The sequence below is a fragment of the Dyadobacter ginsengisoli DSM 21015 genome (assembly GCF_059568735.1).
In genome coordinates, this window is sequence record NZ_JCANTY010000001.1 from 432,002 (window position 1) to 489,672 (window position 57,671).

At 53.1% G+C, this 57,671-nt stretch carries 38 protein-coding genes (2 of these 38 running past the window's edge); 16 read left to right on the forward strand and 22 right to left on the reverse strand.

Features of this window, described 5'->3' with window-relative positions; translation table 11 throughout:
* The 3 genes from BP71_RS01390 to BP71_RS01400 all read right to left on the reverse strand — a co-directional run.
* Positions 1-518, reverse strand: the start of a protein-coding gene (locus BP71_RS01390; protein WP_496375814.1) for a TonB-dependent receptor. The gene continues 2,782 nt to the left of window position 1, outside the view; 518 of the gene's 3,300 nt are visible here — the first part of the coding sequence; its start codon is at positions 516-518; the stop codon falls past the left edge of the window.
* A 132-nt stretch (positions 519-650) separates the two neighbouring features.
* Positions 651-1,751, reverse strand: a complete 1,101-nt coding sequence (locus BP71_RS01395; protein WP_496375816.1) for a FecR family protein — start codon at positions 1,749-1,751, stop codon at positions 651-653.
* A 225-nt stretch (positions 1,752-1,976) separates the two neighbouring features.
* The gene (locus BP71_RS01400; protein ID WP_496375818.1) at positions 1,977-2,525 is read right to left on the reverse strand and encodes an RNA polymerase sigma-70 factor; all 549 of its coding nucleotides are present in this window, start codon (positions 2,523-2,525) and stop codon (positions 1,977-1,979) included.
* Positions 2,526-2,869: 344 nt separating this feature from the next.
* Between BP71_RS01400 and BP71_RS01405 the strand changes: the two genes are divergently transcribed.
* Positions 2,870-4,186 carry a Gfo/Idh/MocA family protein gene (locus BP71_RS01405; RefSeq protein WP_496375820.1) on the forward strand — a complete coding sequence of 439 codons (1,317 nt, stop codon included), beginning with the start codon at positions 2,870-2,872 and terminating at the stop codon, positions 4,184-4,186.
* A gap of 18 nt (positions 4,187-4,204) precedes the next feature.
* Here BP71_RS01405 and BP71_RS01410 read toward each other — a convergent pair whose 3' ends face one another.
* From BP71_RS01410 to BP71_RS01445, 8 genes are all read right to left on the reverse strand, one after another.
* Positions 4,205-6,724, reverse strand: a complete 2,520-nt coding sequence (locus tag BP71_RS01410) for a sodium:solute symporter family protein (RefSeq protein ID WP_496375822.1) — start codon at positions 6,722-6,724, stop codon at positions 4,205-4,207.
* 39 nt (positions 6,725-6,763) lie between these two features.
* On the reverse strand, positions 6,764-7,681 hold the full coding sequence (locus tag BP71_RS01415; protein WP_496375824.1) for a dihydrodipicolinate synthase family protein: 918 nt from the start codon (positions 7,679-7,681) through the stop codon (positions 6,764-6,766).
* Positions 7,682-7,707: 26 nt separating this feature from the next.
* Positions 7,708-8,862: a sialidase family protein gene (locus BP71_RS01420; RefSeq protein WP_496375826.1), complete on the reverse strand. Its 1,155-nt coding sequence runs from the start codon at positions 8,860-8,862 to the stop codon at positions 7,708-7,710.
* A 38-nt stretch (positions 8,863-8,900) separates the two neighbouring features.
* A complete protein-coding gene (locus BP71_RS01425) occupies positions 8,901-10,373 on the reverse strand; it encodes a RagB/SusD family nutrient uptake outer membrane protein (RefSeq protein WP_496375828.1) in 1,473 nt (490 codons plus the stop codon).
* A gap of 57 nt (positions 10,374-10,430) precedes the next feature.
* Positions 10,431-13,775: a SusC/RagA family TonB-linked outer membrane protein gene (locus tag BP71_RS01430; protein WP_496375830.1), complete on the reverse strand. Its 3,345-nt coding sequence runs from the start codon at positions 13,773-13,775 to the stop codon at positions 10,431-10,433.
* A gap of 165 nt (positions 13,776-13,940) precedes the next feature.
* Positions 13,941-14,639: a FadR/GntR family transcriptional regulator gene (locus BP71_RS01435; protein WP_496375832.1), complete on the reverse strand. Its 699-nt coding sequence runs from the start codon at positions 14,637-14,639 to the stop codon at positions 13,941-13,943.
* Positions 14,640-14,740: 101 nt separating this feature from the next.
* Positions 14,741-15,733: a serine hydrolase domain-containing protein gene (locus BP71_RS01440; protein ID WP_496375834.1), complete on the reverse strand. Its 993-nt coding sequence runs from the start codon at positions 15,731-15,733 to the stop codon at positions 14,741-14,743.
* Complete coding sequence (locus tag BP71_RS01445; protein ID WP_496375836.1) at positions 15,730-16,935, reverse strand: acyltransferase family protein; 1,206 nt, start codon at positions 16,933-16,935, stop codon at positions 15,730-15,732. Before BP71_RS01445 ends, BP71_RS01440 begins: the two co-directional genes overlap by 4 nt.
* 360 nt (positions 16,936-17,295) lie before the next feature.
* On the opposite strand from BP71_RS01445, the gene BP71_RS01450 reads away from it, so the two are divergent.
* The 7 genes from BP71_RS01450 (at position 17,296) to BP71_RS01480 (ending at position 28,274) form a co-directional block, all read left to right on the forward strand.
* Positions 17,296-18,141 (forward strand): heme-binding protein, encoded by an 846-nt coding sequence (locus BP71_RS01450; protein WP_496375838.1) that lies wholly within the window; start codon positions 17,296-17,298, stop codon positions 18,139-18,141.
* 57 nt (positions 18,142-18,198) lie between these two features.
* Positions 18,199-19,395: an FAD-dependent oxidoreductase gene (locus BP71_RS01455; protein ID WP_496375840.1), complete on the forward strand. Its 1,197-nt coding sequence runs from the start codon at positions 18,199-18,201 to the stop codon at positions 19,393-19,395.
* Positions 19,396-19,409: 14 nt separating this feature from the next.
* Positions 19,410-21,173, forward strand: a complete 1,764-nt coding sequence (locus tag BP71_RS01460) for a flavin monoamine oxidase family protein (protein ID WP_496375842.1) — start codon at positions 19,410-19,412, stop codon at positions 21,171-21,173.
* Between the two features lie 60 nt (positions 21,174-21,233).
* Positions 21,234-22,979: a gamma-glutamyltransferase gene (gene ggt, locus BP71_RS01465; RefSeq protein WP_496375844.1), complete on the forward strand. Its 1,746-nt coding sequence runs from the start codon at positions 21,234-21,236 to the stop codon at positions 22,977-22,979.
* Between the two features lie 177 nt (positions 22,980-23,156).
* Positions 23,157-24,710, forward strand: coding sequence for a sulfatase family protein (locus tag BP71_RS01470; protein WP_496375846.1), 1,554 nt, complete (start codon positions 23,157-23,159; stop codon positions 24,708-24,710).
* A gap of 300 nt (positions 24,711-25,010) precedes the next feature.
* Entirely contained in the window at positions 25,011-25,838 is an 828-nt protein-coding gene (locus BP71_RS01475; RefSeq protein WP_496375848.1) for a hypothetical protein, read from the forward strand.
* A gap of 81 nt (positions 25,839-25,919) precedes the next feature.
* Positions 25,920-28,274: a right-handed parallel beta-helix repeat-containing protein gene (locus tag BP71_RS01480; RefSeq protein ID WP_496375850.1), complete on the forward strand. Its 2,355-nt coding sequence runs from the start codon at positions 25,920-25,922 to the stop codon at positions 28,272-28,274.
* On the opposite strand, the gene cysC is transcribed toward BP71_RS01480, so the two are convergent.
* From cysC to BP71_RS01525, 9 genes are all read right to left on the reverse strand, one after another.
* Complete coding sequence (gene cysC / locus BP71_RS01485) at positions 28,267-28,839, reverse strand: adenylyl-sulfate kinase (protein ID WP_496375851.1); 573 nt, start codon at positions 28,837-28,839, stop codon at positions 28,267-28,269. The two genes, BP71_RS01480 and cysC, sit on opposite strands and share 8 nt — an antisense overlap.
* Complete coding sequence (gene cysQ / locus BP71_RS01490; RefSeq protein WP_496375853.1) at positions 28,824-29,585, reverse strand: 3'(2'),5'-bisphosphate nucleotidase CysQ; 762 nt, start codon at positions 29,583-29,585, stop codon at positions 28,824-28,826. Before cysQ ends, cysC begins: the two co-directional genes overlap by 16 nt.
* Positions 29,586-29,589: 4 nt before the next feature.
* Positions 29,590-30,618 (reverse strand): sulfotransferase family protein, encoded by a 1,029-nt coding sequence (locus BP71_RS01495; RefSeq protein WP_496375855.1) that lies wholly within the window; start codon positions 30,616-30,618, stop codon positions 29,590-29,592.
* A 3-nt stretch (positions 30,619-30,621) separates the two neighbouring features.
* The gene (gene chrA, locus BP71_RS01500) at positions 30,622-31,800 is read right to left on the reverse strand and encodes a chromate efflux transporter (RefSeq protein ID WP_496375857.1); all 1,179 of its coding nucleotides are present in this window, start codon (positions 31,798-31,800) and stop codon (positions 30,622-30,624) included.
* Between the two features lie 8 nt (positions 31,801-31,808).
* Positions 31,809-33,206 (reverse strand): aryl-sulfate sulfotransferase, encoded by a 1,398-nt coding sequence (locus BP71_RS01505; protein ID WP_496375859.1) that lies wholly within the window; start codon positions 33,204-33,206, stop codon positions 31,809-31,811.
* Positions 33,207-33,318: 112 nt separating this feature from the next.
* On the reverse strand, positions 33,319-34,845 hold the full coding sequence (locus BP71_RS01510) for a RagB/SusD family nutrient uptake outer membrane protein (protein ID WP_496375861.1): 1,527 nt from the start codon (positions 34,843-34,845) through the stop codon (positions 33,319-33,321).
* 10 nt (positions 34,846-34,855) lie between these two features.
* Entirely contained in the window at positions 34,856-37,870 is a 3,015-nt protein-coding gene (locus BP71_RS01515) for a SusC/RagA family TonB-linked outer membrane protein (protein WP_496375863.1), read from the reverse strand.
* A gap of 224 nt (positions 37,871-38,094) precedes the next feature.
* A complete protein-coding gene (locus BP71_RS01520) occupies positions 38,095-41,085 on the reverse strand; it encodes a glycoside hydrolase domain-containing protein (protein ID WP_496375865.1) in 2,991 nt (996 codons plus the stop codon).
* Between the two features lie 122 nt (positions 41,086-41,207).
* Positions 41,208-42,293 (reverse strand): substrate-binding domain-containing protein, encoded by a 1,086-nt coding sequence (locus tag BP71_RS01525; protein WP_496375867.1) that lies wholly within the window; start codon positions 42,291-42,293, stop codon positions 41,208-41,210.
* A gap of 249 nt (positions 42,294-42,542) precedes the next feature.
* On the opposite strand from BP71_RS01525, the gene BP71_RS01530 reads away from it, so the two are divergent.
* The 7 genes from BP71_RS01530 to BP71_RS01560 all read left to right on the forward strand — a co-directional run bounded on the left by BP71_RS01530 (position 42,543) and on the right by BP71_RS01560 (position 55,221).
* The gene (locus BP71_RS01530) at positions 42,543-46,793 is read left to right on the forward strand and encodes a hybrid sensor histidine kinase/response regulator (RefSeq protein ID WP_496375869.1); all 4,251 of its coding nucleotides are present in this window, start codon (positions 42,543-42,545) and stop codon (positions 46,791-46,793) included.
* Positions 46,794-47,059: 266 nt separating this feature from the next.
* The gene (locus BP71_RS01535) at positions 47,060-50,215 is read left to right on the forward strand and encodes a SusC/RagA family TonB-linked outer membrane protein (RefSeq protein ID WP_496375871.1); all 3,156 of its coding nucleotides are present in this window, start codon (positions 47,060-47,062) and stop codon (positions 50,213-50,215) included.
* 17 nt (positions 50,216-50,232) lie between these two features.
* Positions 50,233-51,915: a RagB/SusD family nutrient uptake outer membrane protein gene (locus tag BP71_RS01540; RefSeq protein ID WP_496375873.1), complete on the forward strand. Its 1,683-nt coding sequence runs from the start codon at positions 50,233-50,235 to the stop codon at positions 51,913-51,915.
* A gap of 66 nt (positions 51,916-51,981) precedes the next feature.
* Positions 51,982-53,535 carry a glycoside hydrolase gene (locus BP71_RS01545; RefSeq protein ID WP_496375875.1) on the forward strand — a complete coding sequence of 518 codons (1,554 nt, stop codon included), beginning with the start codon at positions 51,982-51,984 and terminating at the stop codon, positions 53,533-53,535.
* Positions 53,536-53,622: 87 nt separating this feature from the next.
* The gene (locus tag BP71_RS01550) at positions 53,623-54,204 is read left to right on the forward strand and encodes a Crp/Fnr family transcriptional regulator (RefSeq protein WP_496375877.1); all 582 of its coding nucleotides are present in this window, start codon (positions 53,623-53,625) and stop codon (positions 54,202-54,204) included.
* A gap of 76 nt (positions 54,205-54,280) precedes the next feature.
* Positions 54,281-54,742, forward strand: coding sequence for a DoxX family protein (locus BP71_RS01555; RefSeq protein ID WP_496375879.1), 462 nt, complete (start codon positions 54,281-54,283; stop codon positions 54,740-54,742).
* Positions 54,739-55,221 (forward strand): ester cyclase, encoded by a 483-nt coding sequence (locus tag BP71_RS01560; RefSeq protein WP_496375881.1) that lies wholly within the window; start codon positions 54,739-54,741, stop codon positions 55,219-55,221. Before BP71_RS01555 ends, BP71_RS01560 begins: the two co-directional genes overlap by 4 nt.
* Before the next feature lie 56 nt (positions 55,222-55,277).
* Here the strand turns inward: BP71_RS01560 and BP71_RS01565 are convergent, their stop codons facing one another.
* Both BP71_RS01565 and BP71_RS01570 read right to left on the reverse strand, forming a co-directional pair.
* Complete coding sequence (locus BP71_RS01565; protein ID WP_496375883.1) at positions 55,278-55,688, reverse strand: hypothetical protein; 411 nt, start codon at positions 55,686-55,688, stop codon at positions 55,278-55,280.
* A gap of 113 nt (positions 55,689-55,801) precedes the next feature.
* The gene (locus tag BP71_RS01570) at positions 55,802-57,217 is read right to left on the reverse strand and encodes a glycoside hydrolase family 125 protein (protein WP_496375885.1); all 1,416 of its coding nucleotides are present in this window, start codon (positions 57,215-57,217) and stop codon (positions 55,802-55,804) included.
* Positions 57,218-57,442: 225 nt separating this feature from the next.
* Between BP71_RS01570 and BP71_RS01575 the strand changes: the two genes are divergently transcribed.
* On the forward strand, positions 57,443-57,671 hold the 5' end (the start) of the coding sequence (locus BP71_RS01575; RefSeq protein ID WP_496375887.1) for a hybrid sensor histidine kinase/response regulator transcription factor. Its footprint extends 3,866 nt past the window's final position; only the first 229 of its 4,095 coding nucleotides appear in the window; its start codon is at positions 57,443-57,445; its stop codon lies off the right edge, out of view.

Consider the following 57,671-nt stretch of genomic DNA (forward strand, 5'->3'; position numbering starts at 1 on the left):
TTGCCCTGGCCGTCGGTGCTGGTACCGCGGTTGGTGCCTTTCAGGATCACGCTTACGCCCGGGAGCACTGCATTTTTTTCGTCGGTGAGCACGCCGGTTACGGTCCGGTCGATGGCCTGCGGTTTTGCAGGGATTGCCGATTCTTCGCGGGCGATGTTTTCAAGCACGATTTGCCCGCCTACCAGGCGATAAGTGAGGTTTAGCGGAGAAAGGATCTCGTCCAGAACCGTATCCAGCCGTTTTTTACTTACTTCTACACTCACATTCCTGGCTACGTTGACACGCTCGGAGCTGTACACAATGCGGGCTTTGGTCTGTTTTTCAATGCTGCTGATGACCTTCTCGAAGCGCTGGTTCTGGAATTTTAAAGTGACAAGCCGCGACATGACTTCCTGCTGGTCGGCGGCGAGTACGGTCTGGCAAGCCAGTACGAGCACCACCATCACCCGCAGCAGTAAACCCCCGGGCGCGGTTATGCGCCGCCAGGCCTTGAAAAGTAAAGGTTCTGTTTTTTTCATACCTTTAAATGTTTTATTGAATGGACATTTGATAAAATGAAGCTCCCGGGATGGCGCGATTCGCTGTCGGCCTCCACAGGATTTTTTGGCGCTGGCCCATGTTCGCTGCATGGCCAGCGTTTTCGTTTGCGGCTATGTATGCATGATGGAATGGTTGGGTTTACGTGTTTGAAAAGCGTGGTCCCCGCGTGTTTTGCAACCGGGGCCGGAGATGCGGATCGTCGAGCCGCGTACTTTGTATTTTGCGCCTAATGCCGCGCAAATGATATCCAGTTGTGTATAAAGAGGTTGTCCGCTCAGGTCAGCGGTCAGCGGGCAGTTCAGGATCTGGCTGTTTTCTGCCTCCAAAGCCACACCCCACGCGTCGCGCATATGCTGCGCGACCTGCGAGAGCGGCGTATTATGGAACTGGAATGAGATATCCGCATTCAGCAGCCGGGGCCGCTCCGACAGTCCGGCCGAAAACTTGCCCGAATTCCGGTCGAAGGTAGCTGTATGATTGGGGCTCAGGAGCATATCGACGGCATCTTCGCCCGTCTTCTCACTGTAAACAGAAACCAGGCCGGTAACCACTTCCACGCTTGTTTTCTGCCCACCGGGCGCCGTACTCACATGAAAGCTCGTGCCCAAAACTCTCGTAGTAACACCGCCCGAATGCACATAGAATGGCTTTTTAGGATTTTTGCGAATGCTGAAAAACCCGTTTCCTTTCAAAACCACCTCTCTTTTACCGCTCTCGAAATGGCTTGGATAGCGTAGCGAACTTCCTGGCCGGAGCTCGACCACGCTGCTGTCTTCCAGCATTACCGGCAGCACATTGTTACCGTCGTTCCGTTTTTCTTCCCATGTGTAGGCTGTGAGCGGTACATTGCGGTCGAGCACTTTTCCGGCGAAAAACCAGCCGATCAGCAGCAGGGAGGCGGCCATGCCGGCCCACCTCAGGTAGATGGATCGAAAGGGGCTGTTACCGTCGCGTTCATGGAAGTCGGGGAGGGAGGCTTTTTGTTGCATACCGGCCCACATCCGCTCTTCGGCGTCGTCGAGTCCGCTTTCGGAAATGTCATCCGCATTTTCGTTTTCCAGCAGCGCAAACCAATGCTCTACCAGTTGTTTTTCCTGCTCGGTACATTGCCCATGCTGATACTTCTCCAATAATGCTGCGAATTGTTCCCGGTTCATTGCCTGCGATGGCTGCTTGCTTTTTAGTGAGTAGTCAAACAGCAGCGCCGTCATCCGCAAAACTTTTTAGAATTTATTGGATAAGTTATATGGGATGGGTGGTTTGTTTAAAAGTATCTTTGTTTTGTTATAGGAGGGAGGAAGGGGAGGAAAGGGAGGAAGGGGGAAGTGACCGATGGTGCGGATATGCTGGTGCAAATCTCTTGATTTGTAGCTAGTCACGAAGCAAGAGCTTCGCGCCATTTTCCTTCCTTTTCTCCTTCCTCCCATTTCTCCCTTTCAAAGATATTCCTTCAAATAAACCCGGAGCGCCTTTACGACCAGGCTTAAATGATGCTCGACGGTTCGTTGGGGCATCTGGATCTGGCTGGCGATCTCTTTGGTAGAGCGGTTTTCGAGGCGGTGGAGGCGGAAAATGGTCTGCGCTTTCTCGGGGAAATGACTCAGGCGGGTTTCGATACTCGTCATGAGCTCGCTGGCATTGAGCTGCTCTTCGGTCGTGCAAATCGCGTCGGAGTAGCCTGTGAATGCGTGGGCGAGGTATTTTTCGTGTACCATCGCCGATTTGAAATGGTTAATGCAGGTATATTTCACCGACGTGACGAGGTAAGCTTCCAGATTGTCGATCTGCAACAGGCCGCGGCGCTCCCACAGGCGGAGGAACACGTCCTGAACGATGCTTTCGACAGCCTCGCGGTCGTCGATCTTGCGGAGCGCAAGCAGGTACATTTTTTTCCAGTAGCGTTGGTAAATCTCCCGGAACGCCAGGCCGTCGTCGTCGCGCAGTGCTTCGAGGAGGTGTTGGTCGGGTAGAGATTTAACGTTCATTTGCGGCTGCTTAATGCGGGTAAAAACGATGTCAGATTCGTATTTGTGAAATTGTATTTTTCCGATGTGTGCCAGATGCCCGGATCTGTGCCGGGACTTAATTTGAATCCATTTTTGATCGTGACCAATGCAATCGCCCGATTTTTTTACGCAGACGTTGCCGGGAACGTTATCATTCGGGATTTTTATAAGGAAAGCCATACTTTTTCCCGGCAATGCAAAATAATCCGGCTAGATTTGTCAGATTGACATTTGAAATATTGCAAGAATACTTTGTGTAAAAACAGCGGTAAAACTGTTTTAAAACAGCCTTTGGTTCAGACTATTCAACACTCAGATCTGTCATGACTATTTCCAGAAGAAAATTCATCCATACTGCAACAGCCCTGGCCGGTGGTGCCGGCATTTCACCCATTATCAACGACTTTACCTACGCGGGCCGGACCGTTCGTTCGGCGGCCGAGAAGATCCGAGTCGCGGCGATCGGCGTCAACAGCATGGGCTGGGCGGATATTAATGCGGTGATCAAAAACCCGGGTGTGGAATGTGTGGCGCTCTGCGATGTCGATCGTAATGTGCTCGATAAACGGGCTGCCGAATTTGCGTCGAAAGGAATCCAGGTAAAGACGTTCGGGGATTATCGGAAACTGCTGGAAAACAAAGATATAGATGCCGTTGTGATCGGCACGCCTGACCATTGGCATTGCCTGATGATGGCCGAGGCATGTGAGGCGGGCAAGGATGTGTATGTGGAAAAGCCGATCGGAAATTCCATAGCCGAATGCCGGGCGATGGTGGCGGCGCAGGAGCGGTACAAGCGTGTGGTACAGGTGGGACAATGGCAGCGCAGCCAGAAACATTTCCGCGACGCGGTCGATTTTGTGCATTCCGGTAAGCTAGGCAAGATCGGGCTGGTGAAGGTTTGGGGATACTTCAATTATGGTAATCCTATCGAGAAATTACCGGATAGCGAGGCACCGGCAGGAGTAGACTACAACATGTGGCTCGGCCCTGCAACGAAAAGGGCATTCAATAAAAACCGCTTCCACGGCTCATTCCGGTGGTTTTGGGATTACGCAGGCGGCATTATGACCGACTGGGGCGTGCATTTGCTCGACTACGCATTGCTGGGCATGAAAGCGTCCGGCACTCCGCCAAAACGGGTAAGTGCCAGCGGTGCCATGCTGCGCAACCCCGGCGCCGAAACGCCCGACACGTTAACGACACTCTTCGAATACGACGATTTCAACATTCAATGGGAACATGTGATCGGCTATGGTGCGGGCATTTACAACCGCCAGCACGGCATTGCCTTCCTGGGCGAGAACGGCACATTGATCGTCGACAGGCAGGGCTGGGAGGTGGTACCCTACGAAAAACGCATGCAGGCCGTCCCGTTGCAGGCTTCCTCAGACAATGGCCTCGACGAGCACGCGAAGAACTTCGTGGAAGTGATCCGCTCGCGGCGCATGGGCGACCTCCATGCACCCATACAAGCAGGCGCGGAGGTGGCGATCCTTTCGCAAATGGGCAATATCGCTTACCGAACGGGAAGTACGCTGCTATGGAATGCGCAGAAGGGCGAGTTCGACAACAATGCGGCGGCCAATAAATTGATCGGCAACGAGTACCATAACGGCTATAAGATGCCGGGAGCTTAGCTTGCCTGCAAACCAGGATCAGGACGGTCGGGTTGCTGGTAACGCTTTGCTGATCAGCCATCCGAATATTACGCATCCGAATATCCCCACGCCGGGATACAGGAAGAAATGCACCCAGCCATTTGCCTGCACAAAATAGAGCAGCACGGCGCTGATGAAAAAGCCGGCGAGGATTCCGGTGCTGTTAATGGCCGGAACAAATATCCCCGCCACGAACATCCCGGCCAGGCATCCGCCGAATATCCCGATCAGTTTCAGATACTGGTCCCAGATGCTGTTATTTTCCATAAAAACCAGCCCAATAGCAATGCCGATGCCCGCCGCCCCTAATGCGAGCGTCGTGTAGCGGGCGAAGCGGAACCGTTGGAGATCGGTGGATTTTGGGACAAAATGCTGGAAAAAATCGGTGGTAACGACCGTGGCAATCGAATTCATCGAAGAACTGATGGTCGACATGGTGGCGGCGAAAAGGCCTGCGATCACCAGTCCGCGCAGACCTGCGGGCAGCTGCGTGGAGATAAACCAGGGAAAAATATCGTCGGTACGCGCCATGGGATTCAGCAGGTGGGGCGATTGTTTGAAATATACCCACAATGCAGTCCCGACGAGGAAGAAGATCAATGTCGCGGGAATTACCAGGAATGCATTCGTCCAGATCGAACGGCGTGCCTCAGCTTCCGTGGGAGTGGTAAGGTAGCGTTGCACCACCACCTGATCGGACGTGTAGGTCACTATTTGGGTTAAGAAATTCCCTGCCAAGACCACCCATAGCACCGGCTCGGTGATGGCCCATCCGCTGTTGACCATATGGAATTTACCAGCGTCGCCTGCCTGCGTAAACAGTGAATCAAAGCCGCCGGAGGCATTTGCAATGAAAAACAAGCTGATAAATGCCCCGCCCAGCAACACGCCTACCTGCATTACCTCCGTCCACACGACCGCTTCGATCCCCCCGGAAATGGTGTAGGCCGTGGTAATGAGGCTGGTAAGGATAATGCAGAGCATCAGGTTCATGCCCGTCACCGTGCTTAGTACCAATGCAGGGAGGTAAATCACAATCCCCAATCTGCCTACCTGAAAAACAACAAACGTGAGGCTGCCCACTAATTTGACGGTTTGATTGAACCGGAATGCGAGGTATTCGTAGACGCTCGTGATTTTTAGCTTGCGGAAGTAGGGCAGAAAAAACCAGATCACGATCGGGGCCACAACGACGATCATTGCATTGGCAAAAATGTAGGTCCAGTCGGTGGCGAAAGTTTTTGCGGGAATGGCGATGAAGGTGAGGGCGCTGAGCTTGCTTCCGAAAATGCTCAGCCCGGCCGCCCACCAGGGGATGTTCTGGCCGCCGAGGAAAAAATCGTCGGTGCTGGCGCTCATTTTGCGGGAAACGTAAATGCTGATGCCCAGTACCAGCAAAAAATAAACCGATACCACACCCCAGTCGATCCCATTGAAAGTGCCCGTGCTCACCACCGGACTGCCCGCTACCACGCGTGGCGTGCGGATGCCCGGCTGCTCCTCGCCCGACGGGATCACGAGCTGCCCGTTCCAGGTCACGAGCGGAGTGGTAACCGCTGCCTTGCCATTTGAAAACGTTCCAAGTGCTGCCCAGCTATCGGTAATGCTGTGGTAAGCCATGATTTCGTTGCGGAAGCCGGGATGCTTCTCCCTTAATTCCATCACGCGGTGCGCATTCGCCCCATCGTCCCCGCCGACCACGAGCAGGTGCGACTGCCCGGCCGCATACGCAGGCGAAGGCGCGGCCGCAACGGCGTGAGGCAGGTCGGCAATGCGTTTCCAGGTGTTGGAAACCGGGTTATAGGCCATGCATTCCTTCAAGTAAGTCCGTTGGACAGCACCGGTTTCAGCATTATGGTGTAATTCCACGCCGCTGAATAGGAAAAAATGCCCGTCCTGCACACCGGCAACGCCCAGCATCCGGCCGTTTCCCGGGATCGGCGGCAATTCGTTCCATTGTTTTTTATGTAAATCAAATGCCCAGAAGCGGTTCAACGCATTGGTATCGGAAGGGGCGCTGGTGCCGCCGGCTACATAGACTTTGTCCCCCAGCAATGCGCCCGAGGCATAAGCAAGCGGAACGGGCAGGCTGGGGAGGGGCGTCGTGGTAATGCGGTTATCGGCCCAATTTAAATAGAATACCTCACTGAAATGGCGGGTACCGTCGGCGCCGCCTAGGCAGAAAATGCCGTCAGGCGTCGTGAGCGAAATACCGTAGCCCATCGCGCGGGGCAGTTTACCCGCTTTCTTCCAGTTTCCTGAGGGGTTTTCCAGCACAAAAACGTCGTCGTACCAGGTTTTGGGCGCAGTTCCCCATGGACCGGTATTGCCTGGGAAGTTGGCGCCGCCGGCCACGACCAGCGCATTGTTGCTCACACCGGCATAAGCACCGGCAAATCCGACGGCATCGGGCAGCGGCGGCAGGCTTTTCCATTGCAAGGGCGAAGGCCCCGGCGGCTGGGCATTAGAAATCATCGTTTGTAGGAAAATGGTCAGGAAGAAAAGGAAGCGGGTCATCAGGTCGTCGAGTTATTTACTCATTCACTCATTACTAATTCATTCATTCAATTTTTCAAAAAAGCCAATCTTTCTCAGCTGGCGGTGTAATTCCTGGTACTGGCCGTCGGGTAAGGCCACGAGTGGGAGGCGGCAGGGGCCCATGTCGAAACCGAGCATTTTCATGACGGCTTTTTGGGCGGGAATAGGAGGGTACTGCACCACGATGCGCACCATTTCCACGCAGAACAGCATTTGTTCCCGCGCTTTTTCGATCTCGCCCGCTTCGAAATATTCCCTTACTTTCAGGTAAAAAGGAGCCGCGAAGTTGAAAGTACTGCCGATCGCCCCCTTGGCGCCCATTGACAACGCCGGCAAATGATTTTCGTCAAAACCGTACAAAACATCATATTTGCCTCCCTCATAATGCAGGCATTCCTGGTATTCCCAAAGTGTGGCCGCGGTGTATTTCACGCCCGCGAAATTCGGGATCTGCTTTTCTGCAATGCGCATAAAATCAAGCACATCCATCGAAAATCCGGTGAGTGACGGAATATGGTAATAATAGAATGGCAACCCCGGTGCACCGGCCGCGATCTCGGTCATGCAGTCGGCGAGGTTTTGCACGGATGTAGGTTTGAAATAAAATGCTGCCACCGAGGAAATGGCATCTGCACCCGCCTCCTGCGCGTGACGCGCCAGCTTACGCGCCTCCGCGATGCTCGCGTGCCCCACATGTACGATCATGCGCAGACGTCCTTTGCCGGCTCGGATTACTGCTTCGGAAACCTGCATTCGTTCTTCGAGCGTCAGGTTCGGGCCTTCGCCGTTGCTGCCGCAAATGAAAATGCCTGAAATGCCGGTGCTGGTCAGGTGTTCGACCAGAGCGGGCAGCAGCTCGTAATGCACGGAGCCGTCGGGATGTAGGGGAGTGAAAAGTGCGGCAATGAGGCCGTCGGTGTGTTGGATGGTATTCATATTGGATTGATAAACTTGAAATTCAGCTATTTGCGGTCCCCGAACAGCCATTGCGGGGTGATGGTTTGCAGCACGATCTGCTCATAGGCGCCGGTTTTCCCTGCCTCGTAAAGGCACAGGATGTTGCCGTCGGGTAATGCCGCCATACACGAATAGGCGGAAGGGCCCGGGAAAATGGTTTTGATAACCGGCCACGTTTTACCCTCGTCGAAACTGGCCCGTAATGTAAGGTTATGGCGCTTGCCAGTGCTCGCGGGATTGAGGAAAAGCATGGTACCGGCTGTTTTGGTGTTCGGGCGCCGGTACCGGATGATCGACGCCTGGCAAACAGGTTCCACCAGCTCCGAAATGTCTTCCGGTGCCGTCCAGCTCACGCCGCCATCGTAGCTGAGCGACTGCGCCCGCCGCCCGCGCCCGAAGTAGGAGCGCATATTCATCAGCAGCGTTCCGTTGCCATCCGCGACTTCCACTACCTGGCATTCATTCATTTTTGGTGTGATCGTGCCGCCTAGTTGCCAGGTTTTGCCGTGGTCGTCGCTGTAAATGGCGTGCGCGCCGTATTCGTACGGGCCGTTGCGGACTTTGCCGTTCGGGTCGTCGTAGCTGAAATCGCAGGGGATCACGAGCCGGCCTTTGCGCGGGCCGTTTTTGATTTGTATGCCAATGCCCGGGCCGGTCGCATACCAGCCCCATTCGGGTTTCTTGGTGGTTTGGGTTATGTCAACCGGTTTGGCCCAGGTAGCACCGTTGTCGGAGCTGCGGGACAGCCATACCGTCCGGGTTGACTCGGATTTTTTGGTAATAATGTCCTTTTCGGGCACATCGCCACGGTTTTGGGTGAGCAGCAAGAGAATTTCGCCGGTTTCCTCGTCGAGTACCGGGCACGGGTTCCCGCAGGTATTCGTGCCATCGTCCCATACCACGACCTGATTACCCCAGGTCTTACCGTTATCCGTCGAGCGCTTCATTAGCAGATCTATATCCCCCGCGTCGCCTGCGCCGTCTTTCCGGCCTTCGCAGAATGCGATCAGGGCACCATTTTTGGCTTTGATCAGCGAAGGAATGCGGTAACTTTTGTAGCCGTTTTCGCCCGCGGTGAACAATGGGCGGGGTTCCGGAATTTGCGCAAACGCCTTAGTGGCGCCCAGGACGATCAGAATCAGTAGTGTCTTTTTTAGCATATTGAATTATTAAAATAGAACTTCTTGAAAAACCTGGATCAGTAACCTTCCGTCTGTGCCAGCTGGTTGTTGTTGGCTAGTACCGTCGTGTTCAATGGCCAGAAAAGCGGCGTTTTTTTGCCAATCAGGTTGGGTACAAACTGGTACACGTCGATTGTGCCACCTTTGTGAAACCGCACAAGGTCGTACCAGCGCTTGTTCTCGAAAAACAGTTCTCTGCCGCGCTCATCCAGTATTTCGCGCTCGACGGCCGCCTTCGTTTTCGCGCCCGGATAAGCGCCTGTGCCTGCCCGTGCGCGGATTTTGTCAAGGTAGGCGATCGCGTCGGAGATGTTGCCGAGTGCGGCGTGGGCTTCGGCTTTCATTAAATAAATGTCGGCGAAGCGGAAGAGGATGATCTCGTTGTCGGAAATGCGGTCGTCGGAATATTTGGTGCCGGGATACTTGGTGATCCACGATATTTTTGGGCCTGATGCCTGCCGTTCGGTAACCCAGGTGTACGGTATGCGCTTGTCAGCCGGAGTTTTGGAAAACAATGCACGGGAAGTCTGACTGATCTGGTAAGCGCCCTGGCCAGTGGTGGAAGTTTGTGTGTAAGGCAGGCTGTCGAGGTTCGCCGCGCCCTGCACGATCGTCAGGAATGGCAATGCATTCACCCCGTAATTCCCGCCGGTTTCGTCCCTGCTGAAATAGGCCGACAAAATAACTTCCGGGTTGTTAGGCGCGCGCAGGCCGGTCACATTCTTGAAATCCGCATTCAGCGAAACCCCGGAGGCCTCTACTTCCGCAATGGCGGCCAGTGCCGCATTGAAAGCCGTATCGCCGCCGCCCAGCACTTTGGCGCTCCACAGGCTCGCTTCCGCTTTCAGGGCCTGCGTGGAACCGTAAGCAAAGCGGTATTTGGACGGGTAGGAAGCCGCCGAAAAGTTACCGGCCGATTTATACAAACCAATCGCCTGGTCGAGGTCCGCCTGCACCTGTTTCATCACCTCGGCAGCGGGCGAGCGCGGCAGCAAGGGCACATTTTCGTCCGTCACCGCTTGCAGCATCAGGGGCGCGTCGCCGATAATGCGGGTGAGATGAAAGTAAAAATAGGCGCGCAGGCTGTATGTTTCGGCCAGAATGCGTTTTCGGGTGTCCGGACTGGCCGCGAATGGGAAGCCTTCGATCTTCGCAAGCAACAGATTGCAATGACCGATCGCCTTATACCAGTCATTGTAATTGATCGCCCCGGAAGTAGGCGTAATGATCTGCGACCAGGCAACGCCAAAACGCGAATTGGAGCCGGCGATCAGCTCTTCGCCGCGCTCGGTACCGTAGGTGACATTGTTGGCGAAAGTCCGCATATAAGTATAAATCCCGGTCAGGTAAGGTTCAAAATCGCCTTCGTTCTGAAAATAGACCGCCTCGGTAATGCTCGATTGCGGCTTCACATCCAGCAGACTGTCACAGGCGGAAAGCCCGGTACACAGAAAAGCCGATATAGTGAGGAATTTAATTCTTGTTTTCATATTGAGTTTCAATGATTGATCAAGTTTGATACCAAAAAGCCGAAGGCCGCCCTTCCCCTAAAACCGCAATGTGGTTCCTACGGAAAACTGCCGCGGCCTTGGGTAACCTGCCGCATCGAAGCCCGTGTAAGTTTCAGGGTTAATGCCCTTGTAGCGCGTGATATAGCCGAGATTATATACACTCACAAATACATTCATTCCCGTCGAACGGATCTTTCTGAGCAGGTTTTTGGGCAGATCATAGGCCAGTGAAATCTCCCGCATGGCCAGGAAATTGCCTTTTTCGATCATCGCCGATACATCGGAGCCATAGCCGTTGTTGTTGCCCAATGTAGCGGAGCGCAGGTAGTTGCGCTGACCGAAATCGGCGTCTGCGAAGGAGAAACGGGCGTATTTTTTGCCGGTATCGCCCGATTTTTGCCAGATATCCGGCCCCAGGGCCTGGGCAGGTGCGCCTTCGTTGAATGCCCTTCCCGTACCCAGCGAGCGCGCCAATGCGCCGTCGCTGATCATGTGCCCGAGCGCATAATCGACCGCTACGCGCAGGGAAAGTGATTTGTAGGTAAATGTATTCTGCATGCCGCCGATCTTGTCGGGGTTGCGGTAACCGATGAATACCTGGTCTTTGGTGTCGATCACGCCGTCATTATTAATATCGTCGAAAATAAAATCGCCTGCGTGTTTGCCGGTGGTAATGCCGGAAGGGGAGGCCAGGTTGTCCTTTTTGGTAGCATTCCAGGCTTTGGCTTCTTCCTCGGTGGAGAACACGCCCAGCACTTTGTAGGCATGCAATGCGAATGGCCGTTCGCCTTCGGCCAGCCCGCCGGCTTCGACGTTTTTGCCGGTAGCGCGGTCGTAGATCAGGTCGCCGCCCTGCCGGTTTTTAGCCCTTCCATTGTTGGGCAACTTCTTGATAATGGTCCGGTTGAGGGCAAATGAGAAGTTGGAGCGCCAGGTAAATGTCCCGGCTTTGACCACTGTCGCACCGAGTTCTATTTCCACCCCTTTGTTTTGCAGCGTTCCATTGTTGTAAGTAATGGACGGAAACGGAGCCTCGGAAGGCAGCGGCTTCGATTCCAGCCTGTTTTTGGTGAGTTTGTTGTAAAAATCAACCGATACCGTGACCCTGTCGCCGAACAACGCGGCGTCGAGCGCCAGGTCGGTGGTTTCGGTGAGCTCCCATTTGAGGTTCGGATTGGAGAGGTTGGCCCGCAGAATGCCGGAACCCAAAGCGTAAGTCTGTCCGGAGTAGCCGCCATAAGTGTCGGTCAGGCTCAGGTCGCTGGAACCCGCCTGGCCCCAGCTTGCCCTCAGTTTGAGCATGCTGACGGGTGCGACATTCCAGAATTTCTCGCGGTGGATATTCCAGCCAACCGATGCGGAAGGGAATAATGCATATTTGTTTTGAGGCGCAAAATTGGAGAACCCGTCGTACCGCAATGCTGCGCTGACCAGATACCTGCTGTCATAATCGTAGTTCAGCTGTCCGAAATAGCTGGCCGAGCGGCTTTCGCTGAGCGTGGTTTTGAAATCCGTCACATTGGTGTTCACCACGCCGTTGATCACCGAGGTCGTGGGCTCGTTGATCGTGTAAATGTAATCGTTCGTGGCCCGCTGTGAACCGATATTGATAATGCTGTTGGTGGACTTGGTAAAATTGAAACCGGCCAGGAACGTAAAACTATGCAGATCACGCAGGTTCACGTCGTATTGCAGGATCTGGTCGATCATCAGTTGCCGGAAGTTGTTGGTATCCTGGTTTTTCTGACGTTGCGTTGCCGGCTGGATCTCGGATGCCGGCGTGGCCTTGCGCATGAGCATGTACCGGTAATCCTGCATGAGGTATGAAAAAGCCGGTTTGTAGCTGAGTCCTTTCGCGATCTGGAGGTCTCCGGCAACCCGCGAAATGATCCGTTCGGTGGATGCCCGCACATCGTCGTATTGAAGGGTGTGAAAGCGGTTGCGGGTAGCGTAGTTCTCGCCGGGCGTCGGATTGCCGTCGTCCTTATATATGCGTATGAGCGGGGTCAGGCGTGTGCCGCGGGTGAGTTCGTTCTGAAATGCTTCCACGTAATTGGGAAGTACATTCTGGTAGTTCACCATGGCATCGATGCGGAGGCGGTCCGAAGCTTTAAATCCGAAGTTTCCCAGCACATCGTACCGTTTGTATTTAGTACCGGCAAATGTCCCGGCCTGATTCGTGTAGCCTGCCGACACATTGTAACTGGCCCGCTCGCTACCGCCGTCGATGGACAGGTTATGGTTTTGCGTTACGCCGGTATTCCAGAGCATATCCTGGTAGTGGTTATCGGCAAAAAGCAGCTTCCTGCCGGGGTTAATGGGGTCGTCCATGGTCTGCCAGCCGTTCGCGATCAGGTTGTCGACATATCCCTGACCTTCCACCGCCACGATGTTGTCGTACAATGCGGTGAGGTTGATATTGTTGCCGTACTGGCCCGGTGCGGTGTAAATGCGGGTCCCGGCCGAGAACCCTCCGTTGTTGAGCAGGTTGTTCTTATCGATGGGGTCGAATGTGCCTTGTACCGTTTTTCGCGCCAATGCGAGGTAGTCTCTGGCATTGAGGTACTTATAATCGCGGGCGTTGGTTTCCCAGGTAGTCCGGTGGTTCAGGGTAATGTTGGCTTTTGTATTGAACTTCCCGCCTTTGGTTTTGACCACGATCACTCCGTTTGCACCCCGCGCCCCGTAAATGGCGGTTGCAGCCGCGTCTTTCATCACCTGAAATGACTCGATATTGTCAGGGTTAATGTCGTTGAGGGATCTGAAAACCCCGTCTACGATCACCAGCGGGCCGGTAGATTCCGAACTGCCGACGGAATTCCCGCCGCTGTTGCCTAACCCTGTACCATAAACGTTTAGCTTGGTTCCCCCGCGTATGACGATGTTGGTGGCACCTGCGCCGGGTTGACCGGAGTTGATCGGGATCGATACCCCTGCCATTTTACCCTGCATGGCCTGTACCGGGTTGGGATTTGCCGTATTGCGCAGCTCTTCGGTGCCCAGCTTGGACACCGAAGCCGTGGTTTTTACTTTCGACTGACTCGTGTAACCGACCACGACCACTTCGGTCAGCGATTTTTCGCTTTCCGTCAATGCGACATCGATGATCGTCCGGTTGTCGACGGATATTTCCCGGGGTTCGAATCCCACGTAAGAGAAGATCAGGCGGGCGTTTGCCGGCGCCTGCAGCGTATAGCGGCCATCGGCATCGGTGGTCGTACCGATGGTACTGCCGCTTAACACAATACTTACGCCGGGCAGGTTTTCGCCGGTCCCTGCCGACGTGACCTTCCCGGAGATGGCAGTTTGCGCCATTAGTCGTGCTGCGGGAAGTAATGCAAATGATAAACCCAGCAACAGCGCCGTGTAAACCTTTTTCATAGCCTTGAATTTTAAGAGTCAGGAAGTTGATATGTATAATAGTAGATATGTACTACATATTAACAAATGTAAAAACTTTAGATATGAACATCCAAATATTAATTCAGAAAATAATACAAAAATAAATCCGGCCAGATACCGGGTTGCGGCGTCACAAGCCCGTTTTTAAGCTCTGAGCCTATCGAAGTGGGGTTTTAAATGCGCTTTCATGCCGCTCCGGAAAGCTTCGGCATCACCTGTTTTCAAAATGTCAACCAGGTCTTTGTGAGTAACCTTGCCGGTTTCGGCCCTGCCATTGGTTTTGATTTCATAATCGAGTACGTATTCAAACACCGGCAGCAACATTTTGTGAAAACGCATGTAGGTATCATTGCCCGTCATTTGGTACAGTTTGCCGTGGAAGGCAATCTCATGCTCGATGTGAAAAGGTTTCTGCTGTTTATTAACTTCCTGTTCCACGATTTTCTCGAGTGCCAGGATGTCATCCGGCGTTTTGCGGAGATAAATGAAGTCGGCCAGGCCCATTTCCAACACCAGCCGGAGTTCGAAAATATCCTGTAATGTGTTTTTCCCAAGGATCAGCGGATCGAGTACGCGTTCGAATGAACCCAGAATGTCGGGCTGGGCCAGTATCATACCGCGCTTTTTGCGGGTGTCGATCATTCCCAGCATCCGCAGCCTGCTCAGTGCCTCACGCACGACATTCCGGCTTACTCCCAATGCGTCGGCAAGCTCCTGTTCTTTTGGCAATGCGTCGCCGGGTACAAAGGACTTTCTCTTCAGGTACTCGCGCAGCCTGGATTCGACCATATCGGCCATGGTCGCGGTTGCGAGTGGCTCGATGTCCTTTTTTAAATCATTCATAAAGTTTCTGACGCCCCGGTTTGCCGAGGTTGTTTTGGATGAGAATACAAAACTAATAATTCCTTTTGTAGTACATATTATTTTGTATCAAATCTCGAACCCTATTGGGCCTGCATCGTGCTCCGCACCAGGTCCCGGAATGCGAGATTAGCCTGAATGGTTTTTTCGAATCCGGCCTGTGTGAAGATCAGCCCGTAATATTTTTTCTCTCGGTTGATCCACGCGTGAACGCCGGCAGCGCTCAGGCAGGCCACTTCCTTCGCCACATCGCCGCTGATCTCATACCGCCAGAGGCCCAGGCCGTACGTGGGGTCGACCTTGTTGCTGTTGTCAGCCTCCATGATTTCGATCGAGCCGGGATTTAGTACTTTCACGCCATTGTAGGTGCCTTTGTTGTACAGCATCGAGAGAAAGCGAAGGTATTCTTTCATCGAGCACACGATCCCGTAACCGGTTGCAGGGTTCAATGGATGGTCCGGGCTGTAAATGACCTGTTCCATGCCGCATTTCGATCCGATGCGTTCCTGAAAGATCTCCGCCCAGGTTTTCTTTTCAACGACCTCCGCTATCCGCGAAGCGACCGCGTACGCACAGCTTCCGTAGGTTGCTTGCTTTCCGGGAATAAAAAGCAGGTTCGTACGAAGCGCAATCGAGTCGACAGACTGCTGCAGTGTCAGGTTGTTGCGGGTATCGAAGGGCGAATCGACAACAATGCCCGAAGTATGCGAGAGTAACTGCCGGATCGTAATGGTCTGTTTATCATTATTGAAGGACGGGATATACTGGCTGACCCGGTCGTCGAGTTTGAATTTGCCTGCTTCCACAAGGCTCATGATCACTGCCGCGGTCACCGCTTTCGAGGCCGACATGATCGCCAGCCGGGTGTCGGTGTTGTAGGAGCCTTCCTGGTATGCGTAAATAGAGTCCTTCCCACCCACATATGCCATCAGGTTGTGGTCATACTTTCCGGAATTGGATCTGAGGAACTGGTCGTAGGCACCTTTTACCCGGGATCCTGCCCAAGGACCGGGTTGAGCCCCGCCCTCGCACGACATGATAAGTAAACCAAGAAAAGCGATAAACAGGTGTTTCATACACTGGTGACGCGGGCCGGGTTTGCGAACAGCCTTTTGCGGAGATTCATAAACGGCAGCTCTACGAATTTATACATTAAATAGGAGATCAAATATATCAAAAGATAGGTGCCCGTAAACACAAGCCCTTTGGAAAGTGTCGCCGCTCCGGCGCTATTTTCATACCAGGCCACCACCAGATCCAGGATCAACAGGTGCATCAGGTAGAAAGAATAGGAGGTAAGGCTGATGTTCGTGATGACTTTCGCGACAAATCTTCCCGGACGCGGGCAGGCTACGGCACCGGGCAGCAACAATGCAAAGGAAATACACAGCAGCGGAAGGAGGAAAATGTCGGAAAGTACATTGGTTTTGCCCCCGGCGGTGGTATGACTGATGATCTGGAAACAGACGACCAGCCCCACCATTCCCGCCAATACCAATGCAAGGCGGACTTTTTTCGAAAACCGGTATTGTTCCATCAGATATGCCACCAGGCAACCGTAGGCAATGGCGTCGATCCGGAACGGCACCATTTTTCGCATCGAATCCCAATCTCCGGTCGGGGAAAGGAATGTTTGCCAGCTTGGGAAGATCAACTCGCGGTCCAGTAGCCAGGCGAAAACATTTTCATGGTACGCCCAGTGGTAGATGCTCTTGGAAATGAAGCCGAAGACGATGAAGCATATTACTCCCGTGATGTAGATGCGGTACCGGTCGGTAAACCGTCCTGTTACGGTGGCAATCGTGATCAGGCAAATCGGGAAAAGCAGGTAAAACCATTCCTCTACGGCCAGGCTCCACGAATGGGAGAAAAAGCCGGGCATGGGCGTGATGATATTTTGCGCAAAAAACAGGTAGAAAAGCCTGTTGTGCGTGGCGGGGGATAACAGGTAATAGGCGCCAAATGCAACCAGGTAAGCAGGAAGCGTTCGCAGCCAGCGGTTGACCCAGAAAATTTTCACCGATTGAAAACTGATGGCAGGCTTGAAAAGGCTTCTCAGGATAATGCGTCCGATCAGGAAGCCGCTGAGGACAAAGAATGCTTCCACGCCGAAGCCCATCCAGCCGAAATAGGGAAATACGTCATTCAACGGGTTGAGGGGCATCGAATGCGCCAGGAATACAAACAGGATGGAACAGGCACGCATTACGTCGAGTCCAAAAATACGTCCGTTAGTATCGGCAGCCTCTTTGTTTGAAGAGGTAAAGGTCTTAACCATTCAATTAATTGGGGGTAATGTCCATTCACACAAAAGTAAATCGAAGTTACCTAAAATTAATTACCCACCGGGCAGATAACATCATCAAACGGTGGAACCGGGGGGGATAACCGGGAGATAGCGGCGCATTGGGTGCGACTTTCCGTGCTATTTTTTTACCGTTAAATAAGTTGTGAAGTAGTAATAGTTCTATATGATCTTATGTAGCCGTAATTTGAGAATCCCTATCGTTCGGCACCTTCTTTAACAAAATCATGACTGTTTAGTTGTTTCATTTTCAATGAATAACCGCTGATTTGTGCTCAGTTGGCCTGGTGTAGCATACTACGAAATTATTCACTGTAACTTAAAATAAATACTATGTTAAAAGTAACCAGTAATGTGGCCCAGACAACCAGGTTGGGCGGTAAGGCCACAGAAACCACTTCGATGTTCGGCCCCCTCACCGACCTGATCGGAACCTGGGTAGGCAACAAAGGCTGGAACCTCGTAGCGGTTCCGAACCAACACGGCAGTTTTGTATTGCTCGTACAGCCTTACACTGAAACCCTTACGATCACACCGCTGAGTACGCCCACTCCCAACCGTGGTACCAGCACGATCCAGCAGGTGCCCACACTGATGTACCAGCTCCGTATCCACAGCAATGTCGACGGGAGCTTGCTGCACGCTGAGAACGGTACATGGCTGCTGCTGGAACAATGTCCTGATGAATTCAGTATCGCCCGGCAGGCATCCGTTCCGCATGGCGACTCGCTGCTGGCGCTCGGCGGGTCCTCGGTGATCAATGGCGCACCGGCCATCCAGCCGATCAGCACATTGCCGGTGACCGGCCCCGGGGCGATGCCGCTGGGCTATACCGATCCTTACCTGACACCCCAGCCAGGTTTTAACAAGACCAACCCGAATGCCACGCTGCTCGACGCGATCAGCGGGCAAACCATCCTTTCGACGACGACGATTTCCGTCAGTACAGCGAACAAGGGAGGGATCACCAACATTCCTTTCGTCACCCAGAATGCCAACACCACCAGCTTTGAAGCGACATTCTGGATCGAGACCGTGCAGAGCCCCGCAACCGGTAACACTTTCCTGCAATTACAATATTCCCAAACCACGATCATCGAGTTCATCAAGCAGTTTCACGACCCAACCAGGCTGATCCAGTGGCCACATGTGAATATCAATACCATGGTCAAACAATAATTCGCAAGGGCCTGGCGGATTTCCGGGCTCCGTCTTCACAATAAACCAACAGTTTCTATGACAAAACAAACAGAACGTCATTTCGACGTGATCGTGATTGGAGGAGGGGCCATTGGTCTTTCGACGGCTTATCACCTGAGCAAGCGCAGTGCCCGGACGCTGGTTGTGGAACAATTCAATTTCAAGAACCAGTTGGGCAGCTCGGCAGGTGTGTCCAGGCAGTACCGGATCCCTTACCCGGAAGATTACATGGTCAAAATGGCGCTCGAAGCGCAGCCCTATTGGGATGAACTACAGACACTGACGCCCCGGAAGCTGCTCGACAAGGTGGGCACGCTCTGGTTTGGAGATCCGTCGGTGCATTCGACGGAAGGGAACATCGCCGAAGCAGAGCAGGCACTGAAAGCCTTGCACGTGCCTTACACCAGTCTCACCGCCTCGGAAATAGAAAAACAGTACCATTTCCGCGACTTACCCGACACTTACACGGGCCTCTTCCAGGCCGATGGCGCCAGCATCGATTTCAAGGCCACCATCGAAACCTTGTATGAAGCCTGCGAGAAGAGCCCGCATGTGACATTGAAGGAGCAATCGCCGGTGACCAACATCGTGCAGGATGGGAGCTTGTTCGAAGTGACGACGCCCGGCGGGGTTTTTGTGGGAGAGAAGCTGGTAATCATCCCGGGTCCGTATATCGACAACGTGATCAACCTCCTCGGGTTCAGGATAGAGGCCACCTATTGGAATATGTCGTCGGCCTACTTCAAAAAAACGGACCCTTCGATCCAATACCCTACTTGGTTCGTGTTTCAGAATGCCATCGGAGCCAACGGGAACCAGTTTTACGGATTTCCCGGCGTCGAATGGGACCACCCCGAATACATCCGCGTGGCGCCCGATTTTGTGATCGACCCGCTCACCAGCCCGGCACAGCGGACATTGACCCCCAATCCCCAGGAATTGGCCTATACTTCGGAATGGGTGCGCGATCATATGACTGGCCTTGATCCGACGCCTTATTTTACATCGACCTGCCTCATTGCCCTCAGCAAGATCGCGAACAAAGAGCTGCTCATCGATTTTGCGCCTCCCTATGTGCCCAACCACCAGAATATCGTGGTGTACGCGACCGGCTGGGCCGCCAAGTTTACCCCGTTTCTGGGGCAGATCATGACGGAGCTGGCGCTCGACGGACATTCCAAATTCGACATCAGCCCATTCAAACTGGGTTACAACTATTTCAAGGCACTTTAACCATCATCAACGATATGAACAAAAATACGCCACTCAATAATGGGATGAAACCCGGAATGAAAGTCGAAGTCGCTGTGATCGGCGCGGGAACCTCCGGCCTGTACAGCGCTTTCCGGCTTACCGACACCGGTAAATACACCGCCGGGCAGGTACAGGTATTTGACATGAGCGACCGTCTGGGCGGCAGGCTCGAATCGGTGATCCTGCCTGGCATGGATTTCTGGGGAGAACTGGGCGGCATGCGCTACTTGACTTCCCAGGAGATCGTCACGACGCTCATCGAAGGTTACCCGCTGACCGAGAAAGACCCGGCCAAACGAAAGCTGGTGCTGAAAGACCGGATGACCCCCGTACCTTTCCCGATGGGGAATCCGGCCGAACTCCTCTTTTATCTCCGCAAACAGCATTTCAAACAGGATGCCTGGAACATTGCCCAGCGGTACGGCGAAAAACTCGGAACCCGGTACTACCTCAATGATGACGACCTCGGTTTCAGCTCCGACCAGCTTTTCAATAAGATCATTTACGAAGTACTGATGGCCGACCCCTGGTTTGCCAAAAAATATGCTAAGAAAGTATCGAAAGGGCCATCGGAGTATGACTACGCTTTTATGCTCACAAGTCGTGACTGGGACGATATCAAACCGAAACTGACCTACCATTTCAAAGGCTCGCCCTACGACGGCCGGAAGGTGAACGACCTCGGCTTCTGGAACCTGATCAAGGACCAGGTGTCGGAAGAGGGTTACCAGTTTGTAGCCAATGCAGGTGGTTATTATTCCAACACGATCAACTGGAATGCGGCGGAGGCATTTCCCTATATGGTGGGAGACTTTTCGGCCGACGTCATTTACAAAACGATCGAGGAAGGTTACGACAGCATCGCGTATGCGCTGGCGAACCAGTACATGGGCAACGAGGGCGCGTGCATCTGGTCTGAAAATAAGCTGCTGAATTTTACGAAGGAGCACATCAACCAGAAAACGCACCGGTATGAACTCACTTTCCTGAACCTGCAAACCAACAAGCAATGGCAGGTTTATGCGAACTCGATCATTCTGGGAATGCCACGCAAGTCGCTGGAATTGCTGAACCAGGATAATTTCTTTTTCAATATCAATGAGAATACCACACTCGACCGGAATGTACGTTCGGTGATCATGGAACCCGCATTCAAAATCCTGATGGGCTTCCGGCACCCCTGGTGGAAACAGCTGGGAATCGACTCGGGACACTCCATTACCGACCTGCCCATGCGCCAATGCTACTATTTCGGCACGGACCCCAAGACCGACAATTCGATGCTGCTCGGCAGTTACGGGGATATGGAAACTGAGACTTTCTGGAAAGCACTGTCCGACGACAAGGTTTTGTTCAAGGTAAGCGCCGCCGAATCCGCGTCGCTCGCGGAACTGAAAGCACTGGAAAGGGAGCAGGCCACCGAGCTGATGGTGAAGGAACTGATATCGCAGCTCAGGGAAGTGCACGGGCGGCTGGTGGAGATCCCCGAGCCTTACGTAACCTACTTCCGAGACTGGACCGATGATCCGTTCGGGGCGGGTTATCATGCCTGGAAAGCAGGCGTTTCGGTCAAGGACGTCATGCCCTATATGCGGAAGCCGGATGCGAAGGAGAATATCCACGTCTGCGGCGAAGCCTATTCCGATCAGCAGGGCTGGGTGGAAGGCGCATTCTGCGAGGCCGAGAAAATGCTGGAAGAGCATTTCGGACTGAAACGGCCCGTCTGGATCAGCAAGGAATATTACATGGGCTGGTAGGAGGGGGAAAAAGCCTTTGAATTGATTACATTTAGGGTTTTTACATCACCTATTCCCTACATGATCAAGGCTTTTACATTACCTCAGCTATGCGCGCTGGTTGCGGGCGTTTGTTTATGTTTCCCGGCGGTAGCCCAAACCGGCCGGGGCGATCGCATCAGCGGTTCCAATTTTGAATCGAGAAGCCCGGTCCTGGCGACGCATGGCATGGTGGCGACAAGCCACCCGCTGGCAACCCAGGCCGGGCTCGATATTTTGAAAAAAGGGGGCACGGCGGTGGACGCGGCCATTGCCGCCAATGCAGTGCTGGGTGCTGTCGAGCCTAACAATGGCGGCATCGGCGGAGATCTGTTCGCGATCGTATGGTCGGCACGGGACCGGAAATTGTATGGACTGAATGCAAGCGGGAGGTCGCCGAAAGGGCTTACTTATGAGAAACTGAAAGAACTGAATCAAGGAAAAACCTCGGTGCCGCTGTACGGACCGCTTTCGATATCGGTTCCCGGTACGGTGGATGGATGGTTTGAGCTGCATCGGCGCTTTGGAAAACTGAAAATGACGGACATCCTGGCCCCGGGCATCCGATATGCGCGAGAAGGCGCCCCCGTACCCGAGGTGATCGCCTACTCCTGGGACGCCGCTTTCAATCGGCTGAAAGCACAGCAGGACATTACCGAGTTCGGGAATTTCAGAAAAACATTCCTGATCGACGGGGCCGCTCCTGCGCATGGGGCGGTTTTCAGAAACCAGGACCTGGCCACTACTTACGAAGCGATCGCCCGGGAAGGGCGGGATGCATTCTACAAAGGAAGCATTGCCGACAGGATCGATGCCTATGCGCGCAAAACCGGGATGTTTCTCCGGAAGGATGACCTGGCTGCGCACCGGAGCATTTGGGTGGAGCCGGTGTCGGTCAACTATCACGGTTACGATGTGTATGAACTGCCGCCCAACGGGCAGGGTATCTCAGTGCTGCAGATGCTGAATCTGCTCAAACCTTACGACCTCAAAAAACTCGGGCACAACAGTGCCGAGTACCTGCATTTGCTGATCGAGGCGAAAAAAGTGGCTTTCGAAGACCGCGCCCGCTACTACGCCGACCCGGATTTCTCCAAAGTTCCATTGAAGACATTGCTTTCGGATACTTATGCTGGCGAGAGGAGAAAGCTGATCAACCCCGAACGCGCCTTAACCAGGCTGGACCCGGCGCAGTCGGTGCTGAAAGACGGCGACACCGTATACCTGACCGTCGCCGATGAGGAAGGCAATATGGTGTCCCTGATCCAGAGCAACATGCTGGAATTTGGAAGCGGCATGGTACCCGACGGCCTCGGTTTTGTTTTTCACAACCGCGGTAGCAGCTTTACCCTCACACCCGGCCACGCCAATATATATGCGCCCGGCAAACGGCCATTCAACACCATCATTCCGGGTTTTGTGATGAAGGACAATCAACCCTTTTTGAGCTTCGGCGTGATGGGCGGTGCGATGCAGCCGCAAGGTCATGTCCAGATCTTGTGCAACATCATCGATTTCGGGATGAATGTACAGGAAGCCGGGGATGCGGCCCGGTTCAGCCATTCAGGGAGCAGCGAGCCTATCGGGTCGGTCATGACCGACGGCGGGAATGTAGCCCTGGAAAGCGGAATGCCGCAAACAGCGCGGGAAGGGTTGATCAAAAAAGGCCATCGGATTATTGAAAAGGATTTTTTCGGGGGCTACCAGGCGATCCTGTTCGACAGCGGGAGGAAGGTCTATCACGGGGCATCCGAAATGCGGAAGGATGGGCAGGCAGCGGGCTATTAAAGGTGGTTAACCTGTTAAACCCCGGGACCTTGACCGTTAAATAAATTGAATAGTAGTATTAGTTTTAACAAAACTTCTCATTGGGTAGAAATAATATATGTTATATCTACAAATGAATTTTTAACTAATTCTATACCAAACGGCTATTCCATTATTTTAACCAACCGGATTCAACAGATGCATCAGAAAAAACTAACCTCGGAAAACGTGAGTTTGCCCGAAAAACCAAACCTTCTTTTCATTATCACGGACCAGGACCGGGGCATCATGCACTTCCCGCCGGGTTGGGAAGTGCAGCACCTCACCGCTATGCAACGTTTGCGGGGCAATGGAATGACCTTCACCAACGCTTTTTGCAGTACCTGCATGTGTTCACCCAGCAGAGCCACATTGCTCACCGGTATGTATCCGGCAGAGCACAACGTGACGCTCACACTCACGCAGGACATGACCTATTCCAACGAGGAACCTACGTTACCGGCTGATTTTCAGAACATGGGCCGGATGCTTACAGCCGGTGGCTATGACGTAAATTACATTGGGAAATGGCATTTATCGAAAGGCCCCGACGGTAGTTTCGAAAGCCTTACCCCGGAGGATCTGCAGGCTTATGGTTTCAACGGTTGGACACCCCCGGATGCGGGAGAGGACACCGCTCCTAACCATTTTGGTGCCGGGCACGCGAACAATGACCTCAACTACATCAACCAGGCCCTCGATTTCCTTTACAGCGTACAACGTACCAATAATGCCCAGCCCTTTGCATTGTTCCTGTCGCTCGTGAACCCGCACGATGTGCTGGCATTCCCGGGCAACTGGCAGGATGACTTCGCACCGGAATACCTGGCAGGCGATATCGGACTCCCCTCTACGGTGAATGAACAGTTGCATAAGACCCTGAAACCGACCGTGCAGCAGATGCTGGCGCCGTATTTTGCCATTGGCCTCGGGCCATTGAACACCGATGAGCTGAAATTGCAGTACATCAATTTTTACGGTAACCTGATCGCCCATATGGACACGCAGATCAACACTGTGCTCGATGTGCTGTACCAGGTTTACGATACAGTCACCGGACGTTCGCTGGCGGACAATACGGTAGTCGTTCGACTGGCGGATCACGGCGAAATGGGGCTCACGCATGGCGGACTACGTCAAAAGGCGTTCAATATGTATGAAGAAACGCTGAGCGTGCCGCTGGTGATCTCGAACCCGATCCTGTTCCCGAACCCGGAGGTCAGCAGTCAGCTGTTTTCACTTGTAGACATGATGCCCACCATCAATGGGCTGCTGCGGTTGGGCAATCCGCTCGACTATACATTCAGGGGAAGCGACCTGTCGCCGGTGATCACCCACCCGAGGACGGCGCCGGAGATCCAGGACGCGATCCTGTTTACGTTTGATGATTTCCGCGCGGGTAATGGCAATAGTATCAATCCGTTGCCGGCGGCTAACCGTATCCGGGCGATCCGCGAGAAGCGGTGGAAATATGGCTATTACTTTTACATCGCTCCCCCCGAGCAGGATCCACCGCAGAGTTATCCGCGGGAATATGAAATGTATGACCTGGAAAATGACCGCATAGAGGTAGATAACCTGGCCAACCCCGCCAATGAGCGCTACAACGACCCTTTCATTGCGACAGAACGGGAGCGTTTGCACAAAAAGCTGCTGCTGCTGGAAAAGGAAAAGCTCGGAAGCATCATAACAGAGCACAGCGAGGCGGTCTGACCCCGCAAGGTACTGATAACGAGTAAAAAGGCAGGACGAATCCGGTAACCGGGTTCGTCCTGCCTTTTTATGTGCCGCAGACACCGACATTAGAACAAGATTAGAAATTGCAATATTCCGCTGCTTGCGGCCGCGTTTGAGAACTATTCACCCGGTTACATAGTTCCCTTTTTCAAGATTACCAACCAAGAAAAAGGCCTTCGTATACAGTAATTGGTTTTGTCCAAAATGATGGCTAAATGTTCATAATTAATAGTCAGGAGCCCGTAAGACGGCTTTTGAACGACCCAATTTTATCAGATGATCAGATTTATCCTGGCAAGCGCACTGCTTGCGTACAGCAGCGTTGCATACGCCCAGTATTCCCCTTTGAGTTCCCACGACCAGAAAGGCAAAATTTTCATTTATTGGGGTTGGAACCGCGCGGCTTACACGCAATCCAACATTCATTTCAAAGGTCAGGAGTATGACTTTACATTAAAGAGCGTGGTCGCGAAAGACCGGCCTACCCGTTTTACTCCGCGATACTTTAATCCTTCCAAAATCACGATCCCGCAGTATAATTTCCGGATCGGCTATTTCATTACGCCGGAATACAGTCTTTCCTTTGGTTTCGATCATATGAAATACGTGATGAAGCAGGACCAGACCGTCGACATTTCCGGTCATATTTCCGGCTCCGGCACCGAGTACGACCGCACCTACCAGAACGAGCCGATCAAACTCACCGGCGATTTCCTCAAATTTGAACATACCAACGGGCTGAATTACCTGAACGTTGAACTCCGGCGCATGCATAACCTGTTCGATGCGCGCAAGCTGAAAGTGCGGAACATCGATATCAATATCATTGAAGGTGCCGGCGTGGGAATTCTTTATCCAAAAACGGACGTAACCCTGCTGAGTTTCGAAGAGAATGACCAGTGGCACGTGGCGGGCTATGGGATGAACCTCGTTGCCGGACTGAATGTGACGTTCTTCAAACATTTCTTTATCCAGGCCGAAATGAAAGGCGGCTATATCAACATGCCGGATATCCTGACGACCAATTTCCCGCAAGACCGCGCAAGTCAGCATTTCTTTTTTGTACAGGGGAATACCAATCTCGGCGTGATCTTCAAATTGTAGCATACTCCGGCATGACTGGTATATAGTTTGTGATGATTACATTTGCGGCCGGTCCATTCTCTGAACCCCTGCTTTTGACTCATGAACGAACCCTTTATCAAACCGCACCGGATCATGTTGTGCCTGATGCTGGCCCTCTCGTGCACCGCTGCTTTCTCCACCGATCTCTACATCGCCCGCACTGGTAACGACCGGAACCCGGGTACGCGGGAAAAACCGCTGGCAACCATCGAGGCGGCACGCAATAAGGTGCGTGGCCTACGCGGGCGGGTAACCGTATTTGTGAGAGGCGGTATCTATTACCTGAACAAGACCGTCGTTTTCGGTCCGCAGGATTCGCGGGCGGCAGGAGAGGAAGTGGCTTACAAAGCCTATCCGGATGAAAAGGTGACCATCAGCGGCGCGGCTGTGATACCGGTAAAATGGTCTGATTATAAAGGCCATATCAAAAAAGCTTCCATAGCCGGGAATGTGACGTTCGACCAGCTTTATATCGCCGGTAGAAAGCTGCATATGGCGCGTTATCCCAACTACGATTCCACCCGCAGCCACTTTAGCGGATATGCTGCGGATGTGCTTTCTCCTGCGAAGATCAGGTCATGGAAAAGCCCGGAGGGCGCTTTTATCCATGCGATGCATAAGCATGAATGGGGCGACTACCACTACCGCGTCACCGGCAAAGCCACCGACAGTACCCTCGCGTGGGAGGGTGGTTACCAGAATAACCGCCAAATGGGCATGCACGACAAGTACCGGTTTATCGAAAATGTGTTCGAGGAGCTGGACGCGCCCGGCGAATGGTATTACGACTCACGCGCTCGTATGCTATACGTGTATGCACCCGAGGGAACGACGGTTATTGCTCCTCAAATCAGGCATCTATTCGAATTTCGGGGTACGATGCAATCGCCGGTACGGAACATCAGTCTGGAAGGCTTCGAACTCGCACATACGCTGCGCACTTTTATGGAAACCCGGGAGCCATTGCTCCGCAGCGACTGGGCCATTTACCGGGGTGGGGTGGTATTGCTGAATGGTACCGAGAACTGTTCAGTAAGGAAATGCCATTTCAATGCAGTAGGCGGCAATGGCGTCTTTTTCAGCAATTACAACCGGGGCGGGGAAGTATCGGGCTGCCATTTCGAAAACACCGGAGCCAGCGGAGTTTGCTTCGTAGGCGATCCGGGAGCGGTGCGGTCACCGAGCTTCGAATACCACGAGTCGGTTGCTTACGACAAAATGGATAAAACACCGGGCCCACAAAGCAACAACTATCCCGCGCAATGCAGGGTGTACGACAACCTGATGGAAGGGCTGGGCCAGGTGGAAAAACAGGTGGCCGGCGTGCAGATATCCACGAGCATGGATATTACCGTGAGCCACAACACCATTTACAATATTCCAAGGGCGGGGATCAATGTCAGTGAAGGGACCTGGGGCGGTCATATCATCGAATTCAATGACGTTTTCAACACGGTACTGGAAACCGGCGATCACGGATCTTTCAATTCCTGGGGACGCGACCGGTTTTGGCATCCGGTACGCGAAAAGATGGACAGCCTGGCAGCGGCCCATCCGGAACTGATCCTGCTCGATGCCGGCAAAACCATTGTGATCCGCAATAACCGTTTCCGCTGCGACCATGGCTGGGATATCGACCTCGACGACGGCAGTTCCAATTACCACATTTACAACAATGTGTGCCTGAATGGTGGTTTGAAGCTCCGGGAAGGTTTTCAGCGCGTGGTGGAAAACAATATCATGATCAACAATTCCTTTCATCCGCATGTGTGGTTTGCCAAAAGCGGGGATGTGTTCAGGGAAAATATCGTGACCAAACCGTATGCGCCGATCCGCGTGAAGGAATGGGGCAAGGAGGTGGATTACAATTTTTTCCCTGACGAAGCGGCTCTCGGGAAGGCCCGTGAGAACGGTACCGACATGCACAGCCTCGCGGGTGACCCGATGTTTGTGGATCCGGCGACGGGAAACTATCAGGTAAAACCGGGTAGCCCAGCATTGCAAACCGGGTTTGTCAATTTCCCGATGGACCAGTTCGGCGTCATTTCTCCTGAACTCAAAAACAAAGCAGCGCACGTGCCACTACCGGTTATCACTAACGGTTCTGACAGTGGCGCGCTGACGGAAGCGGCGTGGTTAGGCGGTAAGGTCCGGAATGTGAACGGCCTCGGCGATCGTTCTGTCTATGGCTTGCCGGACGAAAAAGGAGTAATCCTGGAAGCAGTACCCGAAAATAGCATCCTGGCCCGCGCAGGGTTGAAAAAAGGCGACGTGATCCGCATTCTCAACCAGCGCAATCTGGATAATGTATCTGAGCTGATGAATGTCTTTCAGGAGATCAACTGGATGGGGCAGGGAGAAGTGGAATTTTTCAGGAACCAGTCTTTACAAAAATTGATCGTTCCTTTTAAATAGATTGTTCCGGCGCATGAAGCCGGGATTGGAGGAGCAGCGCAGCCTCATACACCGTATGCACACAGGCTGCGGGCTCCCACAATGCGGTGGGAATGGTGAGATCCGGCCGTTCAGGGGTTTCAAACCCGGCACCGATGCCGGTGAAGTTTTCTATTTCATGGTTGCGGGCTTTCCGGTAAAGTCCTTTAATGTCGCGTTCTTCGCACACGGCGACAGGGCATTCCAGGTATACTTCCAGGTAGCGGTCGCCCAGCATGTTCCGCAGCATGTCGCGGTGCGCCTGCATGGGCGTAATGAAGGAGCAGATCACGACAATGTCCTTTTCCAGCAGCAGCTTACAAAGTTCTGCGACGCGCCGCACATTTTCGAGCCGGTCTTCATCCGAAAACCCCAAATCGCGATTCATGCCAGCGCGTATGACATCGCCGTCGAACGACAACACAAAATAGCCATCTGTTTCAAAGCGTTCGGCCAGCATTCCGGCGAGCGTACTTTTGCCTGCTCCTGAATGCCCCAGCAGCCATATCACCATTCCTTTCTGACTGTCTTTCATCGGCACAGACATAAAAAGCCACCGTTCAGCAATGATTCCTTATTGTACAAAAATGGCCCGCCCTCCGGAGTGGTCACTTTGCCTCCGCTGCATTCGAGGATGGACTGTCCGGCCGCCGTGTCCCACTCCATGGTGGGTCCCTGACGGAAATAGATATGCGCCAGTCCTTCGGCAATGAAGCAGAATTTAATAGAGCTGCCCACGGACACCTGTCGTGTGACGGGGTATCGGGCGAGCATATCGGCTTCTTCCGGACTCCCGTGGGAGCGACTGCCTACGGCCGTCCAATTGTCGGTAGCGGAACTGGTCCGGATCCGCGCGGCATGACCGGCCGCATCGGTTTTCCAAGCTCCGCTGGCCTGGTCGGCATAGTATGTAACGCCCGACACGGGCACGTAGATGACGCCGATCACCGGTTTCCTGTCCCTGATGAGTGCGATATTGACCGTAAACTCGCCGTTCCGTTTCATAAATTCCCGGGTACCGTCGAGCGGGTCCACGCACCAGTAAGTGTGCCATCCTTTTCTTTCTTCGAACGGGATATTTCGGCCTTCTTCGGAAAGCACCGGTACATTGGGGAAAAGCCTGCTCAATGCAGCGGTGATCACTTCATTGGAGGCCTTATCGGCCAGCGTTAGCGGCGAGTCGTCGGCTTTGTTTTCCACCTGGCCCGATTTCGCGGGATCGTTGTAAATATTCAGGATGGCATCGCCTGCCTCGCGGGCTATGGTGGTGAGTATGTTGCTGTCGATCTCCATGTTTTTAATGCGGAACGGGTGTGCTTGCAATGGGTACTCTGGCTGTGATGGCTTTGAGCAGTTCTTCCTGCGGACGTCTTTTTTCGAGGTCTTCAGGCCTTAGTTTGCTTCTGAATTCTTTTTTCAATTCCATATTGATCCGGGAGAATTCCGATACTTCCGCTGCTGAAAAAGGTTGTTGGTCCGATTCGAAAACAAGTTGATAGCCGAGTGCAGTGAGCGTATCTCCTGCGACGCGTTCGAAGATACGGACGTCGCTTTCGGGTAGTTCGGCCAGGAACTTCCGGTGATTGTCCTTTAATACAGGCTTCACGACATTCTGCCACATGAGCCCCGAACCAGCCGTTTCGCGCGATTCGGCAGACTCGTGATAGGCGAGGGCGGTCTCCGAATATCCCGCACCGATGAATGTGCAGATCCGTTTCAGTTCGTTTTCAGGGTTTTGAAGTAAATCCTCATAACGCACCCGGATTACACGGCCGGGCCCCAGTTTTTCGAATAACGTAACAGAGGCATCCTGCTCCTTTTTCCACTGGTGGGCGAGGTGGTAGCTATGCTTCTCGCCTACAATGGCTTTTTTGAAGGAAAGAGCCACGTCACGTCCATCGCGGAACAGGTGAACGTATCGAGGGGGAATGCTGTATTTTTCCAGTTCACCGGCGTAATGGATATTGGCCATGCTCTTGCATGTCCAGATATGCGCCTGATCGGCTTCTGCTTTCAATTCATACACCACCCGGGCGATTTCAGGCAGTGTCGGCGCTTCGCACCGGGTACGGATTGCCTCCCGGTTGAGCGCAACTCCGGTCCAGGGTACCGGATTGGTTTCTACCAGCCTGCATACGTCGTCAATCAGCTTTTCAAAATTCGAAACGATATCCAGGTTACCGTACGCGGGCAGCAGGGGCATGAGTCTTTCGAGGATGTGCGGCGGGTGAGGGGCCGACACTTCCGGAAGCTGATTGAGCATGAGCCGCAGCAGGTTAGAGCCGCTTCGCTGGGTGCCGATGATTTGAACGGGGGTAAATGTCATGGGTTAAAGAATAAGCAGTCCAAGAATGCCGGCGGCCGGTACGACCAGTGCCGGGTCGGTTTTGAAATACATCGTGGCAGCGAGTGCCGAGGCGAATATGCCCAGTGTAAAAGGAGAAAGGCCATTGCTCCATAAAATAGAGGCACCAGCCGACGCGATCATCCCGATAATGGCTGGCCTCAATGCCTTGAACACCGCTTTCACCACTTCTGATTTACTGATCTTGTCAAAAAAACGGGCGCATATTACCGTCAGAATGGCCGTGGGGGCAAAAATTGCCACGGTGGCATTGAGTGCTCCCCAAAAACCAGCGAGTTTATACCCGATGAAGGTCGCGCTGATGAAGATCGGGCCGGGGGTGATCTGGCCCATGGCGATGGCATCCGCAAATGCCTGGGCCGAAAGCCAGCGATGCCCGTCGACGACAATCTTTTGCATCGCGGGAATGATCACGTACCCTCCGCCGAACTGGGTGAGGCTCATGCCGGAAAAAGTCAGCACGATGGTCCGGTGCAGGGGAATAGCGCCAGCGTTGCCCGGCCACGCCAGCAGTACCACCACGGGCACCAGGATCAGGAGTGCAGGGTAGGGCAGTTTAACAGCGGGCCGTGGCAATGACTCCGGTACAGCGATTGTTGTGAGCGGGTTTTTGTAGTACACCAGATAGCCGGCCAGGGCGCTCACCAGCAGGATGACCAAAGTAGTAAGGTAGGACCTGGATACGAAAACCATTACCGCAGCGATCACTGCGATCAGCAATTGCGGAATATCAACGATGTTTTTTCGTCCCATTTGGATGGCCACGCTGACGATGATCGCAGCCACCGCCGGTAGCATCCCTGCGAAGAAATGGCTCATGGCCGGAATGTCGCCATATTGGAAATAGAAATGCGACAGGAGGAGCATCAGTACGAAAGATGGCAGGATCACCGCTACGACGCTCAAAAGTGCCCCTTTCCACCCGCCCAGCTGATAGCCTACAAATGATACGACATTTACCGCCATAGGTCCCGGTAGCACTGAAGCCAGGGAAATCCCTTCGAGTACGGTGGCATTATCCAGCATCTGGTCTTTTTCAACCACTTTTTTCTGGATCATGGAAATCAGCGCCATGAAGCCGCCCCAGGAGGTGCTGCCTATTTTCAGGAAAGTGAAGAAAAGATAGAGCGGAACGGATTTCATAACGTGTGTCAATTAACGAGATAGGGAGCGACCCGTTCCTGTGGCACAAATTCCGCCCGGTAGGGCAGGATCCTGCTTTTGAGTGCCCAGAGGAAGCGGCCGTTCAGGTCGGTGAGCACGATGCTGTTCGTTTTGGAACTGCAATGCAGCACGGCGGCTGGCCCGACAAGGTAGGCGCTGCCCATGCGCGCGGTGTAAAACTCCTTGGGTAATGTGATATGGTGTTTCAATACTGAAGTTTTGTTCGCTTCATCGAGATGGAATGTCAGGGTGCGGGTGGTTTGTTTGCTGGTACCGTTGTCGAAGAGCATCAGGTCGCCCTCTGCATTGCGGTGCACGGCATGTCCCTGATCGAATACACCGTTGGCAGGCATTTTGAAATCCCCGTTCCGGCCAAACTTCCAGATCACCTTTCCGGTTCTGGAGTCGATCTTCCAGATCTGGCCATTGTTATAAAAAGACATCAGGTAATTGCCGTCCCGGTCGAAACTGACACTGTTGGCGTGCATCCAGTCTTTTTTCTCTTTCAGGATCTTGGGGTCTTTCAGCGGATCGAGCGCGTCGAATACCGACCAGCCCCAAACTTTTTTGCCCCTGCGGTCGAGTACCAGGATGCCGTCGCTCTTCACGGTGTCCTGCCTGTTGCCGCCTACGGCACTGAGGTCCATGATTTTAGTCTCGACGTTGAGCGTAACGACCTGGTTTTTGTCGTTGAGAATGATCTCATGGTGGATTGTCTCTTTAAAGTCGGCCTCACCTTTCTTCAGATGCAGCAGTGTATCGCCGGCCATGGACACTTCCAGGATCTCGTTTCCGTAGCTGGTAGGATATTCTTCCGTCCCGAGAATGGACAGGATGGTTTTGTTGCGCGTAAAATGTGTGGTTTTAAAACCGGTCCCGTTCACCTGGTGGTACCAGCGGATATCGCCTTTGTGGTCCAGCAGGAATATAATGCCGGGTGTTTCGCGGCGGGAGAACAGAACGAAGCCTTTTTTAAAGACGTCAGGTATGACACTGGAATCGGGTGCGATCGTCTGGAAAAAATCCTGGATCCACATCGGGTAGCCGGAAGTCCGGAAATCGTAGACTTTGCTGGCGGTTTCCTTACCGCTGCCGGAGGAAATAATTTGATAAAGGTATTCCGATTTCGGGCGGAGGTTGGTCAGTACCAGTGCGTGACTAGTGCCGATTGGCGATGCCGGCGTGGTAAACTTGTGCAGCGAGTCCCGCTTTTGCCAATATTCAATGCGAAGTGTGCAGTCGTCCGTCGTTTCGATATCCATCCTCACTTTCAGCGTGTTCCTGCCGGGTGCGCTGAGGCTGATGGTTTCAATCCCCGTGCCATTACAGCCGAAAAGGACCAGGCCGGTTATCAGAATTGAAATAGAAAACAGGAAGCGTTGCATAGGTGCGGACTATTGTATTTGTAAATATAACTTAAAACCGGCGTGTGGCCCTAAAATGGCAGCAGGCAACACACGAAAACGCGCATTGCCTGTCTGCATGATTGCCCGGCGGTTATCTGCCGGTATTCGAAAGGTTAGGATTAATGTCCACCTGTGCCTGCGGGTACGGGAAATATTTATGCTTGCTGATGTCGATCCGCGGGGTTTTACCGATAGCGCTCAGATAAGTGTTCACAACGGTCTGATATTTATCCATCCGCATCAGGTCTTCGCGGCGTTTGCATTCGAAGAAAAACTCCCAGCCACGCTCTTCGAGGATCGCGTCGCGCAGGGCATCCTTGGTAAATGTACCTGCCGCGCCCAGCAATGTGGCTTTGGAACGTCCTTTCACCTGGTTGATCAGCTGGATGCTCTCCGCATTCGGGCCGTTGAGCTCGTTCAATGCCTCGGCGCGCGACAGCAGGATATCGGCATACCGGATAATCGGGAACACGTGACCGTCGAGGTAAGTGGTGGAACCTTTCGGATCGGCGTATTTCTTGCTTGCCACGTCGGGAAGGTAGTAGTAGCCGGCGGGCGGATTCACAACCCCGGCTGGCGGCTGCACATAACGCAGGCCGTCAGTTCCGATGTAGTCGTAGAAGAACATTTCGCGACGTTCGTCATTTTTCGCAAATGTGTTCCAGAACCGCCATGGGATCCCGAAATACTGCCAGCGGTCGGTTACCTCGGTGTGGTTGATCGGCCCGAAATGGTTCATCATTTCGGTCGCATCCAGGAGGTTGTTGGACAATGCGCTGAAAATGTTCTCAGAGCACCATTTGTTGCTTTCCGCGAACAGGCCGGAATAAGACGGGTACAGCTGATACTGTTTCAGATCGCTGATCTGCTGGCTGATCTCCACCACTTTCTGCCAGTTTTTCTCACGCATATACAGCTTGCAGAGCAAAGCCAGCGCAGAGCCTTTGGTGGCCCGGCCCACGTCGTTGGTTTTATAGATCTTGCTGCTGGTGTAGTTGAGCGGCAGGTTCTGTGCGGCATATTCGAGGTCGCTGATGATCTTCGCATTGACCGTCGCTACCTCCGTAACCGGGGTTTTGGCTTCGTAATCAGGGCTTTGGATGTTCTTGGCTACCGAATCCTCGGTCATCAAAGGTACCGGGCCGAATGCATTGGTGAGGTCATAGTAACCCAGTGCTCGCAGGAATTTCAACTCACCCAGGAATTGGGTTTCCTCTTCGTCGGTCAATGCACTGATCCTGGGAATATAGTAAAGCGCATTGTTCACATCCGAAACCAGTTTGTACTGGTGTTGCCACGCGTAGGCAAGGTAAGTATTGCTAGGCCCCCAGTTACAGTCCGACATCAGCCCTACGTCGCCACCCGATTTGGCATGGCCAGCGTCGGTCGTGAGGTCGGTGATCGTTACCTGGAAACCCGCATAGTACATCCAGGAGTCGTTGCTCCCGCTGGGTTGTTTTAACCTGGAATAGGCCGCATTCACCGCAGCGATGGCATCGTCTTTCGACTGGAATGCGTTGGCGTCGGTCAGAATACTGTAAACTTTGGGTTCGATCAGGCTTTCACAGGAAACCGTCACGAACAACATCATCAGTGACAGAATTGATAGGTATTTCATTTTGATGTTGTTAGAAATTAATTTTTAAGCCAAGGGTATAGGAACGGTATGACGGGAACGCGGTATAGTCGAGACCCGACGCGAGGTTGATGTTGCTGGCGGAGGTGCCTGTATTGGCAGCCTTTGTATTCACCTCCGGATCGGTACCCGTGTAGCCTGTGATCGTGAACAGGTTCTGCACGGTGCCGTACAGCTTCACTTTCAGCCTGCTTGCCTGGCCGAATGGCAGGTCGTAGCCGAGCGTGATCATCTTGCAACGCAGGTAAGACGCATTTTCTACGAAACGGGAATTAATGTAGCCGCCGTAGGAAGTAGTGGCGTAGCCGTCCTGGGGAATGTCCGTGTTCTGGTTGGCTGTCGTCCAGCGGTTCAGGGCCGATGTGCCAAAGCCTGATTCCAGGATTAACGCATTGGCATTGTACAGGCTGTAATCCAATGCGCCCTGCATGAAGATGTTCAGGTCGAAGTTCTTGTATCGGAACTCGTTGCCGATCCCGAACGTGTAATGCGGGTTGGCATGGCCCAGATAGGTGCGGTCATTGGCATTGATCACGTTATCGCCGTTTACATCCGCGTATTTAGGGCTTCCGGCAGGCGCTCCCGGCTGTGGCGCGTAAGTTTCCCCGGTTTTGATCACACCATCATACACATAGCCGTAAAAACTGCTGAGCTCACGGCCCGGTTCCAGTTTGGTGAAATCCACCGCGCGGCCCCCGTAAGGGTTGGCGGTAGTGGTGATGATGTAAGGACGGCCGCCCAGGTCGAGGATCTTTTGTTTGTTATAGGCGATGTTGAATGCTGTTTTCCAGCGGAAGCTGCCTTTGCTGATGTTCTGGGTATTGACTGACAGTTCGAGACCATTGTTCTGGATCGCACCTGCATTCACTATCTGGCTGCTGAAACCCTGCCAGTCACCAATGGGAATGTTCATGAGCAGGTCGTTGGTTTTCTTGCGGTAGTAGTCAAAGGTCGCTGAAATGCGGCCGCCGAGAAAGGCCATGTCCACCCCGATGTCGAGCTGTCCCGTACTTTCCCATTTCAGGTCGGGGTTAGGCAAGCGGGTTGCTGCCACACCTCCGTAGGAATTGTTGCCGTCGAGGGTCAGGTTCACCGGCGAGAAGGTCGTCATGTAAGCATAGTCCCCGATGCGATCGTTACCGGTAACACCATAGCTTGCGCGTATTTTCAGGTCGGAGAACAGGTCCAGGCTTTTCACAAACTCTTCATCGCCGATACGCCATGCCACCGATCCCGACGGGAAGTATCCGTAGCGGTTGTTTTCACCGAAGCGCGAAGAGCCGTCGCGACGGATCGTGAATGTCGCCAGGTATTTATCTTTGAAGCCGTAGTTGATACGTCCGTAAGCCGAAGCGATTTTCGTGTTCACTTTGTTGCTTGTGGAAGTCACGCGTTCTGTTCCTGCACCCAGGTTGTTGTACAAAAACACATCCGAGCTGAAATTCTGGACTGCGGAGTAATGTTCCTCGGTCTTGTCATCCTGTGTTGACACCCCTGCTACTGCATTCACGGAGTGGTCACCGAATGTTTTGATATAGGTAAAATAACCCTCGACAAGGTTTCGGGAAGCTGCATTGTCGTTGACGGTCGCGCGGCCCTTTACCTTTTCGCCGTCCACAAGGTCGCGGGGAAGGTAAGTGCCTTCTTTGAAGCCGTTGTATTCCGTACCGGCGTTAACCTTGAAGGTCAGGTCGTCGGTGATCATGTATTCGGCGAATGCATTGACATTAACCTTATTACCAAATTTATCATTGGTAGGAGCGAGCAGCCAGGCCAAAGGGTTGTCGCGACCCTGGAAGCGGGCAAACGAACCATCCGCATTGTAGGAAGGCACAGCAGGCGACGCAGACAAGATGCCATACATGACGTTGGAAGGCACAATGGAGCCATCATAGTTCTTGAACTTCGAGAAGGTATGCGCGCCATACACGTTAGCGCCCATTTTGAAGCGTTTACCAAACTGCTTGTCAGCGTTCAGACGTACCGAGTAACGGTCATAATCGGTGTTTTTCAACGCACCGTCTTGTGCGAAATAGTTGAGCGACAGGGCCACGCGTGTGTCGTCATTGCCACCGCTGGCAGTCACGCTGTAACTCTGCACGCTCGCATTGCGGGTGGCCAGTTTGAACCAGTCGTTATTGATACCGCTCGCCAGGTCGGCAGGGGTATACAGTGCCGGCAGCCCTTTTTCGGCATTCTTGGCATTGGTGATTTCCATTGCCTGCAGGCCGGTCATTTTTTCGTAGCTGCTGCTCACCTTCTGAACTCCGTAATAACTGTCGAAGACTACCTGTGCTTTTCCGGCTTTACCTCTCTTGGTCGTGATGATCACGACCCCGTTGGCGCCGCGCGCTCCGTAAATGGCCGTTGCAGATGCATCTTTCAGAATCTGGATGTCTTCGATATCGTTGGGGTTGATGTCCTTACCCGTTTCGGAAGGGAAGCCGTCGACTACGTAAAGCGGTTCGTTGGTGGAGGAAATAGAGTTACCCCCGCGGATCCGTACCACGGTGGTACCGCCCGGGGCCGAGTTCGACTGGCTCACCTGCACACCCGCCGCACGGCCCTGGAACGCCTGTGCCACGTTGGAGGTTGCTCCGCCGAGGTTGAGACTTTCACTGGCAATCGAGCTGACGGCGCCCGTCAGGTCTTTTTTCTTCTGTGTTCCGTAACCTACTACGACCAGTTGGTCGAGGGTTTTGGAATCTTCTTCGAGGGTGACATGGAAGACGGTTTGATTGCCTACCGTGATTTCGGCTGTTTTATAACCGATAAAGGAAACCCGCAGCACGGATTGGCTGCCGGGAACAGCGAGCGAGAACTTGCCTTGCGCGTCGGTGATCACGCCGGAGGTGGTACCTGCCAGCGACACGTTGGCACCGGGGATTTCCGCGCCTTTGGCGTCGGTAACCCGGCCGGAAACGCGGAGCTCGCCGGTCTGTGCGAAGCTGCTTCCGGCTGCCAGGAGCGTGACGAAAATGAAACTCAGTAAAGACTTTAACTTCATAGGGAATTGGTGGTTTGGGGTTAACGTATAATACTCTTCCGAACGGGATAGGATGCCGGTAGGTAGCCCCCGTCAAATGCGCTCATTTTGAATAGGATATAGGTTGAAACAAATGTAAAAAACAAAATGTGTGCGTACACACTATAAAACTAAAATTCCTGCATTTTGCCAGTTTGAAAGAAAATTTTACTGGAAAATAAAACCGGGAAACTCTATTTTACTGTTCAGGGCTTTTCCGATATAATCAGTAGCCATCCGTGACCTTTGGTTACAGGAATTGCCTGTGAAGCGTCGAAAACAGCGGCGGGCTGGAAGTTGATCATCTCCGGTGCGACGATTTGTGCCTTCCGGGGGTCGATGCCCAGTTTTTTCCAGTCGATATTCAGGCGAAAGCTTGTATCGCGCTCCGCCCAGCTGGCGATGGAGACCAGGGCACGCTTGTTTTGAACATAACTTGTAGTCAGAACCTGTGGCTGATCCGTCGTTACCGGATTGCTTTCCGCCCAGTAGCCGAGCATCCGGCTGCCTTGCATGTTAAATTCATCCCACACCTTCCAGATCGCCCTCGCGTCGCTTCCTTCTTTCCAAGGCATGCGGTTGGTCATTCCGTAGATCAGCCCGCGCCAGGGATTCCCGCCGTTTTCCAGCATTTCGCCCATCAGCCCGAAGGGAATACCCGAGACTTCCGTCATAAAAAAGTCAGGGCTATTTTGCTCATAATCAAAATATTCTCCAAACCAGAGGCGGTTCAGGTAGGGAAAATGCTCCATGTACAGGTTCGCGCTGTTGTTGAAGCCATCGTTTTTGTTGTACTGGTTAGCCGAATGGAGGTCAATGTATCCGGGGTGGTTGTTTTGCGTCAAAACGCGTTTCACCCGTTTCATGGTCGTACGGTCGAAGGCCACGTCGTCAAGATAAATGCCGTCGATGCCCACCTTTTGCGTCAGCCAGTTCATGCCTTCCACATAGTAGTTATGCCAGCGGCTCATGCCCGAGTTCACGACCGCAGCATCTTTGATTTCAGGCACATACCAGGCCGCAATGTAATCGTCGCCGAAGTGTTCCTGCAACCAGGCATAGCCCAATCCTTTGCCGGGAGAGAAGATCTCATGACCCAGGCTGCGCAACGGGAACATTTCATAGGCGCTGTTGGATAGCTCGCGGACGGTGTTGTAGATTTTGACCTGCAAACCATCGCGGTGCGCTTTGTCGATGTATTCCTTCATCGCCTGGTGTTCAATGAAGGGGTAATTGATATAGGGATTGATAGGCGTCGCGTGGTGGATGTTCACGATCGTGGCACCCTTGGCCCGAATGGAATCGGGGTCGTTGTAACGGTGGTAAAATCTGGTTTTCCATTGCGCATCGGTGTCCAGGGCATGAAATGGGGTAATGAGCAATGTAAAGTTGTAATGCAGGCTTTCCCCCTTTTTCATGGCCCGGTCGCCGCTGTAATTCCGTACGAGCACCTGGCCATCCTTTTCCGAAAGCCGGATGCCCCCTTTGTTGCCGTTACCCCAGGAAGTAGGGAGCAGAAGGGGTTTTTGCAGGTAAAAATTGGTGTTCAGCGGACGAACATAATGCTCATCGCGCAGGGAGAAATTCAGTCCCGCGTTCACATCTCCGATCCAGGCCCCATCCTGATTTTTGGTAGCTACATCCCATTTCCAGTCATACGAAGCGGGCCTTTTTCCGCCTTTCAGGTTCAGGCCCATCATGTACCGGGCTGAGGCCGCGTTCATGGGAATGTCCATATAAATGTCGTCCAGCAAGACATCCGACAAAGCCGTCATTTTTACGTCATAGGCCACAAAACCGTCGAATTCTATACGTCCGGTGACTTCCATGCGCAGGTGAGCGGATGTACTCGTTGCTGTCCATGCGATGGTGCCGGGAGATTGTTCCGTGTATTGAAGTCCTTTCGGAACCCATTTCTCGGTAGCTCCGCCTTTCGCGTTGGCTGCAAACCGTACCGGTGCCTGCAATATGTTTTTGGGGCTGGCCGACATGCCCGTCATTTCGGGTGTAAAGTAGGTTTCAATGCGTTCGGGCAGGCCGTTGGTACCCACGGTGAATTTTCTTCCCAGCAGTGAAATCACATGCCCTTGCCGTTGCAGCGGGATATACGGACTGATCACGTCATTCTGCTGCGCCATCGTCGAGTTGAGCCAGGCGAGGCGGGTTTGCTTCTGCGGTTCGCCGATGCCCTTGTCGGTGAGTGCCGGACCGCTGATTTGCAGCGTGATATCCAACACGGTTTCGGGAGCGTTGGCTGCTGATACATAGATCTTTCCCTTATAGATCCCTGCCGGTGTTGCCATAGGAATGTCGGCCAGGCACCACAGGGCCTGCACTTTGTTTTTGGTAACCGAAACCTGCTTCCGAACGGGACGGGCGTCCCATCCGGTGCCGTCGGTGTTCAGGCAGGAGAACGCCTGCGCAGGGATCGAGGCGGGGCCGTTGCGCAGGTCTGAAACACGGACGCGCACATTGTTTAAGTCTAACGATATGGGATATACGCCAATCTGAAAGGTGAAATTTTCGCCGGGAGCCGCCTGGTCACTGAATGCCTTGCTGGCACCTCTGGTGAACCAGCGCTGCGGCAGGTCGTCGGTCATGCGGATCGGGTGCATACGGTCTTCGGCGAACACCAGGTATTTCCGTGAAGCATTCGCCGCGAGAAGTGCCTTCATTTCCGCCGCCCTGGCGATCACTTCCATAGGGTAGGAGCTGTTCATGGCGTTGACAGCTTCGATATGGCGCACGCTGGCAGCCGGTTCGTTACCTTTTAATGCCCCAAGCCAGGCCGGGGAAGCGGTTTCTTTCCGTTTGAGATAATTGGCGGTCGGATAGTTGGCGCGGCCATTGACCTTGAAAGGCAGGTAGTAAATATAGTAGGTACCAGGACCTGACACAGGTTCGAAAGTGATTTCGCCGGATTCGCGGCTTATTGTACCTGTTTTTACATTCAGTATACGGCGGTTCGTGGCACTGTCCACAACGATCACCTCACTATCGGTGTGGTGGTCCCGTCGCCTCCAGTCGATCACGGTTTTTACCGCAGCGGCCTTTTGCCCTACATCGATCACCGCGCGCGAGTTTCCGAGCGAATCGGCATTCCAGGAATTTTGGCCGGAAACATAGGGGAGTTCCTGTGCGGGAGCAAGGCGGAACGACAGGGTTGCAATCAGAAGAAAGGGTAGTGTCAGTTTCATCAAACGAAACTACCAAATAAAAGTGTGTGCGTGCACACTTTTATTGAAATTTAATTTCGCTGATTTACATAATGGCAATTATCGGTTACATAAATGTATTTCCAAATGCCGCAAAAGACAGATCACAGCAGTTCGTCCGCCGTCGTCCTGACATCTTCTTCCAGATAGTAGCGCAGATTTTCGATGGTAATTACGTCCAGCGGCAAGAATTTCAGTTTGGGTACGGTTTTCCGGAATACCAGGAAATCGGCTAGCTGGCGGATACCCAGGTAGCCCTGCCGTTGCGGATTTTGATTGATCAGAAAGCCGATGCTGCCCTTTTCAAGGTAATGCAGGTTGGCGGGCACGAGGTCATAGCCGATGATACGGATGTCGTCGCGTTGGTTCCTTTCCAGCTCCGCCGCGACCAGATGCGCCTTGGAAGTAGTTACGAAAATGTGCCGCAGATCGGTGAGCGCGTCGATAGCCTCATTGAGCCTTGCATTAAAACTTTCCGGGTCGGAGCTGTCCAGCTCGGTGGTAGCAATCCGGAAGGCCTGGCCGTGCTGACTGAAGTAATCACGCAACCCTTCTTCTTTTTTAAGTAAGTGGGCTGCATTATCGATCTTCTCATCGATGTGGGCGATCAGGATTGCACAGGGCTCCGACTGCCCGTAATGCATCAGCTTGCCGACGAGTTTACCGCTTTGGTACGAATCCTGGCCGATGTAGCTCAATGGCCCGTGGTCGGAGATCTCGGTGTTGAAAAGTACGAAGGGAATGGATGCTTCTTTCCACCGGGCAAAGAGCGGGAGTGTTTCGTGGTAAAAAATAGGCGAAAGGAAGACCCCGTCGGGTCGGGTGACGGTTAGCTCTTCTGCTTTTGCGATAAAATCTCCGGCATCGTAAGGATTGAAGATGAACTGCTGCACGGAAACACCGAATTGCTTCAGTTCGGCAGCTGCTTTTTCAATGCCGGTCTTCGGTGCAAGCCAGTAAGCGTCCACCTCGTGATCGGGGATGAGGGCGGCGAAACGATATTGCTTTTTGGACCCGAGCGCCCTGGCCATCAGGTTGGGCTCATAGTTACTTTCGTCGATGATCTTCTGAATGCGTATCCGTACTTTTTCTGCCACTCTTCCCCGGTTATGAATGACCCGGTCGACGGTCCCTGGCGAAACTTTGGCTTTGAGTGCAATGTCTTTGATGCGTATTGTTTTGCGGTCCATGTTAAGGGTTATGCTTTCAATATTTGTTCAAAAGTAGTTTAATGGGCTGTCATACTGAAAGAAAATCCATGTGCGGCAACACTGGCGCCGTTCCTGCCAGGGGAACGGAACAGATCGTGCTCCGGCGGTGCCTGCACATCCGCAGCCTGCGGCAGGTCTGCCCCGGTTTCTTGCCTTTTTTGAATTATATTTGAAGTTCCGCTTCAGACGAAAGCGGTTGGAAGCGAATGCTCCGTTCCGGATAAACATATGAGAAAAAGTGGTGCCAAGAGGTCGATGAAATGCGGGTTCCCGGGAATGTCGCTGATCTGGCTTTTAATAATGTGTTGTACATGCCGGACGGGATTCGCCGCTGATAATACCATGGGGCGCGTCCTGAGGTACTCTATCCGCGAAGGCCTTTCGTTTGGAGTCGTCAACGGCATTGTACAGGACAACGACGGGCTCATGTGGTTCGCTACCGGTGACGGCGTCAGCCGGTTCGACGGCACCGCATTCAAAAGCTTCAAATTCGACCACAGCGATCCGCACAGTTTGCCGGGAAACTATGTCAAATCCATTATCCGCGATAAAAGCGGTACGCTATGGGTATCCTCTCGGGACGGGATCGCGGAGTTCGTTCCTGATGAGCAAAAATTCAACCGGTACAAGCCCTTTCGTAATAAAGACGGTGCGGGCAATGACGTCAGCGATATCAGCCAGGGGTATGGCGATCATCTCTGGCTGGCGCTCAACGGCTCCGGTTTTGCCTCGTTCAATACAGCGACACGCCAATTCGCCTTTTACAACCAACGTTCGCTCCCGGGCCTGTTTACGAACTCTATCCTGAATGTATTTGAAGATTCGCAAGGCATGCTCTGGCTGGGGTCGCGCGATAGCGGGATTGAAGTTTGGAAAAGGGGAGAAAAAGGCGGGATGACCAGGGTTCCGCTTGATTTCCGGAATATGCCGTCCGCCCGCATCAATGCGATCTACGAGGACCATCTGCGCAATGTCTGGATCGCTTCTTCCAGGGGATTGATCCTTTTTAAGCGGAACGAATCCCGGTTTTACGACTTGCATATCAACACCTTCCACAACAGCGACATTTACCTCTCGTTGCTGGAAGACCATCAGCAGCATTTGCTTGTGGGTGTACAGGATGGCGGGCTTTACCGGCTCGACCTCGCACAGGTCGGTTCGCTCCCGCCTGCAAAGCTGGTATTTGAACCAGTGCGGGACAAGGATAATAAAGGCATCACGCAGCGTTCGGTTCAGTCGCTTTTTATCGATAAGGACCGCAATGTCTGGCTTGGAACATATGGGGAAGGCGCCTACCTGATCAGCAGCATTCCTGAGAAATTCAGAAAGTTTGAACAAAAAATCACTGATTCCCGTGCGGAGAGTTATTTGCGCTATTATGGGATGTGTTCGGACCGCGACGGAAACCTGTGGCTCGGAACCGACGGGGACGGCATCTACAAAACAACCAGCAGCGGGGAGGTTATCCGGCATTATGCACCATCGGCAGGGCCGGGCGGTATGCCGGATGGGGCCGTCATCGCCGCCCACCGCGACCGGGACGGCCAGTTGTGGTTTGGTACGTATTCCAAAGGGCTTTTTCGGTACGATCCCACGACCGACCGTTTTATGAATTATGACCACGATCCGGCGGACCCACATTCGCTGGGCAGAAACGATGTGCGCGTCATTTACCAGGACCGTCGCAAGAACCTGTGGGTGGGAACGAATGGAGGAGGCCTGAGTATGCTGGATATCAAAACAGGGAGGTTCAGGAACTTTATACCGTCGAACAGCTCCATCGCTGCCAACGATGTACGGGCCATTGCCGAAGACCGGCATGGCAACTTATGGATCGGGACCTACGGCGGTGGCCTAAATTACCTGAATACGCGTACCATGCAGTTCGTTTCCTGGTTCAATGAGGCAGGGAAAAAGCCCTATCTGTCGAACCGGATCATTTTTTCGCTGTATATGGACAGCCAGGACCGGCTTTGGATCGGATCGGAAGGAAATGGGTTACTGCTTTTTGACACGCATGGTAAAAAGGTCAGTTTCTTTGATGAAAAAAGAGGATTGGCCAGCAACGTAATCAATGCGATCCAGCCTGAAAGCATGGACAAAGTGTGGGTGAGTACCAACAAGGGCCTTTCCCGGATCGACGCAGGGCGGGGATCTATCGAAAATTTTGATACAGGCCATGGCTTGCAGGGAGGACAGTTTAATCCTGGTTCTGCGCTTTACAATCCCGGGGAAGGGTTTTTGTGTTTCGGCGGTACGGAGGGCTGGAATCTGTTCTATCCTAAACAGGTGCAGGCGTCGCATTACCAGCCCAGGGTGATGATTAGCGGGTTGCGGGTTTTTGGGGAGAAAAAAAGAGGGGATAAGGAACCCAACGAGGCTTTTTCGCTCTATGCTTACCTCCGGAATGCGGAAAGGTTTGTGTTGAAACCCGATCAGCCAGTTTTTTCGATCGACTATACGGCACTTAACTACGCCTATCCGGAGCTCACGCGCTACGCATACATGCTCGAAGGCCTCGATAAGGAATGGAACTATGTGCAGAATGAGCGCTCGGCCACCTACCGTTACCTTCCGTCAGGCAATTATACGTTCAAAGTCAAGGTGGCCAACCAGGACGGCATCTGGTTTGAGGATCATGCCTCGCTCGCAATCGGTGTCATGCCGCCCTGGTACCGCACCTGGTGGGCCTATCTGCTGTATGCCCTGACGGTTGGACTGATACTTTACTACTACCAGCAATACAAGCTAGGGCAGGAGAAAATGAAATACGAGGTTCAGCTGGCGCACCTGGAAACGCGGCAGGAAAAGGAGATCAATGAAAAGAAACTCTCGTTTTTTACCCATGTATCCCACGAATTCCGTACACCGCTGACGCTGATCATCAATCCGATACGGGAAATGATGCAGGAGGCGGGGGGAGGTGCATCGGCTGCCGGGATAACCCCCGGAACGGCGAGCATGCATATTATTTACCGGAATGCGAAAAGGCTGCTCAGCCTGGTAGATCAGCTGCTGCTGTTCAGGAAGGCCGACCAGCAGACCGATCGGCTGAAACCGGCCGTACATAACCTGCCGCAGCTCATAACGGAAGTGTATCAGTGTTTTCTGCACCAGGCAGAACAAAAGCATATCCGGTACGAACTGATCGCCCCGGACGCGGACCTGGAAGTAGTGTGCGACTGGGAAAAGATCGAGATCGCGATTTTTAACCTCATTTCCAATGCATTGAAGTTTACACCCGAAGGCGGGACCGTTTCAGTCCAGATAGTGGATCTGGATGAGCAGGTAGAAATCGTCGTCAGCGACACGGGGCCGGGCATTCCGGCAGATGCGGGCGAGGATATTTTCAAGGTTTTCCATCAATACGCCGACCGGCGGTTTGCTGCCAAAGGCGGGTTCGGGATCGGCCTGTTTCTGACCAAAACCTTTGTCGAAAATCATTTTGGTCAATTAAGATATGAATCTGAGCTCAACCGGGGCACTACCTTCTATGTACGGCTGCCGAAAAGCCATCCCGACCTGGTCGCGAACGATAGGGGCGGGGAAGGGCGCGATTCAGTGCTGCTGGAAGAGCTGTCGGACGGTGCGATGACCCTTGCTGCACCTGCCCTGGCCGACTGGCAGACGGAACTGCTTGATATGAAAGAGCCCGCAGCAGAGAGCCACACCATGCTCGTCGTAGACGATGATGCGGAGATCCGTAGCTATCTGGGAACCATTTTTTCAGGGAAATACAAGATGTTTGAAGCCGCCAGCGGGGAAGAGGGACTGGAACTTGTGCGGAGACATCTGCCGGATATCGTCATCAGCGATGTCATGATGGGCGGTACTTCGGGCATCGAACTATGCAGCCAGATGAAACTGGACATGGCGCTGAGCCACATTCCGGTGATCCTGCTCACGGCAAGCACTTCCCAGGATGTCCGGTTGAAAGGCATCGAGGGCGGGGCGGACGATTACATCAGCAAGCCCTTCGACAAGGACCTGCTCGTAGCGCGGGTGGCGTCCATCCTCCGCAACCGTAACGATCTGCAACGGTATTTCTACAATGAGATCACGCTGCAGACCAGCGATTTCAAGATCTCGGCCGAGTACAAGGAATTTCTGAATGAATGTATCCGCATTGTGGAAAGCCATCTGACCGACGAGGCGTTCAACATCAAAATGCTGGCATCGGAGATCGGAATGAGCCATTCCACACTCTATAACCGGATCAAATCCATTTCGGGGCAGTCGACGGCGAGCTTTATCCGTTTCATCCGTCTTCGGAAGGCGGCGCAGCTGCTCATTACGACCGACATTACGATCAGCGAAACGGCTTTCCGCGTTGGGATCAACGACATCCGGTATTTCCGTGAACACTTTCAGAAACTGTTCGGGATGAAGCCTTCTGATTATGTGAAAAAATTCAGAAAGCCGTTCCACGAGCACATCACCATCGACAAGGATATTTTCAGGAAGAAGTCGGCGCACTGACGCTATTTATTGTAGTTTCCAGAGTTTTTACTGCCTGATTCTAACAAAATCAGGCATTTTTTGTGGATTCACCCCCCTTTTAATGCGAAAATGTCCCCCCTTGAGCAGGTTGAAATAGTCCTACTTTTGATTGATCAATTTATAAAAATCAGCGACAGGCAACGCGGCCTATTACTATTTCAAGATTTGCGGCTGTCGTGGTCAGCTCCCCTGTCCGCCGCTGTTATGAACTGATCTGCATCCAATTATTCAACTTTTCTGCTTGTATGAAAAAAACTTTTTACAGAGGTCCGGTGCGCTGTCGGCTATCCGGTGAAACCACTGGCGGAACCCTCCGGACCGCGCTCCGTGCGGCCATCTGGTCGCTGCTGCTCGCGCTGTCGTCTTTCTGCGCAATGGCGCAAAATGCATTCACCGTGAAAGGGACGGTCACTGCCGAAAGCGGGGAAGGCCTGCCCGGAGCCAGCGTGATCCTGAAAGGAACTTCCACCGGTACGACTACCGACGTGGACGGTAAGTATTCATTGAATGTCCCCGACGGCAATGGCACGCTGGTTTTTACCTATATCGGTTATATAAACCAGGAGATCGTGATCGGCAACCGTTCGCAGTTGGATGTGAAACTGGTCGTGAACGACAAAACACTCGAGGAGGTCGTCGTCGTGGGTTATGGTACCCAGAAGAAAGCAACACTGACCGGCTCGGTTTCCGAAGTAAAAGGGGCCGACATTGTCAAAAGCCCGCAACCTAACCTTTCCAACTCGCTCGCGGGGCGTTTCTCCGGATTTGTGGCCAACAACCGGGGCGGTGAACCAGGTTACGACGGGTCGACCTACACCGTGCGCGGGTTTGCGTCTACGGGTAACAGCGACGTGCTGATCGTGGTAGACGGTATTCCCGGCCAGGTCGGCGGGCTCGAACGCCTCGACCCGAACGATATCGAGAGTATTTCCATTCTGAAAGACGCTTCGGCGGCTGTTTATGGAAGTCGCGCGGCGAATGGGGTGATCCTGGTTACTACCAAGCGCGGTACGACCGGAAAACCTGTCATCTCTTACAGCTTCAACCAGGGCTTCTCGTCGCCTACACGTCTGCCGAACCTCGCGGATGCGCCTACATATGCCACGATCATGAATGAGATCGACTATTACAACAATCCGTCGGGTGGGATGAACCAGCATTATACGGCGGATGAAATCGAGAAGTTCCGTAACGGTTCAGATCCATTGAAATACCCTAATACCAACTGGCAAAAGGAAACGCTCAAAAATTTCGCTTTGCAAAACCAGCATAACCTGGGCATCAACGGTGGTACCGACAATGTAAAATACTATGTTTCGCTGGGGACGATCTATCAGGATGGTTTGTATAAAAACGGAGCTACCAAATACAAGCAGTACAATTTCCGCTCGAATATCGACGCCAACATCACGAAGGATTTCAAAGTGAGCCTTGGCCTGTCGGGCCGCCAGGAGAACCGCCAATTCCCGGTCTCTTCTGCCGAGAACACATTCCGCTCTATTTACCGGGCGTACCCGACTGTTATTGCCAGATATCCGAACGGATACTATTCGACCGGCGTAGAAAACAGCAACCCGGTGGTACTCGGCACGAATATGGGCGGTACTTCCAGCAATCCTACTTCCGTATTTAACGGCATTCTGCGCGCCAGTTATAGTCTGCCGTTCGTGGATGGGCTTTCCGTGGATGGATTTTACTCGGTTGACAAGTCTTTTAATTTTACCAAAACATTCAGCACACCTTACACGCTTTATAATTACGACAGCGCCAAAGATGTGTATAACGGCGTAGTGACCGGTGGTTCTGCGGGTAAGGCCTCTCTGACGCAAAAGCAGATAAATATCACCAACATTACCCAGAATATCCGCCTGAACTATCTGCATCAGTTTGGTAAGCACAATGTGAATGCATTTGTGGCTTACGAACAGAACAAACGCAATGAATCTACATTCGACGCTAGCAGGATCAACTATCCGACTGCTTCCACACCAGAGCTTTCACAAGGCGGTGCGGCGGCTACGGACAAGAACAACTCCGGAAGCAGTTATAATTTTACCCGTAAGAGTTTTATCGGAAGGATTGCTTATAATTTCAACGAGAAATACCTGGCGGAAGTCCAGGCGCGTGTAGATGGTTCGTCGGTATTTCCAAAAGGGAAACAATACGGATTCTTCCCCTCGGTTTCGGCCGGTTACCGGATCTCGGAAGAAGACTGGTTTAAAAACAGCATAAGTTTCATAGACGACCTGAAATTCCGGGCTTCGTATGGTACACTGGGTAACGACAACGTAGGGCAGTTCCAGTTTTACAACAATTATTCGTTCGTGAACCAGTATGTACTGGGTTCGGGGGTGATATCGCCGGGGATCGACCTCACCAAGCTTGCTAACCCAAATATTACGTGGGAAACCTCTAAAAAGCTGGATATCGGTTTGAATGCGGTTTTCCTGAAAAACTTCAATGTGGAAGTGATCTATTTTAACCAGAAAAGATCGGATATCCTCGCGGCGAGAAACGCCTCTATCCCCAACACCTCGGGTATCGTGAATCCTTACAAAACGAAAGACAATACTCCCCTGGTACCGGATGAAAACCTAGGAAAAGTAAACAACAGCGGATTTGAAGCGACCCTGGGCTATAACCACAACGGCAAGTTCCGCTACAATATTTCCGGAAATGTGACCTATGCCAAAAGCAAGATCGTTTTCATCGATGAGGCGCCGGGCGCACTGGATTACCAGCGGCAGACGGGCGGACCCTTGTATACTTATCTGACCTACAACACCCTTGGGATTTTCCGCACACAAGCCGATCTGGACAAATATCCGCACGTGCAGGGCGCACAAGCCGGCGATCTGATCCTGGAAGACTATAACGGGGATGGCAAGATCACCGCCGACGACCAGGTAAGAAGCAAGTATGGCAACGTGCCTTTGCTGACCTACGGTTTGGTGCTGAATGCAGGTTACAGTGCGTTCGATGTGTCGATGGTTTTTGCAGGACAGGGCATGGTAAGCCAGTATGTGCTGCCGGAGTCGGGCCAGGTAGGTAACTTTTACAGCAGCTGGGCTGATAACCGTTGGAGCCCATCCAACCCCGACGGAAGCTACCCGCGGGTAGACACACGTGCGTCGTCGTCGATCAATGGCGGCTTGTACATGAACAACTTTTGGCTGAACAATGCGTCATTCATCCGTCTGAAAAATGTGGAAGTAGGCTACACCCTGCCTAAAGAGACGCTTTCGAAGATCAGGATCTCGTCGTTGCGGGTTTATGCCAGCGCATTCAACCTGTTTACCATCACCGGCGTGAAAGACTTCGATCCGGAAGGGAACAACACCAGCGGCCAGTTTTACCCGCAGCAGCGCATTCTGAACCTGGGCCTCAACATTAAATTCTAATGCAAATCATGATTGACATGAAACGAATAAAGTTTTTGACATTACCATCCCTGGCTGCAGCCATGCTCGTGACGGTGTTTGCCTGCCAGCAGGATTTCCTGGACGTTGTCCCGACCGACCGTGTTTCCGATGCCTCCATTCTTTCCGACTCCGTGTTGTTTGAAGCCTACGTTACCAACCGCTACATGGGCACCAGGCTCACCGAAAAGGAAGCGGAAGGTACATTGCCAGGCTTCGGGCGTGGTTTCGAGTATGCGCTGTGGTCGTCGGTAACCGATGAATCCATTTACAACAACGACGATAATACCTGGCTCATCCAGCGCGGGCAGATCGCCCCGGAAAACACCGGGATCGCAGGCACCTTCTGGGGACGCAGCTACCGCAGCATCCGGGAGATCAATTATGCCCTGGCCAACATCGACAAGGTACCGATGAGCGCCGGGCTAAGGAGCCGTTTGAAAGGGGAATTACAGTTTATACGCGCGTTTCGCTACCATGACCTGATCCGTAACTATGGCAAGGTCGTGTTACTGGGCGACAAAGTGTATGGCGTAGAAGACGACCTCACCAGCCCGGAATTGTTTGCAAGATCGGATATCAAAGCGGGTATCGACTATGCGGTCGCGCAGCTTGACGAAGCGACAGCATTACTTCCGGCGTCCAATGACAATACCGTATGGAAACTCGGCCGGGCGACCAAGGGAGCTGCCCTGGCGTTGAAGTCCCGGCTTCTGCTCTACGGTGCAAGCCCATTATATAACGCCGCTACCTGGCAGCAGGCAGCGGCAGCGGCTAAGGCGGTGATGGATTTGAACAAATACACCCTTTATACCGGCGGCTACGGCAACCTGTTCACAACGACGGATAATGCCGAGATCATTTTCGGAAGACTCTACGCTATCGGCGCGCGCCACGTATGCCTTGAGATATCGAATGGCCCGAACAGTTACAATGCATGGGGTGGTAATGTGCCTGTCCAGAACCTTGTGGACGATTATGAGATGATGGATGGAACGAAAATTACCGATGCCAACACGAGCTACAATCCAAAGGAACCTTATAAAAACCGTGATCCCCGTTTCTACGCGACGATCCTTTACAATGGAGCATCCTACCGGTCGAGTACGATCGAGACTTTCACCCCGGGTGGAAAGGATAGCAAAGATGGTCCATCCAACTGGAACACATCGAAAACAGGTTATTATCTCCGGAAATTCATGAATGATAACCTGCCCATCGACAACCCCTGGGACGTTGCCGGTACCCAAACCTGGATATACTTCCGCTATGCGGAGATCCTGCTGAACTATGCCGAAGCGCAGAACGAGGCCGCAGGTCCTGACGCGACCGTGTATGCGGCCGTAAACGCGATCCGCCAGCGTACCGGTGTTGCCATGCCCGCATTACCCACAGGCCTCACACAGGCCCAGATGCGCGAGCGTATCCGTAACGAGCGACGCGTCGAGCTGGCATTTGAGGAACACCGTTTCTACGATGTACGCCGTTGGAAAATCGCGAACGTGACCGAAAACGTACCGGCTTATGGTATCGAGATCGGCAAAAGCGGTGCCGCATTGACTTACACCAGGAAGGAAGCTCTCACCGGCCGGGCCTTCACGGATAAGCAATACTGGCTGCCGATCCCGCGGACGGAGATCCAGGCCTCGAATAACCAGCTCGAACAGAACCCGGGCTATTGATCCAAACCTACGCTCCCGGCATACCATCGCCGGGAGCTGTTTTTTTATATCCGATCTCATCGATTCATGGAATTCTTTCAAAATCCATTTCCGGGACTGATTTCCCTGGGGCTGCTCATTGGCGGCATTGTTAGCTGCCACGGAGCGGAATCCGCCGGCCCGGCCGACGCTGTCACGATCACCATCGACCCCTCCAAAACCTATCAGACGATCCGGCATTTCGGCGGGTCCGATGCCTGGGCATGCCAGTTTGTGGGCAATTGGCCCGCCGCGAAGAAAAACGCCATTGCCGACCTGCTGTTCAGTCGCGACACGCTGGCTGACGGGCGGGTGAAAGGTATCGGACTGTCGCTCTGGAGGTTCAATGCGGGCGGGGGAACTGCCGAGCAGGGGGATGCCAGCGGAATCCGCGACGAATGGCGGCGGGCTGAGTCGTTTTTCGCCAGCGATGGCGGCTATGACTGGAACAAACAGGGTGGGCAGCTCTGGTTCCTGAATGCGGCAAAGGAGCGGGGCGTGAATCAATTTCTGCTGTTTCCGAATACGCCGCCGGTGCAGTTTACGGCGAATGGAAAGGGCTTTGCGACCAATGTCCAGCCGAATCTGGTTCCGGAACAGTTCGGGAAATTCACCGATTACCTGGCCGATATCATGGAAGGCGTGCGGAAGAAAACAGGCATTACCTTTCAGTATGTGAGCCCGGTGAACGAACCGCAATGGGACTGGAGTGACGGAGGGCAGGAGGGAACACCGTTTTTTAACAACCAGATCGCCGCCATTACCAAATCGCTCAGCATGTCGCTTTTGAAAAAGAACCTCTCCACCCAAATCAACATTGCGGAGGCAGGTCAGATCGAGTATTTGTATTCCGAACACAACCGGCCCGGAAGAAGCAGCCAGATCACCGGATTCTTTGATAAAAGCAGCGCCGATTACGTGGGTGATCTTCCCAATGTAGTGCGAGCCATTTCTGGACACAGCTATTTCACGACTTCCCCGTATAAGGATGCCGTCCTGAAACGGAAACAGCTGGCAGCCGGATTGGCAGCGGTGCCGGGTCTGGAATATTGGATGTCGGAGTATTGCGTGCTGGGAGATAATGATGGAGAAATCAAGGGTGAGGGGCGTGACCTGGGCATTAATTCCGGCTTATACATTGCCAAAGTGATCCACAGCGACCTCGTCCATGCCAATGCGTCGGCCTGGCACTGGTGGATCTCGGTCTCGCCCTATGATTACAAGGATGGCCTGGTGTATATCGACAAGAACAAAACGGACGGTAATTTCCAATCTTCGAAAATGCTCTGGGCAATGGGTAATTTCAGCCGTTTCGTTCGTCCGGGCGCGGTGCGCGTGGACGCGGCGAACAGCCTGGGCACCGATGATCTGCTGGTTTCGGCTTACCGGAACGTCAGTAATGAGCTCGTTACGGTAATTGTAAATACTGGTAATGAAGCGCATGAAATTGACCTGTCGGTTCACTCCGGCAAGGCGCTATCCATAACCGGAGTCTATGAAACTTCGGCAGAACACGACCTGGCGCCTGTGAAGCTGCTGGGGGCCCATGGCCGCGTTGCTGTGAAGGGGCGTAGTGTTGTGACGGTCACCGGGCAATTGTAACCGGGTCGCGTGTTGGCGTACATCCGCTGTCGTGTTATATTGTAGCCGATATCAACCGACAGCGGGCTTTTCCTGCACCACGACTTTATGGATACCAGTTTGCTATTCGACAGCATCGGACGTCATATTCAGCTCGATGAGCGGGAAACGGAGCTGACCCGTTCGCTTTTCAATGTCCGGCGTCTTAAAAAAAAGGACTTTCTGCTTCGGCCGGGTGAGGTTTGCCGGGCCGAGAACTTCATTCTCAAAGGCTGTTTAAAAGAGTATTCGCTGGATCCCGGCGGATCCGAGCATATTCTGATGTTCGGGATCGAAGGATGGTGGGTGGGCGATCTGCTCAGCTTTCTGACAGGCCGGGAGAGCAACTATTATATTGAAGCGCTGGAAGACACGACGCTTGTGCAGATAACGAAACCGGACCTGGATGAACTGTATGAGCGGGTTCCCAAATTTGAGCGGTTTTTCAGGCTCATCCTTCAGAATGCATTCATTGCCCACCTCGAACGCATCGATCAGAACCTCTCCATGAGCGCCGAAGAACGCTATCTGGCCTTCAACCGCAAATATCCAGCCTTTGAAAAACGCATTCCGCTGAAACAGGTGGCCGCATACCTGGGCATTACGCCCGTTTTTCTGAGCATGCTCCGGAATAAATTACGGAAGGGCTGATTTCTTCAACTACTTTAATTTTTTTGCCTTTCGGGTTCCGGTCCTTTGCACTGTTATTTTTAAGACAGTCAAGCAAATGAAAAACAGGATTTTTAGTACTGATAATGATTGGACGGGCCTGATCGCACGGCTTACCGTGGGGCTCATCCTCTTCCCGCATGGTGCCCAGAAAGTACTGGGCTGGTTCGGTGGCCCCGGATTTAGCGGTGAAATGGCATTTTTTACACAGACCCTCCAACTTCCCTGGCTGATCGCCCTGCTCGTGATCCTGATCGAATTTCTGGGCTCGATTGCGCTGATCGCCGGTTTGGCGTCGCGGCTCTGGGCAGTGGCAGTGATCGGACTCTTCGTGGGGATCATCTTTGTGGGCGGTCATGCAGAGCACGGTTTCTTCATCAACTGGTTCGGCAACCAGCAGGGAGAAGGCTACGAATACCACCTGCTGGTGATCGGCCTATCGCTGACCGTTTTGACCGGAGGCAGCGGTAAATTCTCGCTCGATCAAAGTATTCATCACCGTTTATCTGCGGTGAAATGATCAAAATGTGGTTTGCCGGCGCATTCCTGGCACTGCTGCCCGCGTTTTGCATCGGACAGGGCAATGCAGAGGGCCGGAACAGGAAAATCGTGGAAACTTATTTCAATGAGGTTTGGAACAAGGGGCGTGTGGATGTGCTCGATGCGTTGCTGACCAGCGACTATATCAACCATACCCCGTCCACACCCGATCCGCCGCGTGGTCCGGGGGGATTGAAACCGATCGTGGAGGGGATACGTGCGGGCTTCCCTGACCTGCATTACGAGATTGTCGACCTGATCATAACCCACGACCGGGTGGTGGCCAGGGTGGTCATGACCGGTACCCATACCGGGACGCTGTTTGGAATACCTCCTACGGGCAAGCGCGTGAACGTGAACCAGATCAACATCGAACAAATCGTGAACGGGAAAATCGCCGAACATTGGCGGGTAACCGACGAGCTGACGATGATGAAACAGCTCGGAGTCATTCATTAGCCATGAATACGTACAAAGGCGCCCGGCCGGCGGAAATGCGGGCCGGACGCTACATGCTATCTGACGTGTATCATCACTTTTTCCCTTTCCAGAAGGGTAAGTTTGATGTTGTATTCCATAAAATCCTGGTCCTTGCCATAGATGATACGCAGGCGGTCGGGCTGGTGGCCGAGCTCGGAGATCCAGCGGGCCTGCAGATGGCCGAAGGCATTCTTACTGTTGATCAGCATTTCAGAAAGCTTCTCCTTAGCTGCCAGGTAGGCACTGAAATCGTTGAGTGTTTCCGGATCTTTGGCATTAGGATTGGTGGTCAGGTCCATGACGAGCGTAGCCTTCCAGGGAGAGCTTTGCCGGATGGCCAGGTAAAGTCTTTTGAAATGCAGTTTTGTAAGCGTTTTTTGTGGAAGAATTTTAGCATGTCCTAGCGGGTTCTTACCTAGAATCGGTATTGTTTTCAGCGGATCCATTTGATTAAAACAGGTTATCTGACGAATGCAAATAACCTGTTTTGATCTATGAGCTGTTTGCCAGATCATCCACATTTCTTGACACATCGTTCATTTCCGGCATAAGCGGTTTCTCACGCCAGCAAATGCGGCTTGCGCTGGTAGGTTTCCCACAGAAACTCACCGAAAAGCGTATTTGCCCAGGCAAACCACGCGCGGGTAAACTTCTTGGGATCGTCCTTGTGAAACGACTCGTGCATGAAACCCGTGCCGCCGTGGTTCTTTTTGAGCATCTGCACGCATTGCCTGATCTCCTGATCATCCTTGCTGGTAATCCCGCGGATGATAATACTCAGCGGCCAGATCATGTCGATTCCCACGTGCGGTCCGCCGATTCCTTCGCCAGCCTTTCCCTTGAAAAAGAATGGGTTATTGGTCGAAAGCAACATTTTGCGGGTGTTTTGGTACACCGGATCGGCAATGGGCATGGCATCGAGGTAGGGCAGGCCCAGCAGGCTCGGTACATTGGCGTCGTCCATGAGGTTGTAGCTTCCGAAACCATTGACCTCGTAGGCGTACACGCGGCCGTATTGCGGGTGATTGATCACCGCGTGCTGTTTCAATGCCTTATCTACTTCGTTGGCGAGCGCAGTCAGTTCGCCCGCCGCCGCTTTGTCCTGCGTGATCTTTCCGAGCATGGTTGCTGCCTGGCGCAGGCTGGTTACTGCAAAGAAATTCGAGGGGATCAGGAACGAGTAAATGGTAGCGTCGTCGCTCGGGCGGAATGCGGAGCAGATCAATCCGACGGGTTTTACCGGGTAGCCGTAACCATTCATAGGTACGCCGTCGGTAGCCCAGGCGGTTTTGCGCTGGAACCGGTACGGTCCGTCGCTCTCCTTCCGTTGCTGCTCCCGGAACGTTTTCAAAGTGAGCAGCACCGCCTTTTTCCAGTCCGCATCGAAGGGCGAAGTATCGCCGGTGAGCTGCCAGTAGCGGTGTGCGAGACGGATGGGATAGCAAAGCGAGTCGATCTCCCATTTGCGCTCGTGCAAACCTGGTTTCATGTCGGTGTCGTCGTCTTTCCATTCCCCGGTTTTGGCTGGATCATCGTAAAACGCATTCGCGTACGGGTCGCGCAGGATGCAGGCCGACTGACGGTTGATCACACCCGCGATCAACTTTTGCAGTTCCTTGTCTTTTTGGATGAAATGGAGGTACGGCCAAACCTGTGCAGTACTGTCGCGCAGCCACATGGCGTCGATATCGCCCGTAATCACATAGGTATCCGGGCGGGCGCCGCTACCGTTGTAGGTGACGGTGGTGTCGAGGGTGTTAGGGAAACAGTTGCCAAACAGCCACCCGAGCTCTTTGTCCTTTACTTTCAGCTGAAATTCAGCGATGGCATCCTCGATGGCCTTGCTGGTGAATTTCCGTTGATCGGGCGCAACCCGGACGGTCGGAAAATCCGGCATGGAAAAGGCGGGCAGCTTGCCAACCATCAACCCTGTGCCGATCAGGGCGGCATTCTTCATAAATGCGTTTCGGTTCATTGCGTTTTGGTATTGGGTAAACAAAAAATGTACGGGATAGCCATGCTGCAAATAAAGCCATTTTTGCGTATCGACACGGACGGAACCTGCACAGAACTCATGGGTAATTGTATTTAATCAGTAAGTTTGAAGTCCGAAGTAAACCCTTTTGCGGGGTAACCCGCCTTATTCAGAACGTTCCCGGCCATGAGAAGGAAATGTTTGTTTTTAATCAGGACCAGTCTTTTGCTCCGCTGCTTACTGCTCGTCACCGGTAGCGTTTCAGCGCAGCCATTTCCATTTAAATTCAATTATCTGACGGTCGACGAGGGGCTGTCGCATACCGATGCCAACGACGTGGTGCAGGATTCAAAGGGCTATATCTGGGTGGCCACCAATTTCGGGCTTGACCGGTACGACGGCTACACGGTCCGGAAGTTCTACAACAGCAACGTCCCGCTCCATAATGCGTTCA

Bases quoted from the DNA above. Each gene is read 5' to 3' on its own strand.
- BP71_RS01535 (WP_496375871.1), top strand. From the start codon at position 47,060: ATGAAAAAAACTTTTTACAGAGGTCCGGTGCGCTGTCGGCTATCCGGT.
- BP71_RS01410 (WP_496375822.1), bottom strand. From the start codon at position 6,724: ATGACCCGCTTCCTTTTCTTCCTGACCATTTTCCTACAAACGATGATT.
- BP71_RS01460 (WP_496375842.1), top strand. From the start codon at position 19,410: ATGAACAAAAATACGCCACTCAATAATGGGATGAAACCCGGAATGAAA.
- BP71_RS01405 (WP_496375820.1), top strand. From the start codon at position 2,870: ATGACTATTTCCAGAAGAAAATTCATCCATACTGCAACAGCCCTGGCC.
- BP71_RS01540 (WP_496375873.1), top strand. From the start codon at position 50,233: ATGAAACGAATAAAGTTTTTGACATTACCATCCCTGGCTGCAGCCATG.
- chrA (WP_496375857.1), bottom strand. From the start codon at position 31,800: ATGAAATCCGTTCCGCTCTATCTTTTCTTCACTTTCCTGAAAATAGGC.
- BP71_RS01420 (WP_496375826.1), bottom strand. From the start codon at position 8,862: ATGCTAAAAAAGACACTACTGATTCTGATCGTCCTGGGCGCCACTAAG.
- BP71_RS01550 (WP_496375877.1), top strand. From the start codon at position 53,623: ATGGATACCAGTTTGCTATTCGACAGCATCGGACGTCATATTCAGCTC.
- cysQ (WP_496375853.1), bottom strand. From the start codon at position 29,585: ATGGAGATCGACAGCAACATACTCACCACCATAGCCCGCGAGGCAGGC.
- BP71_RS01570 (WP_496375885.1), bottom strand. From the start codon at position 57,217: ATGAACCGAAACGCATTTATGAAGAATGCCGCCCTGATCGGCACAGGG.
- BP71_RS01565 (WP_496375883.1), bottom strand. From the start codon at position 55,688: ATGGATCCGCTGAAAACAATACCGATTCTAGGTAAGAACCCGCTAGGA.
- BP71_RS01425 (WP_496375828.1), bottom strand. From the start codon at position 10,373: ATGAAAACAAGAATTAAATTCCTCACTATATCGGCTTTTCTGTGTACC.
- BP71_RS01435 (WP_496375832.1), bottom strand. From the start codon at position 14,639: ATGAATGATTTAAAAAAGGACATCGAGCCACTCGCAACCGCGACCATG.
- BP71_RS01480 (WP_496375850.1), top strand. From the start codon at position 25,920: ATGAACGAACCCTTTATCAAACCGCACCGGATCATGTTGTGCCTGATG.
- BP71_RS01520 (WP_496375865.1), bottom strand. From the start codon at position 41,085: ATGAAACTGACACTACCCTTTCTTCTGATTGCAACCCTGTCGTTCCGC.
- BP71_RS01560 (WP_496375881.1), top strand. From the start codon at position 54,739: ATGATCAAAATGTGGTTTGCCGGCGCATTCCTGGCACTGCTGCCCGCG.
- BP71_RS01495 (WP_496375855.1), bottom strand. From the start codon at position 30,618: ATGACATTTACCCCCGTTCAAATCATCGGCACCCAGCGAAGCGGCTCT.
- ggt (WP_496375844.1), top strand. From the start codon at position 21,234: ATGATCAAGGCTTTTACATTACCTCAGCTATGCGCGCTGGTTGCGGGC.
- BP71_RS01400 (WP_496375818.1), bottom strand. From the start codon at position 2,525: ATGAACGTTAAATCTCTACCCGACCAACACCTCCTCGAAGCACTGCGC.
- BP71_RS01470 (WP_496375846.1), top strand. From the start codon at position 23,157: ATGCATCAGAAAAAACTAACCTCGGAAAACGTGAGTTTGCCCGAAAAA.
- BP71_RS01515 (WP_496375863.1), bottom strand. From the start codon at position 37,870: ATGAAGTTAAAGTCTTTACTGAGTTTCATTTTCGTCACGCTCCTGGCA.
- BP71_RS01510 (WP_496375861.1), bottom strand. From the start codon at position 34,845: ATGAAATACCTATCAATTCTGTCACTGATGATGTTGTTCGTGACGGTT.
- BP71_RS01545 (WP_496375875.1), top strand. From the start codon at position 51,982: ATGGAATTCTTTCAAAATCCATTTCCGGGACTGATTTCCCTGGGGCTG.
- BP71_RS01450 (WP_496375838.1), top strand. From the start codon at position 17,296: ATGTTAAAAGTAACCAGTAATGTGGCCCAGACAACCAGGTTGGGCGGT.
- cysC (WP_496375851.1), bottom strand. From the start codon at position 28,839: ATGTCTGTGCCGATGAAAGACAGTCAGAAAGGAATGGTGATATGGCTG.
- BP71_RS01440 (WP_496375834.1), bottom strand. From the start codon at position 15,733: ATGAAACACCTGTTTATCGCTTTTCTTGGTTTACTTATCATGTCGTGC.
- BP71_RS01395 (WP_496375816.1), bottom strand. From the start codon at position 1,751: ATGACGGCGCTGCTGTTTGACTACTCACTAAAAAGCAAGCAGCCATCG.
- BP71_RS01525 (WP_496375867.1), bottom strand. From the start codon at position 42,293: ATGGACCGCAAAACAATACGCATCAAAGACATTGCACTCAAAGCCAAA.
- BP71_RS01415 (WP_496375824.1), bottom strand. From the start codon at position 7,681: ATGAATACCATCCAACACACCGACGGCCTCATTGCCGCACTTTTCACT.
- BP71_RS01430 (WP_496375830.1), bottom strand. From the start codon at position 13,775: ATGAAAAAGGTTTACACGGCGCTGTTGCTGGGTTTATCATTTGCATTA.
- BP71_RS01455 (WP_496375840.1), top strand. From the start codon at position 18,199: ATGACAAAACAAACAGAACGTCATTTCGACGTGATCGTGATTGGAGGA.
- BP71_RS01555 (WP_496375879.1), top strand. From the start codon at position 54,281: ATGAAAAACAGGATTTTTAGTACTGATAATGATTGGACGGGCCTGATC.
- BP71_RS01475 (WP_496375848.1), top strand. From the start codon at position 25,011: ATGATCAGATTTATCCTGGCAAGCGCACTGCTTGCGTACAGCAGCGTT.
- BP71_RS01505 (WP_496375859.1), bottom strand. From the start codon at position 33,206: ATGCAACGCTTCCTGTTTTCTATTTCAATTCTGATAACCGGCCTGGTC.
- BP71_RS01530 (WP_496375869.1), top strand. From the start codon at position 42,543: ATGAGAAAAAGTGGTGCCAAGAGGTCGATGAAATGCGGGTTCCCGGGA.
- BP71_RS01445 (WP_496375836.1), bottom strand. From the start codon at position 16,935: ATGGTTAAGACCTTTACCTCTTCAAACAAAGAGGCTGCCGATACTAAC.